Raw genomic sequence first — 57435 nt, 5'->3', positions numbered from 1 at the left:
TCTGGGCGACAGTTATGAAAAACCGTCTTATTGCTTGCTGGCAGCAGCTACCTGGGCAGCAACTTCAGCAGCGAAGTCATCAACCGGCTTCTCGATGCCTTCGCCTACTTTGAAGTAGGTGAACGAAACGATTTCAGCACCGGCTTTCTTCGCCAGGTCGCCAACCTTGATTTCCGGGTTCTTGACGAAAGCCTGCTCAACCAGGCTGGCTTCGGCCAGGAACTTGGAGATACGGCCGCTGACCATTTTTTCTGCGATTTCAGCAGGCTTGCCTTTCAGCTTCTCTTCGTTCAGCTGCAGGAAAACGCCCTTCTCGCGCTCGATCGCTTCAGCCGAAACGTCCGAAGGCAGCAGGAACTCAGGGTTGGTAGCAGCCACGTGCATGGCGATGTCTTTCGCCAGCTCGGTGTCGCCGCCCTTCAGGACAACCGCAACACCGATCTTGTTGCCGTGCAGGTAGGTACCGACCACGTCACCTTCAACGCGAACCAGGCGACGGATGTTGACGTTTTCGCCGGTCTTGCCGACCAGGACCAGGCGCGCTTCTTCCTGGGACTCGATCAGCGGAGCTGCGTCGGTCAGTTTGTCAGCGAAGGCTTTCTCGACGCTGGCAGCGACGAATGCCTTGAAGTCATCCTGCAGAGCCAGGAAGTCGGTCTGGGAGTTGACTTCCAGCAGAACGGCAGCCTTGCCGTCGTCCTTGATGGCGATGGCGCCTTCAGCGGCAACGTTGCCGGCTTTCTTGGCAGCCTTGATGGCGCCCGAAGCACGCATGTCATCAATGGCTTTCTCGATGTCGCCGCCAGCCTTGGTCAAGGCTTTCTTGCAATCCATCATGCCTTCGCCGGTACGCTCGCGCAGTTCTTTGACCAACGCTGCAGTAATCTCTGCCATTTCAAAATCCTCTTGGATAGGTTTTCAACCATTCCACCCGATCGAACGGGCGATCAATTCTTCCTGGAAAACCACTGCTTATAGGCCGCGGCAGGTTACAAACAAGTCACTGCGCTGGCGGCAAATGGTTTTCGAGGTGGCAAAAAGGGGGCCAAGCCCCCTTTTTGCTTACTGAGTCAACGCCAGGGGCGTCAATTACTCAGCGGCTGCTGCCGGAGCTTCTTCAGCGAAGACTTCGGTGCCGCCATTCACGTTGTTGCGACCACGGATCACAGCGTCAGCCATCGAACCCATGTACAGCTGGATGGCGCGGATGGCGTCATCGTTGCCTGGGATGATGTAGTCAACGCCTTCCGGGCTGCTGTTGGTATCGACAACGCCGATGACCGGGATACCCAGCTTGTTGGCTTCGGTGATCGCGATGCGCTCGTGGTCAACGTCGATCACGAACAGTGCGTCAGGCAGACCGCCCATGTCCTTGATACCGCCCAGGGAGCGGTCCAGCTTCTCAAGATCGCGAGTGCGCATCAGCGCTTCTTTCTTGGTCAGCTTGGCGAAAGTACCGTCTTCGGACTGGACTTCAAGGTCACGCAGACGCTTGATGGAAGCGCGAATGGTCTTGAAGTTGGTCAGCATGCCGCCCAACCAGCGGTGATCGACGTACGGCGAACCGCAACGTGCTGCTTCTTCAGCAACGATCTTGCCAGCGGAACGCTTGGTGCCGACGAACAGAATCTTGTTTTTGCCCTGGGCCAGGCGCTCTACGAAGGTCAGTGCTTCGTTGAACATCGGCAGGGTTTTTTCAAGGTTGATGATGTGGATCTTGTTACGCGCGCCGAAAATGTACTTGCCCATTTTCGGGTTCCAGTAACGGGTCTGGTGACCGAAGTGCACACCGGCCTTCAGCATATCGCGCATGTTGACTTGGGACATGATAGTTCCTTGATAAGTCGGGTTTGGCCTCCACGTATCCCAATGACCAACCAGCGGCTATATAAGCCGAGGCACCCAGGTCATCGTGTCGACACGTGTGTGGATTTAAGCTTACGGGGTCATCCCCGGAAAGCGGCGCATTTTATACCACAGCAAGGGCGAAAACGGAACATGGATTCTGAAATCCTCTGTGGCGAGGGGATTGTGGGAGCAAGGCTTGCCCCAATGTCGGTCAGTTAAGCCGCAAACCTGTGGGAGCAAAGCTTGCTCGCGATTGGGGCAGGTCAGTCTACAACTGTGTCGACCGGTCTACCGCTATCGCGAGCAAGCTTTGCTCCCACTCGCCCTCGCCACAGAGTTCCAGGCCGGGAGCGCTTTGCCCCGATGGTCTGTTAGAATCGCCTCTTTCAGGGCTCGGCGTATCATCATCCGCCGCCCATTTCGTTTTGAACAGCGCCGTCGGGCGCAGAGAGAGCCTGTATGACCGTTACCCTCAAGACACCCGAGGACATCGCCAAAATGCGTGTCGCCGGCAAACTCGCCGCCGAAGTGCTGGAGATGATCGCCGACTACGTCAAGCCGGGCGTGACCACCGAAGAGCTGGACCGCATCTGCCACGACTACATCGTCAACGAACAGAAGGCCATCCCGGCGCCGCTCAACTATAAAGGCTTCCCAAAGTCGATCTGTACCTCGATCAACCACGTGGTCTGCCACGGCATCCCCAACGAAAAACCGTTGAAGGATGGCGACACCCTGAACATCGACGTCACCGTCATCAAGGACGGCTACCACGGCGATACCAGCCGCATGTTCCATGTCGGCAACGTGCCGGAGTGGGCCCAGCGCCTGTCCAAGGTCACCCAGGAATGCATGTACATGGCCATCGAACTGGTGAAGCCGGGCTGCCGCCTGGGGGACATCGGCGAAGTGATCCAGAAGCACGCGCAGAAGAACGGCTTCTCGGTGGTGCGCGAGTTCTGCGGCCATGGCATCGGCAAGGTGTTCCACGAAGAACCGCAGATCCTGCACTACGGCCGTGCCGGCACCGGCATGGAATTGCAGGCGGGCATGACTTTCACCATCGAGCCGATGATCAACCAGGGCCGCGCCGACACCAAGGTGCTGGGCGACGGCTGGACCGCCATCACCAAGGACCGCAAGCTGTCGGCCCAGTGGGAACACACCCTGCTGGTCACTGAGACCGGCTATGAAATCTTCACCCTGCGTAGCGATGACACCATCGCGCGCGTTTCCGCCTGATCCGAACCCAGCCTATAGATCCGATAGATATAGATAGAAAGGAAAGCCATTCAATGCCGCAGGTGGATCCCGAACTCTTCGACCGCGGCCAGTTCCAGGCTGAACTGGCCCTGAAGGCAAGCCCCATCTCGGCGTTCAAGAAGGCGATCCGCCAGGCCCACGAAGTGCTCGACCAGCGCTTTCGCAATGGCCGGGACATTCGCCGGCTGATCGAGGACCGCGCCTGGTTTGTCGATAACATCCTGCAAAAGGCCTGGGAGCAGTTCGATTGGAGCGAAGACGCCGACATCGCCCTGGTGGCCGTGGGCGGCTATGGGCGTGGCGAGCTGCACCCCTACTCCGACATCGACCTGCTGATCCTGCTGGACAGCGCCGACCATGAGGTTTTCCGCGATTCCATCGAGCGTTTCCTGACGCTGCTGTGGGACATCGGTCTGGAAGTCGGCCAGAGCGTGCGCTCGGTGCAGGAATGCGCCGAGGAGGCCCGCGCCGACCTGACGGTGATCACCAACCTGATGGAAAGCCGCACCATCGCCGGCCCCGAGCGCCTGCGCCAGCGCATGCTCGATGTCACCAGCACAGAGCACATGTGGCCCAGCAAGGATTTTTTCCTGGCCAAGCACGCCGAGCAGAAGGCCCGTCACCACAAGTACAACGACACCGAATACAACCTGGAACCCAACGTCAAGGGCTCGCCCGGCGGGCTGCGGGACATCCAGACGATCCTGTGGGTCGCCCGTCGCCAGTACGGCACGCTGAACCTGCGCGCCCTGGCCGGCGAAGGTTTCCTGGTGGAAAGCGAAAACGCCTTGCTGGCCTCGTCCCAGGAATTCCTGTGGAAGGTCCGCTACGCCCTGCACATGCTCGCCGGGCGCTCCGAGGACCGCCTGCTGTTCGATCACCAACGCTCCATCGCCGGCCTGTTGGGTTTCGAAGGGCAGGATGCCAAGCAGTCCATCGAAAACTTCATGCAGCAGTACTACCGCGTGGTGATGAGCATCGCCCAGCTCAGCGAGCTGATCATCCAGCACTTCGAGGAAGTCATCCTCGCCCCCGAGGACGAAGAGCCGCCGCAGCCGATCAACTCACGTTTCCAACTGCACGACGGCTACATCGAAGCGCGCAACGCCAATGTGTTCCGCCGCACCCCCTTCGCCATGCTCGAGATCTTCGTGCTCATGGCCCAGCAGCCGGAAATCAAGGGCGTGCGCGCCGACACCATCCGCCTGCTGCGGGAAAACCGTCATCTGATCGATGAAGATTTCCGTCACGACATCCGCAACACCAGCCTGTTCATCGAGTTGTTCAAGTGCAAGATCGGCGTGCACCGCAACCTGCGCCGGATGAACCGCTACGGGATTCTCGGGCGTTATCTGCCGGAGTTCGGTTTCATCGTCGGGCAGATGCAGCACGACCTGTTCCACATCTATACGGTCGATGCCCACACCCTGAACCTGATCAAGCACCTGCGTAAGCTGCAGTACACCCAGGTGTCGGAGAAATTCCCGCTGGCCAGCAAGCTCATGGGCAAGCTGCCCAAGCCCGAGCTGATCTACATGGCCGGGCTATACCACGACATCGGCAAGGGTCGCCAGGGCGACCACTCCGAGATTGGCGCGGTGGATGCCGAGGCGTTCTGCCAGCGCCATCAACTGCCCCTGTGGGACAGCCGGCTGATCGTCTGGCTGGTGCAGAACCATCTGGTGATGTCCACCACCGCCCAGCGCAAGGACTTGTCCGACCCGCAGGTGATCCACGACTTCGCCCAGATCGTCGGCGATGAAACTCGCCTGGATTACCTCTACGTGCTGACCGTGGCCGACATCAACGCCACCAACCCGAGCCTGTGGAACTCCTGGCGCGCCAGCCTGTTGCGCCAGCTCTACACCGAGACCAAGCGAGCCTTGCGCCGCGGCCTGGAAAACCCGGTGGACCGCGAAGAACAGATCCGCCGCACCCAAAGCGCGGCCCTGGACATTCTGGTACGCGGCGGCACCGATCCGGACGATGTCGAGCAGCTCTGGTCGCAGTTGGGCGATGACTATTTCCTGCGCCACACCGCCGGCGACGTGGCCTGGCACAGCGACGCGATCCTGCAGCAACCGGCCGATGGCGGGCCGCTGGTGCTGATCAAGGAAACCACCCAGCGCGAGTTCGAGGGCGGCACGCAGATCTTCATCTATGCCCCGGACCAGCACGACTTCTTCGCCGTGACCGTGGCGGCGATGGACCAGCTCAACCTCAACATCCATGACGCCCGGGTCATCACCTCCAGCAGCCAGTTCACCCTCGACACCTACATCGTGCTCGACACCGACGGCGACTCGATTGGCGACAACCCGGCGCGGGTCAAGCAGATTCGCGACGGCCTCACCGAAGCCCTGCGCAACCCGGCGGACTACCCGACCATCATCCAGCGCCGGGTGCCGCGACAACTCAAGCATTTTGCGTTTGCGCCACAGGTGACGATCCACAACGACGCCCAGCGCCAGGTCACCGTGCTGGAGCTCAGCGCCCCGGACCGCCCGGGCCTGCTGGCGCGGATCGGCCATATTTTCCTGGAGTTCGACCTGTCGCTGCAAAATGCCAAGATCGCCACCCTCGGCGAACGGGTAGAAGACGTGTTTTTCATCACCGACGCTCACAACCAGCCGCTGTCCGATCCGCAACTGTGCAGCCGCCTGCAGGAGGCCATCGTCCGGCACCTGAGCGTCAACCAGGAACCCGATGCTCACCTGACACGCATCAGCATCTGAACGAACAATCCCCCTCTGTGGGAGCGAGCTTGCTCGCGATAGCGGCGGAACATCCAGCATTGATGCTGCTGACACACCGCCATCGCGAGCAAGCTCGCTCCCACAAGGACCGCGCCCACATTGACGAGGCCCCCGATGAACAACGCTTTGAACCAGTTGCAGCCCTATCCGTTCGAAAAGCTCCGCGCCCTGCTTGGCAGCGTCACGCCCAACCCGGACAAACGTCCCATCGCGTTGTCCATCGGCGAACCCAAGCATCGCTCGCCCAGCTTCGTGGCTGAAGCCCTGGCCAGCAATCTGGAAAAAATGGCCGTGTACCCGACCACCCTCGGCATCCCGGAACTGCGTGAAGCCATCACCGGCTGGTGCGAGCGTCGCTTCAACGTGCCGACCGGCTGGCTGGACCCGGCGCGCCATGTGCTGCCAGTCAATGGCACCCGCGAAGCCTTGTTCGCCTTCACCCAGACCGTGGTCAACCGAGGCGACGACGCCCTGGTGGTCAGCCCGAACCCGTTCTACCAGATCTACGAAGGCGCGGCGTTCCTGGCCGGGGCCAAGCCGCACTACCTGCCGTGCCTGGACGCAAACGGCTTCAACCCGGATTTCGACGCCGTCTCGCCGGACATCTGGAAACGCTGCCAGATCCTGTTCCTGTGCTCCCCGGGCAACCCGACCGGCGCGTTGATCCCGGTGGACGTGCTGAAAAAACTCATCGCCTTGGCCGATGAGCATGACTTCGTGATCGCGGCGGACGAGTGCTACAGCGAACTGTACTTCGACGAACAGACCCCGCCGCCAGGGCTGCTCAGCGCCTGCGTCGAACTGGGTCGCAAGGATTTCAAGCGCTGCGTGGTGTTCCACAGCCTGTCCAAACGCTCCAACCTGCCCGGCCTGCGCTCCGGCTTCGTCGCTGGCGACGCAGATATCCTCAAGGGTTTCCTGCTGTACCGCACCTATCACGGCTGCGCGATGCCGGTTCAGACCCAACTGGCGAGCATCGCCGCGTGGAACGACGAAGTGCACGTACGGGCCAACCGCGCGCTGTACCGGGAGAAGTTCGACGCCGTGCTGGAAATCCTCAGCCCGGTGCTGGACGTGCAACGCCCCGACGGCAGCTTCTACCTGTGGCCGAACGTGGCCGGCGATGATGCAGCGTTCTGCCGCGACCTGTTCGAACAGGAACACGTGACCGTGGTGCCGGGCTCCTACTTGTCCCGCGATGTGGATGGCGTCAACCCGGGCGCCGGGCGCGTGCGCATGGCCTTGGTTGCACCATTGGCCGAATGCGTGGAAGCGGCGGAGCGGATCCGCGCGTTTATCCAGCGTCGGGGCTGATGGCTGTACCGGACTGAAGTGGACCGCTGTTGTGGCGAGGGAGCTTGCTCCCGCTGGGCTGCGCAGCGGCCCCCAAAACAGACAACTCGGTGTACCAGAAAGATTGAGTTCAATGCTTTAGGGTTGCTGCGCAGCCCAACGGGGCGGTGCGACGTTTCGCGAAATCCCCTTGCCACAAGTCCAGTGCTTCACAGGTATTTTTGTGTTTGCCTTTCGATTTATCGCGAGCAAGCTTTGCTCCCACAGTGGACTTGTGTGGCTCACACAACCTGTGATCGATACCGGATCCTGTGGGAGCAAAGCTTGCTCGCGATGAGGCCGGCACTTATTGCATCAAGTCCGAAGCTCTATCCGATCCAAAGCCTTGTTCGCCAGCATTGAAGCCGCCCTAGGGCGGCTTTGCTTTTTATGAGGGCAAGGATTGTAAAAACATACCTACCGTTTTGACCCCTACCGCTATTTACCCAACCCCAAATTCGCCTCCGCCAAATCCAACTCCCCCAGCACCTCACGCAGCACATCATCGCCAATCTGGTGATGACGGCTGAGGCGATACAACTCCAGCCGCTGCGCCCGAAAAGCCTTCAAGCGCAGCCGGCGCTCCAGCAGGTCCATCTCGAATGCCAGCGCCTGGGCCTCGACGGAGTCGTTGAACACGTCCAACTGATGACGATACTCGGACATCAGCCGCGCCTTGACCTCGGCCGCCAACGCCGCTTGGGCTGCATCCGGCGTGCTGCCCGCCTCGGTCGGTTCTTCCACTTCCAGCGCGCGGATCGCCGCTTCAGCGGTTTTGCGCCAGGCCTCGCGAACTTCGTTGCGACGTTTGTCGTCGGGGCTTTTCTCGATGCCCCGCAGCAACAACGGCAAGGCGATGCACGCCGCGATCAGCGACAGCAGAATCACCCCGGCGGCAATGAAGATCAGCAGGTCTCGCTCGGGAAACGCCTCTGCGGCGTTCAACAGCAACGGCACCGACAGCACGCCCGCCAGCGTCACCGCCCCTCTCACCCCGCCGAAGGTCAGCAACCAACAGGAGCGCGCTGTCGGCACCAACGTCAACTCGCCCTGGCCACGCCAGCGTCGCAACAGCCCGGACAAGCGCCAGATGCTTTGCACCCAGACAAACCGCAGCACCAGCAACACCAGGAAAATCGCCAGAACATCCAGGCAACGGTAGAACAACGTCGGCCAGAGCGTGGTCTCGAGGCGGGTCACCGCCTTGATGATGTCCGGCAGTTGCAAGCCCAGCAGCAGGAAGATCAAGCCGTTGAAGGCGAACTCCAACAGCGACCAGACACTGCGATTGAGCAGCCGCGTGCCGGTCTGGCGCGGCAGCAGGTCGAGCCAGCTCTGCATCATCCCCGCCGCCACCGCCGAGAGAATGCCCGAGGCGCCCAAGCGCTCAGCCAGCACATAGGCGGCAAACGGCAGCAGCAACATGAACACCACATGGGTGGCCGGGTCGTCCCAACCCCGGGCAATCATCCACGCCCGCAGCCGGCCCAGCAGCCAACTCAGGGCCACGCCGACCAGCAGGCCGCCGACCGCCACCAATACGAACGTCAGGCTCGCACTAGCCAGGGAAAAGACCCCGGTGATGGCCGCCGCCAGGGCGAACTTGAACGTGACCAGGCCCGACGCATCGTTCATCAACGCCTCGCCCTGGAGCATGTGCATCAGGGGGCCGGGCAAGCGGTCGCGGGCAATCGCCGACACCGCCACCGCGTCGGTCGGCGACAGCACCGCTGCCAGGGCAAAGGCCACCGGCAGCGGGATACTCGGCAAGAGCCAATGAATGAAGTAGCCGGCGCCCACCACCGTGAACAACACCAACCCCACCGCCAGCGTCAGGATCGGCCCGCGCAGGCGCCATAACTCGCGCTTGGGCATGCGCCAGCCGTCGGAGAACAGCAGCGGTGGCAGGAACAGAAACAGGAACAACTCAGGATCGAGGGCCACGTGCAGGCCCAGGGACGGCCAGGCCAGCACGGCACCGGCGCCGATCTGTACCAGGGGCAACGGCAGCGGGATCAACCGTCCGATCAGGCGCGACACGCCTACCAGCATCAATAGGATCAGGACGGTATAAGCGCTTTGCATAACGGCTTTCCACTGGCAGCGACACACATCCGGCAACAGCTTGCCGTTGAAGTGCCATATTAACCGCCTAGGATTAACTTGGCCGTTACACCTATGTCGCAGCAGCTCTTTAGTGAGCAAGCTGTGGGAGCAAAGCTTGCTCGCGATGAAAACACCTCGGTCAGGCAGAAGACCGCGTCATCGTTCATCGCGGGCATGCCTCGCTCCCACAACCGTCCGGTCATGGCATAATCCTTCACCTTTTATTTTCAGCACCTGCAAAGGGGGCAGTTCCTTGACCGATTCAAGCAAAACGTTGCACCTTTTCGGCATCAAAGCCTGTGACACGATGAAAAAGGCGCGCACCTGGCTCGATGATCACGCTGTGCACTACGACTTTCACGACTACAAGACCGCCGGCATCGACCGTGAACACCTGACCCAATGGTGCAACGAGCATGGCTGGCAAGTGGTGTTGAACCGTGCCGGTACGACCTTTCGCAAACTCGACGACGAACGCAAAGCCGATCTCGACCAGACGAAAGCCATCGAACTGATGCTCGCTCAACCCTCGATGATCAAGCGCCCGGTGCTCGATCTCGGTGACCGAACCCTGATTGGCTTCAAGCCAGATATTTATGCGGCAGAGATCAAGTAAGCCTGCCCAGTCCATTTTGTAGAGGTAATTTCATGTCCACTACCCTGTTCAGCCTGGCCTTCGGTGTCGGCACTCAAAACCGTCAAGGCGCCTGGCTGGAAGTGTTCTACGCACAGCCGCTGCTCAACCCGTCGGCCGACATCGTCAAAGCCATCGCGCCGATCCTCGGCTACAGCGAAGGCAACCAGGCCATCACCTTCACCACCGCCCAGGCCTCGCAACTGGCTGAAGCCCTCAAGGGCGTCGATGCCGCACAAGCTGCCCTGCTGACCCGCCTGGCTGAAAGCCACAAGCCCCTGGTCGCCACCCTGCTGGCCGAAGATGCCCAACTGAGCTCCACCCCTGAGGCCTACCTCAAGCTGCACCTGCTGTCCCATCGCCTGGTCAAGCCCCACGGCCTGAACCTGGCCGGCATTTTCCCTCTGCTGCCGAACGTGGCCTGGACCAGCCAGGGCGCGATCGACCTGGCCGAACTGGCCGAGCACCAGCTCGAAGCCCGCCTGCGTGGCGAACTGCTGGAAGTGTTCTCGGTGGACAAGTTCCCGAAAATGACCGACTACGTGGTCCCGGCCGGCGTGCGCATCGCCGACGCCGCGCGGATTCGCCTGGGCGCCTATGTGGGCGAAGGCACCACGGTCATGCATGAAGGTTTCGTCAACTTCAACGCCGGCACCGAAGGCCCGGGCATGATCGAAGGCCGCGTGTCCGCGGGCGTATTCGTTGGCAAGGGCTCGGACCTGGGCGGCGGTTGCTCGACCATGGGCACCCTGTCGGGTGGCGGCAATATCGTGATCAAGGTGGGCGAAGGCTGCCTGATCGGCGCCAACGCCGGCATCGGCATCCCGCTGGGCGATCGCAACACCGTGGAGTCGGGCCTATACGTGACCGCCGGCACCAAAGTCGCCTTGCTGGACGAAAACAACCAACTGGTGAAAGTGGTCAAGGCCCGCGACCTGGCCGGCCAGCCCGACCTGTTGTTCCGCCGCAATTCCGAGACCGGCGCGGTGGAATGCAAGACGCATAAGTCAGCCATCGAGCTGAACGAAGCACTGCACGCCCACAACTAAGCTTCACACCACCACCTGTGGGAGCGAGCCTTTGTGGGAGCCGAGCTTGCTCGCGATGAACGATGACGCGGTCTTGCAGTTAAACCGTGTCGCGGCCATCGCGAGCAAGCTCGGCTCCCACACAAAAAAGCCCGCTCCCACAGGGTCCGGCGTCATTCCAGCAGGGCCCGAAAGCATGTTGATCCAATCCCCCTGGCGTGCCGATTTCCCGGCCATCGCCGCCCTGCAACGGCAAGGCCAGACCTACCTGGACAGCGCCGCCACCACGCAAAAACCCCAAGCCCTATTGGATGCCCTGACGCATTACTACGCCAACGGCGCGGCCAACGTGCACCGGGCGCAACATTTGCCGGGCGCCCATGCCACCCAGGCGTTCGAGGACAGCCGCCTCAAGGCCTCGCAATGGCTCAATGCCGGAAACTGCGGGCAGGTGGTCTTCACCCACGGCACCACTTCGGCGCTGAATCTGCTGGCCTACGGGCTGGAACATTTATTCAACCCGGGCGATGAGATCGTCATCAGCGCCCTGGAACACCACGCCAACCTGCTGCCGTGGCAGCAGTTGGCCGAGCGTCGTTCGTTGACCCTGGTGGTGTTGCCACTGGATGCCGACGGGGTGATCGATCCTGGCGCCGCCGCCGAACTGATCGGCCCCCGTACGCGCTTGCTGGCGGTGAGCCAGTTATCCAACGTGCTGGGCGCCTGGCAGCCCGTGCCGGCGCTGCTGGCACTGGCCAAGGCCCACGACGCGCTGACGGTGATCGACGGCGCCCAAGGTGTGGTCCATGGCCGCCACGACGTGGAAGCGCTGGGCTGCGACTTTTACGTGTTTTCCAGCCACAAACTCTATGGCCCCGACGGGCTGGGCGTGCTGTTCGGCCGTACCGAAGCCCTTGGCAAGCTGCGCCACTGGCAGTTCGGCGGCGAAATGGTGCAACAGGCCGACTACCACAGCGCCACCTTCCGTCCGGCACCACTGGGCTTCGAAGCCGGCACGCCGCCGATTGCCGGTGTGATCGGGTTGGGCGCGACCCTGGACTACCTGTCCGCCCTCGATCCGCAAGCGATCATCGACCATGAAACGGCGCTGCACGACTACCTGCGCCATGGCCTGCTGGCCCGCAACGGCATTCGCCTGCTGGGCAACCCGCGCCTGGCCCTGGTCAGCTTCGTGGTCGAAGGCATCCACAACGCCGACCTGGCGCACCTGCTGACCGAGCAAGGCATTGCCGTGCGCGCCGGGCATCACTGCGCGATGCCGCTGTTCAAGCATTTGCAGCTGTCCGGGGCGATTCGGGTGTCGTTGGCGTTGTACAACGATTCCGCCGACATCGAACGGTTCTTCGAAGCCCTCGACCAAGCCTTGGAGATGTTGCGATGAACCTGCCGGCCGATGCCGCCACGGCACTGCAGATCTTCCGGGACGCGTCAGGCTGGGAGCAACGGGCCCGGCTGCTGATGCAATGGGGCGAGCGTCTGCCGCCCCTGAGCGACGCGGACAAGTGCGAGGCCAACCTCGTCCACGGCTGTGAAAGCCAGGTGTGGTTGGTGGGTCGCTTGCACGACGGGCACTGGCAGTTTTGCGCCAGTAGCGATGCGCGGTTGATCCGTGGGTTGGTGGCGTTGCTGCTGGCGCGGGTCAATGGGTTGTCCGCTGACGAGTTGCAACAGGTGGACTTACCGGATTGGTTCAGCCAGCTGGGATTGTCGCGGCAACTGTCGCCGTCGCGTAGCAATGGCTTGAATGCGGTGCTAAAGCGGATGTTTGAACTGGCGCAATGATTGTGGCGAGGGAGCTTGCTCCCGCTCGGTTGCGAAGCAGCCGCCTTGGGTTCAGCATGATTGACGCCGCCAATGGGGGGCCGCTTCGCGGCCCAGCGGGAGCAAGCTCCCTCGCCACAAAAGCGCTCACTGCCCAGGCTTGACCCTGTCAGCCGGTCGCCGCACACCCGCCACGATCTTATCCACAGCCTTGGTCGCCGCGACCATGCCAAACGTCGCCGTGACCATCATCACCGCACCAAACCCACCGGCGCAGTCGAGCTTGACGCCGTCGCCGACAAAACTCTTCTGCAAGCAAATGCTGCCGTCCGGCTTCGGATAGCGCAGTTGCTCGGTGGAGAATACGCAGGGCACGCTGTAGTGGCGGGTCACGGTGCGGGAGAAACCGTAGTCGCGGCGCAAGGTGGAGCGCACCTTGGAGGCCAGTGGATCGTTGAACGTACGGTTGAGGTCGCAAACCTGGATCAGCGTCGGGTCGATCTGCCCGCCCGCGCCGCCGGTGGTGATGATCTGGATCTTGCGGCGCTTGCACCAGGCGATCAGCGCAGCCTTCGCGTTGACGCTGTCGATGCAGTCGATCACGCAGTCGATGTTCGGCGTGATGTACTCGGCCATGGTGTCGCGGGTGACGAAGTCCGCCACCGCGTGCACCGTGCAGTCGGGGTTGATCCCCCGCAGCCGCTCGGCCATCACGTCGACCTTGGGTTTGCCGACGGTGCTGTCCAGGGCATGCAACTGGCGGTTGGCGTTGCTGACACAGACATCGTCCAGGTCGAACAGCGAGATCTCGCCCACGCCGCAACGGGCGATGGCTTCCGCCGCCCAGGAACCGACGCCACCGACGCCGACGATCGCCACATGGGCCGCCCGCAGGCGTTCCAGGCCCTCAATGCCATACAAACGGGCGATACCGGCAAACCGTGGATCTTCTGTACTCATGACCATTACCCCAAAAACCGGCGCGCATTATAGGGCTTTGTCTCGGCAATTTAAGCAAAACCTCTGTGGGAGCGAGCTTGCTCGCGATGGCGTCAGTCCAGTCAGTAAAGTATCGACTGATCCACCGCCATCGCGAGCAAGCTCGCTCCCACAGGTTTTGTGTTCCACCTGTCCCGCACCAGGGGCCCATGGTGGTCGTTTTGCTATAAGATAACCGCCATTTTACGAGCCTTGGCCAAATACAATCCACGGCCGAACTCAGGACCTGTGGGAGCGGGCTTGCTCGCGAAGGCGTCATCACTGACGCTAAAAGCTTCGCGAGCAAGCCCGCTCCTACAGAGATCCGTGTCTCCTTTCCATGTTTCCGGAGTTTTCCATGACGGCCCACGCCGACCTCTCGCCGACCCTGCAACTCGCCTGCGACCTGATCCGCCGTCCGTCCGTGACACCGGTGGATGCCGATTGCCAGAAACTGATGATGCAGCGCCTGGGCAACGCGGGCTTCACGCTCGAGCCGATGCGCATCGAGGATGTGGATAACTTCTGGGCCAGCCATGGCAAGCATGACGGCCCGGTGCTGTGTTTCGCCGGGCACACCGATGTGGTGCCGACCGGTCCGGTAAAGGCCTGGCAGCTCGACCCGTTCGATGCGGTCATCGACGAACAGGGCATGCTCTGCGGCCGTGGCGCGGCGGACATGAAAGGCAGCCTGGCGGCGATGGTCGTGGCGGCCGAACGGTTCGTCGCCGACTACCCGGACCACAAGGGTTCGCTGACCTTCCTGATCACCAGCGATGAAGAAGGCCCGGCCCACCACGGCACCAAAGCCGTGGTCGAACGCCTCAAGGCCCGCCAGGAACGACTGGACTGGTGCATCGTCGGCGAGCCATCGAGCACCACCTTGGTGGGCGATGTGGTCAAGAACGGCCGGCGCGGCTCCCTCGGCGCAAAACTGACCGTGCGCGGCAAGCAAGGCCACGTGGCTTATCCACACCTGGCGAAGAACCCGATCCACTTGGCCGCGCCCGCCTTGGCCGAATTGGCCGCCGAGCATTGGGACCACGGCAACGACTTTTTCCCGCCGACCAGTTTCCAGATCTCCAACCTCAATTCCGGCACCGGCGCGACCAACGTGATCCCCGGTGACCTGGAAGCAGTCTTCAACTTCCGCTTCTCCACCGAGTCCACCGTCGAAGGCCTGCAACAACGCGTCGCCGACATCCTCGACAAGCATCAACTGGACTGGCACATCGACTGGGCCTTGTCCGGCCTGCCGTTCCTCACCGAACCGGGCGCGCTGCTCGATGCGGTGTCGTCGAGCATCCGGGATGTCACCGGACGCGAGACCCAGGCGTCCACCAGCGGCGGCACGTCCGACGGTCGCTTCATCGCCACCATGGGCACGCAAGTCGTGGAGCTCGGGCCGGTCAACGAGACCATCCACCAGGTCAACGAGCGCGTGCTGGCCGCCGATCTCGACGTGCTGACCGAGATCTACTACAAGACGCTGATCAAGTTGCTCGCCTGATGCTCGCCTGCCCGATCTGCAGTGAACCGCTGAACGCGGTGGACAACGGCGTGGTGTGCCCGGCCGGTCACCGCTTCGACCGCGCGCGGCAGGGTTACCTGAACCTGCTGCCGGTGCAGCACAAGAACAGCCGCGACCCCGGTGACAACCAGGCGATGGTCGAAGCCCGCCGCGACTTTCTCAACGCCGGGCACTACGCCCCGGTCGCCCGGCGCCTGGCGGAACTGGCCGCCGAGCGAGCGCCCGGGCGCTGGCTGGACATCGGCTGCGGCGAGGGTTACTACACCGCGCAGATCGCCGAGGCGTTGCCCCATGCCGATGGCTATGCCCTAGACATTTCCCGCGAGGCGGTCAAGCGCGCCTGCAAACGCAACCCGCAACTGACCTGGTTGATCGCCAGCATGGCCCGAGTGCCGTTGGCGGACGGTTGCTGCCAGTTCCTGGCCAGCGTGTTCAGCCCGCTGGACTGGCAAGAGGCCAAGCGCCTGCTCAGCCCCGGCGGCGGCCTGATGAAGGTCGGCCCCACCGCCGGCCACCTGATGGAGTTGCGCGAGCGCCTGTACGACGAAGTGCGCGCCTACACCGACGACAAGCACCTGGCCCTGGTGCCGTCGGGCATGGCGCTGGATCACAGCGAAACCCTCGAATTCAAGCTGACCCTCGACAATGGCCAGGATCGCGCCAACCTGCTGGCCATGACGCCCCACGGTTGGCGCGCCAGCGCCGAACGCCGCACCAGCGTGATCGAGCAGGCCGAGCCATTCGAGGTCACGGTGTCGATGCGCTACGATTATTTCGTTCTTCAATAACCTTTTTGATTCCGGGCCCCGGGCAACCGTTCGGGGCCAGTTAAATCCGCGAATGGATTTTTCAAGACCGCAGCGAGGACATCCATGCGCCAACCCGATATCGAGATTTACCTCAAAGACGCCGACGTCGACCACAAGGCCATCGCCGCCTGGCTCGGCCAGGCCCTGGGCCCGTGCAGTGACTGGGTACAGAAAGGCCAGACCTACAAGTGCAAGGCCGGCAGCATCCCCGTGACCTGGCTGCCCAAGGCCGTGGGCAAATGGAACAGCCTGTACCTGGAAAGCGACCAGACCCCGTGGGAAGACGACATCGCCTGCGCCCGCGCCGCCTTCGCCGCACTGAACGTCGAAGTGCGCTGCGCGCCTGGGTCATGGGTGGAGGAAGAAGGGGAAGAATCGGCGGACCGCTGGATTCGCATCAGCGCCGATGGGGAAGAAGAGATTACCTGGAAGACGGCGTGACACCCGTCTCAGGCCCGGCCTAGACCCAATGCGTGGGAGCACTGTGGGAGCAAAGCTTGCTCGCGATGACTGAGGTACATTCAACATTGATGCAAGCTGACCTGCCACTATCGCGAGCAAGCTTTGCTCCCACAGGGGATCTACTATGGCTTCAAGTGGGTTTACAACCCCACCACATCCTCAGCCTGCAAGCCCTTATGCCCTTCCACGACCGCGTACTCGACCTGCTGGCCTTCGGTCAGGGAACGGTGGCCCTCACCGCGGATGGCGCGGTAATGCACGAACACATCCGCCCCGCCTTCGCGTTGGATGAAGCCGTAACCCTTGGCGTCGTTGAACCACTTCACACTGCCGGTTTCCCGTGCTGCCATGATGCTCACTCCCATTTTTATCTTATAAGTCGACTTTTCGATGGAAAGCCGTACGAACTTTCACCGCCGTCTGGCCGTCCATGGGAGGCCGGGGCGGTAACCTGCCGAGTATATGACACACGGAAAAACTCTCAACTGACTTTACTTCGGCGCTTTTTTGCCGATTTTCGATGAATCCGGCACACTAGCGGGCCCGAGCAGCCGCTCGGTTTTATCCACTCATGCAGAAGCCGTATGACCCGCTCCCCGTTCCGCCGTCTTGTGTTTGGCACCCTGCGCCGACTGTTGTACCTCTGGGTTCGCTCCGAGACCATCAACCAGTCGTCCTTTACCCTCAACCTCGACCGCAGTCGTCCGGTGTTCTACGTCCTGCAAGACCCTTCGCTCACCGACCTGGCGGTGCTCGACACCGAATGCACCAAGGCCGGCCTGCCCCGTCCGGTGCTGCCGGTCTCGGTGGGTAACCTGCTGGAGCCGGCGGCATTTTTCTACCTGACGCCGGCGCCGGACTGGATCGGGCGCCAGGACAAGCGCGGTGCGCCGCCCACCCTGACCCGATTGGTCGACGCCCTGACCCACAATGCCGCCGAAGACGCCCAGATCATTCCGGTCAGCGTGTTCTGGGGCCAGTCGCCCGACAGCGAATCCAGCCCCTGGAAGCTGTTGTTCGCCGACAGCTGGGCCGTCACCGGGCGCTTGCGCCGCCTGTTGAGCATCATGATCCTGGGGCGCAAGACCCGCGTGCAATTCTCCGCGCCGATCCACCTGCGCGAACTGATCGAACACGACAAGGGCCACGAACGCACCGTGCGCATGGCCCAGCGGATCCTGCGGGTGCACTTTCGCAACTTGAAAGCGGCGGTCATCGGCCCCGACATCTCCCACCGACGCAACCTGGTCAAGGGTCTGTTGAACCAGCCGCTGGTCAAGCAGGCGATTGCCGAGGAAGCCGAACGGGAAAAGATCTCCCCGGAAAAAGCCAAGGCCCAGGCCCTGCGCTACGGCAACGAGATCGCCTCGGACTACACCTACACCGCGATCCGTTTCCTGGAAGTAGTGCTGAGCTGGTTCTGGAACAAGATCTACGACGGCATCAAGGTCAACCACATCGAAGGCGTGCAGAACGTTGCCCAGGGCCACGAAGTCATCTATGTGCCGTGCCACCGCAGCCACATCGACTACCTGCTGCTGTCGTACCTGCTGTTTCGCAACGGCCTGACGCCACCGCACATCGCCGCCGGCATCAACCTCAACATGCCGGTGATCGGCGGCCTGCTGCGCCGCGGCGGGGCGTTCTTCATGCGCCGCACCTTCAAGGGCAACCCGCTCTACACCGCGGTGTTCAACGAATACCTGCACACGCTGTTCACCAAAGGCTTTCCGGTGGAGTATTTCGTCGAGGGCGGTCGCTCGCGCACCGGGCGCATGCTGCAACCCAAGACCGGCATGCTCGCCATCACCCTGCGCAGCTTCCTGCGCTCCTCACGCATGCCCATCGTGTTCGTGCCGGTCTACATCGGTTATGAGCGGGTGCTGGAAGGCCGCACCTACCTGGGCGAACTGCGCGGGGCCAGCAAGAAGAAAGAATCGATCTTCGACATCTTCAAGGTCATCGGCGCCCTCAAGCAGCGCTTCGGCCAGGTGGCGGTGAACTTTGGCGAACCGATCAAGCTGGCGGAATTCCTCGACGGCGAACAACCCGGCTGGCGCCAACAGGAACTGGGCCCGCAATTCAAACCGGCCTGGCTCAACGCAACCACTCACCGCCTCGGCGAGCGCGTGGCCCGGCACCTGAACGAAGCCGCGGCCATCAACCCGGTCAACCTTGTTGCCCTGGCGCTGCTGTCCACCAGCCGCCTGGCCCTGGACGACCGCGCCATGGCGCGGGTGCTCGACCTGTACCTGGCGTTGCTGCGCAAAGTCCCGTACTCGCCCCACACCACCCTGCCCAAAGGCGACGGCCAAGCGCTGATCGAGCACGTGAAGGGCATGGACCTGCTGTCGGAACAGAGCGATGCCCTGGGCAAGATTCTGTACCTGGACGAGCAGAACGCGGTGCTGATGACCTACTACCGCAACAACGTGCTGCACATCTTCGCCCTGCCGGCATTGCTGGCGAGCTTCTTCCAGAGCAGCTCGCGCATGAGCCGCGAACAGATCCTGCGCTACACCCATGCGTTGTACCCGTACCTGCAATCGGAGTTGTTCATTCGCTGGTCGCTGGAAGAGCTGGACGGCGTGGTCGACCAATGGCTCGACGCGTTTGTCGAACAGGGCCTGCTGCGTTTCGAAAACGACCTGTACCTGCGTCCGGCGCCGAGTTCACGGCACTTCGTGCTGCTGACCCTGCTGTCCAAAAGCATTGCCCAGACCTTGCAGCGCTTCTACATGACCGTCTCGCTGCTACTCAACAGCGGTCAGAACAGCGTCAGCGCCGAAGAACTGGAAGACCTCTGCACCGTCATGGCCCAGCGCCTGTCGATCCTCCATGGCCTGAACGCACCGGAATTCTTCGACAAGAGCCTGTTCCGCCACTTCATCCAGACGATGCTGGACCTCGATGTGCTGCGCCGCGACGAGGCCGGCAAACTCAGCTACCACGAATTGCTGGGCGAACTGGCCGAAGGCGCGGCCAAGCGGGTGCTGCCAGCGGAGATTCGCCTGTCGATTCGCCAGGTGGCGCTGCATCGCAGTGAAGATGCGGCGGAGATTGCCGTCAGCCCCGACCTTTGACATTTGCCGATCACTCACCCTGAACATGGAACGGTTCTGGTGAGTGTTTCGGTCAATCGACAGGCGTACTCCGACGCTGCGCAGCGGCCAAGGCGACGTCAAACGAAGAAAAGACCTACAGAGAACTTTGGAGCAGGCCTCTAGGATGAGCCCACGTCAATGTCGACGTATTGAAAAGGAATTCAACATGAACATCATCACCCTCACCCTGCAACTGCCCGCAGGCTACGAACTCCCGGAAGCCGGCCGTGCCGAAATCAGTGTTCGAAATGCCGACGGTGTGCAGATCAGCACCAGCGGCGGCCAGGGCTCCAACATGGCGCCAAGGGAGCCGCTCCAGCAGCCTTGGCAATATCGCTTCCAGATCAATTCCGAGAGGGCGTCCGTCGGCGATAAGCTCTCGGTAAAGGTGCAAATGTACCAAGGTGATACCGCTCTTTTCCTTGATACCGAACAGGCCTTCACCTGGGATGGCGGCGATCAACACGTTGACATCCCCCTGAGCCTGGCGCCAGCATCGCTGGCTGAAACTGTTCAAGCGCCCGTGTTCGGTTCCTGAGCCGCGACGTTACGCAGGGATGCTTGGACGCAAATCCGCTAAATGCTCGTTGACGCCCATGTGTGGCTGGCGTCAACGAGCCAGGTGCTTCCCCCATGAAAAGACTCGCTCTGCTCGCATCCATGGCCTTGCTGGCCGCCTGCCAATCGACAACACCACCCGCCGCATCCCTCGACGGCGAAGTCTTCTATCTGCAACGCATCGCCCTGCCGCCCAACGCTACCTTGAGCGTCAGCCTGCAGGACGTTTCCCTGGCCGACGCTCCTGCGGTGGTGCTCGATGAACAGAGCGGCCCGATCAAAGGCCAGGTCCCGCTGCCGTTCCACCTCAGTTATGATCCCGCCCAGGTCAAGCCCGGCCATCGTTATGCCGTGAGCGCCCGCATCGAAGTGGATGGCCAGTTGATGTTCATCACCACCGAACAACACGCCGTGCAACTCGATGGCAAGGATCCGCAGCCGTTGAAGATCCGCGTCAACGCCGCACGCTGATTGCTTTTTCCAACTTTTTTCAAGGATGCCATCATGCTCCGCTCTACCCTCCGTTTCACCGGCCTGTGCGCGGGCCTGTTGATCTGCGCCAATGCCATGGCCCTGTCCCTGGGTGACCTGTCGCAACAAGATGCCACAGGCGGCCTCAAGGACGCCTTGACCCAAGGTGCACAGGTGGCGGTCAAACAACTGGGCACACCCGGCGGCTTCAGCAACAACCCGGATGTGAAAATCGAACTGCCAGGCAAGCTGGGCAAAGTCGCCAGCAAGATGAAGGCCTTCGGCATGGGTGAGCAGGTCGATCAACTGGAAACCAGCATGAACCAGGCTGCCGAGGCCGCCGTGGTCCAGGCCCAGCCGATCCTGGTCAATGCCGTGAAGAACATGAGCGTGAGCGATGCCAAGGGCATCTTGAGCGGCGGCAACGACTCGGCCACGCAATACCTGAACAAGAGCAGCCGCGAGCAGATCCGCGCCAAGTTCCTGCCCATCGTCAAGCAAGCCACCGACAAGGTCGGCCTGGCCCAGAAATACAATGCCTTCGCCGGCCAGGCCGCGACGTTCGGCGTGCTGGACGCCAAGAGCGCCAACATCGAGAACTACGTGACCGAACAGGCGCTGGATGGGTTGTTCGAAATGATCGGCAAACAGGAAGCCACCATTCGCCAGAACCCGGCGGCGGCGGCGACCAGTTTGGCGAAGAAAGTCTTCGGCACCCTCTGAGCCCCACCCCAAAACAACTGTGGGAGCGAGCTTGCTCGCGATAGCGGTATCAGCTTCAACATCTTTGTTGGCTGTTGCACCGCTATCGCGAGCAAGCTCGCTCCCACATTGGATCTGCGCTGGTCGCTGGATCGGTTCAGGTTTTCTTGATTCTGAACCACGCCGCATACAACGCCGGCAGGAACAACAGCGTCAACGCCGTGGCCACGATCAAGCCGCCCATGATCGCCACCGCCATCGGCCCGAAGAACAGGCTGCGTGACAGAGGGATCATCGCCAGCACTGCGGCCAGTGCGGTGAGCACAATCGGGCGGAAGCGGCGCACCGTGGCTTCGATGATCGCCTGCCAGGGCGCCAGGCCAGCCTTGATGTCCTGTTCGATCTGGTCCACCAGGATCACCGAGTTACGCATGATCATCCCCGACAGCGCGATAGTGCCGAGCATGGCGACGAAGCCGAACGGCTGGCGGAATACCAACAGGAACAGCGTGACGCCGATCAACCCCAGGGGAGCGGTTAGAAACACCATGGCCGTGCGGGAAAAACTGCGCAGTTGCAGCATCAGCAACGTCAGCACCACCACGATGAACAACGGCACACCGGCATTCACAGATTTCTGGCCGCGGGCCGAATCCTCTACCGTACCGCCCACCTCCAACAGGTAACCGTCCGGCAGCTCGGCACGAATCGGCTCCAGGGTCGGGAAGATCTGCTGGACCAGGGTCGCCGGTTGCTCCTTGCCGTAGATATCGGCCCGCACGGTCACGCTCGGCAGGCGATTGCGGTGCCAGATCACGCCCTCTTCGAAGCCGTACTCCAGGGTCGCGATCTGCGACAGGGCCACGCTCTGGCCGTTGTCGGTTGGCACCGCCAGGCTCGGCAGCAGCGACAGCTCGGTGCGTTCATGCACCGTACCGCGCAGCAGGATTTCGATCAGTTCGTTGTCTTCCCGGTACTGGCTGACACTGGAGCCGGTGAGGGAGCTGCGCAGGAAACTCGCCAGGTCGGTGGTGCTGACACCCAGGGCCCGGGCGCGGTCCTGGTCGACGTTCAGGTACACCACCTTGCTTGGCTCTTCCCAATCCAGGTGCACATTGACCACGTAGGGGTTTTCGCGAACTTTCGTCGCCACTTTCCGCGCCAGGGCCCGGACTTCTTCGATGTGCTCACCCGTGACGCGGAACTGCACCGGATAGCCGACCGGCGGGCCGTTTTCCAGGCGCGTGACCCGCGAGCGCAGGGTCGGGAATTGTTCGTTCAGGGTGGTGATCAACCAACTGCGCAACGGCTCGCGGTCTTCGATGGTCTTGGCCAGCACCACGAACTGGGCAAAGCTGGAAGCCGGCAGTTGTTGATCCAGCGGTAGATAGAAACGCGGTGAACCGGTACCGACGTAGGCCACGTAGTTGTCGATGCCGGCATGGTCCTTGAGCAGCGCTTCCAGGCGCTTGACCTGCTCGGCGGTATTGCTCAGGGAGGCGCCTTCCTGGAGCTTCAAGTCGACCATCAGCTCCAGCCGCCCCGATGCCGGGAAGAACTGTTGCGGCACGAACCGGAACAACACCACCGAGCCGACGAACAACAGCACGGTCAGCAGGATGACGGTTTTGCGCCGACGCACGCACCATTCCACCATTCGCCGGACACGCTGATAAAACGGCGTGCCGTAAGGGTCGGTCTGGCCGTCAGTCGTGCCATGTTTGGCCGCATGAATTTTCGCCAGGTCTGGCAGGAGCTTTTCCCCCAGGTACGGCACGAACACCACGGCGGCCACCCAGGATGCCAGCAACGCCAGGGTCACGACCTGGAAAATCGAACGGGTGTATTCGCCAGTGCCCGATTGCGCGGTGGCGATCGGCAGGAAGCCCGCCGCCGTGATCAACGTACCGGTGAGCATCGGGAATGCGGTGCTGGTCCAGGCGAAGCTGGCGGCCTTGATCCGGTCGAAGCCCTGCTCCATCTTGATCGCCATCATCTCCACCGCAATGATCGCGTCGTCCACCAGCAGCCCCAGGGCCAATACCAGCGCGCCGAGGGAAATCTTGTGCAGGCCGATCCCCAGGTAGTACATGGCGGCGAACGTCATCGCCAGCACCAGCGGAATCGCCAGGGCCACCACCATCCCGGTGCGCAGCCCCAGGGAGAAGAAGCTCACCAGCAACACAATCGTCAGCGCTTCCACCAGCACTTGGACGAACTCACCGACCCCGGTCTTCACCGCCGCCGGCTGGTCCGAAACCTTGCGCAATTGCATGCCGGCCGGCAGGGTGTTCTGGATACGGGCAAAGTCGGCTTCAAGGGCCTTGCCCAGAATCAGGATATCCCCGCCTTCCTTCATCGCCACGGCCAGGCCGATGGCGTCCTCGCCCATGAAGCGCATGCGTGGCGCTGGCGGGTCGTTGAAACCACGGCGCACATCCGCCAGGTCGCTGATGCGGAACGTACGATCGCCGACCCGGATCGGGAAGTTGCGGATCTCTTCCACCGTCTGGAAATTCCCCGAAACCCGCAGCTGCAAGCGCTCGCTGCCAGTCTCGAAGAAGCCCGCAGTGGAAACCGTGTTCTGCTCTTCAAGGGCCTGCTGGACTGCGGCCAAGGGCAGGCCGAGGGTCGCCAGCTTCACGTTCGACAACTCGATCCAGATCTTCTCGTCCTGCAAGCCGAGCAGCTCGACCTTGCCCACGTCCTTGACCCGCTGCAGCTGGAGCTGGATGCGATCGGCGTAGTCCTTGAGCACGGCGTAGTCGAAGCCGTCGCCGGTCAGTGCGTAGATATTGCCGAAGGTGGTCCCGAACTCGTCGTTGAAGAACGGCCCCTGGATACCCGGCGGCAAGGTGTGGCGGATATCGCCGACCTTCTTGCGCAACTGGTACCACAGCTCGGGGATCTGCGCCGAATGCAGGGAGTCGCGGGCCATGAAGGTCACCTGGGATTCCCCTGGCCGGGAGAACGAGACGATCCTTTCGTAGTCGCCGGTTTCCATCAGCTTCTTTTCGATGCGCTCAGTGACTTGCCGCGAAACTTCCTCGGCCGTGGCGCCTGGCCAGTTGGTGCGGATGACCATGGCCTTGAAGGTGAACGGCGGGTCTTCGCTCTGACCGAGCTTGGTGTAGGAAAGCGCGCCAACGATGGCCAGCAACAGCATCAGGAACAGTACGATCTGGCGGTTACGCAGCGCCCATTCGGAAAGATTGAAACCCATTGCGGATTACTCCTTGGCCGTCAGGTTGACCACGCGGTTGGAGCGATCCACCGGCCGCACCTGCTGGCCGTCGAGGAGCACATGCACGCCGGCAGCCACCACCCAGTCATCGGGGCTGAGGCCTTCCAGCACCGGCACCGTCTTTTCGCCGAAGGCGCCGACCCGCACCGGGACTTTCTTCAAGGTGTTGTTGGCGTTGACCACCCAGACATACGTCGCGCCGTTCTCAGCCGTCAGAGCCGACAAGGGCACCGACAGCGGCACCTTGTCGGCGGTCTGGATAAACACCCGCGCGCTCTGGCCCAACTCGGCCGGAACGCTGCCGGCGGTGAAGGCCACGCGGGCGGCGAAGGTACGGGACTTGGGGTCGGCGGCGGGTGACAGTTCGCGAATACGCCCGCTGAAACGCTGATCGGGCTGGCTCCACAGTTCGACCGAGACCGGCTGGCCGATCTTGAACCGACCAAACCCCTGTTCCGGCAGACTGATCAGCACCTCACGCTCACCGTCGGTGGCCAGGGTGAAGACGGTTTGCCCGGCCGAGACCACCTGCCCGACTTCCACCGAACGCCGGGCCACCACGCCATCCTGGGGCGCACGCAACACCGAATAACTGGCCTGGTTGTTGGCGACATCGAACTCGGCCTTGATCTGCTTGAGCCGTGCGGTGCCGGACCGATAAAGGTTTTCGGCGTTGTCGTATTGGGAGCGGCTGACCATCTGCCGCTCCATCAAGGTTTTATAGCGGTCACGCTCGGCGCGGACCAGGTTCAGGTTGGCCTCGGCGGCGGCGACCTGGGCACGGGTCGCTTCCAGTTGCAGGCGCACATCTTCGGGATCGAGCTCGGCCAACGGTTGATTGGCCTTGACCCGCTGCCCCTCTTCCACCAGTCGCCGGCTCACTTTGCCGCCAATGCGAAAGGCCAGGTCGGGCTCGAAACGGGCCCGCACTTCGCCAGGGTAACTGTCCATCGCCTGGGCCGACGGCTCGGGCTTGACCACCATGGCGGGGCGCACGGCGACGGGCACCGGTTCGTCATGACCACACGCAGACAATAAAAAAACCAGGGCGACTGGCACGGCGAGGGGCAGGGCATAGCGGAACATGACGAGTGACCTTTCGCTAATGGTGCTTGGAATAATTATACTGGTGAGTATGTTATTAATAGCAAACTCACCAGTCCAGTATTAAAGCGAAGAAATGTCGAACAATCCTTCACCCCCCAGCGGCCCTGGTCGCCCCAAGGACCTGGCCAAGCGCCAGGCAATTCTCGACGCGGCGAAACGCCTGTTCCTGAGCATGGGTTATGCCAATACCAGCATGGACGCCGTCGCCACCGAGGCCGGGGTTTCTAAACTGACGGTCTATAGCCATTTCAACGACAAGGAGACGCTGTTTTCCGCTGCCGTGATAGCCAAATGCGAAGAGCAGGTGCCGCCGCTGTTTTATGAATGGCCCGACGGCGTTCCGATCGAACAGGTGTTGTTGAACATCGCCCGCGGGTTCAACCAACTGATCAACAGCGCCGAATCCCTGAACCTGCATCGGCTGATCATGGCCCTGGGCAGCCAGGACCCGAAGCTGTCGACGATTTTCTACGAAGCAGGCCCACAGCGGATGCTCTCAGGCATGGAGCGCCTGCTGACCAAGGTCAACCAGAGCGGTGCCCTGAGCATCGATAAACCGCGTAATGCCGCCGAGCATTTCTTCTGCCTGATCAAGGGCGCGGCGAATTTCCGGTTGTTGTCTGGCTGCGGTGAACCCCAGGAACCGGAAGCGGCCGAGGCTCATGTGCAGGAAGTGGTGGGGTTGTTCATGCGGGCTTATCGGCCTTAGGCCTGCCACCGTTCTTTCTGACTGGGGTGGGCCTGTGGGAGCAAAGCTTGCTCGCGATGGCGGCGGCGTGATTTCCCAAAGGACCGCGTCATCGTTCATCGCGAGCAAGCTTTGCTCCCACAGATCAAGGCTTGAGCGCTTTCTTCGGGTAGATGTCGTAGCGACTGGATTTGCCATCGAGACCATGGCTCGGCTTCGGCCCTTCGATGCACGGGGCTTTGCGCGGGCGCTTGACCACCACCCGGTGCGTCGCCAGGGCCAGGGCCGCGGCGAGCAGCGCCGGGGCGTCCGGGTCATCGCCCACCAGGGGGCGGAACAGGCGCATTTCCTTCTTCACCAGGGCGGTTTTCTCACGATGAGGGAACATCGGATCGAGGTAGATCACCTGGGGCGGTTCGCCTTCCCAGTTGCGCATCACCTCGATGGAATTGCCCTTGAGCAAACGCATGCGCGCCACGATCGGCGCCACCTCGAAGTCCTCCGCCCCACGGGCCAGGCCATCCTCCAGCAAGGCGCCAATCAGCGGTTGGCGCTCGATCAGGCTCATGTCGCAGCCCAGGCTGGCCAGCACAAACGCATCCTTGCCCAACCCGGCCGTGGCATCCAGCACCCGCGGACGCACACCCTGGGCGATGCCGACCGCCTTGGCGATCATCTGGCCGCTGCCGCCGCCGTACAAGCGCCGATGGGCCGCACCGCCTTCGACGAAGTCCACGCGCACCGGCCCGGGTGCATCCGGGCCCAACTGCTGCAATTGCAAACCCTGCTCACCGACCTGCAAGGCAAACTCGCCATCGTCCACTTGCAAAGGCAGGCCAAGCCGCTCGGCCCAGTGTTCGGCCTGCGGTTGGAAGGCCGGGGCCAGGGCCTCGACATGGATGCGGCAGGCCGCGGGTTGCTCACTCATGGAAACATGCTCAAAAAATTAAGGATCGGCAAAAACGGCCGATAACAACGGTGAACGGCATTTTGCCAGAGCTGAGCGTCGACCGAGAAAAATGTCAGACATTCAATCCACATCGATAGGCGTTATCTCCCCTTACGGCGATTACAGCCTGCGTAACACCCAAGCGCTGAGCGGCGTCAGTCACCTGTGGCAGGATTTTTTTGCCCGGGCCCTGGCCGATCAACTGGGTGATAACGCACCGGCGCCTGGCAGCTACCAGCCTGCCCCCCTCGATGAGACTGTTGAACCGACCCTCGGCGCCGAGCTGCTGGCGCACATCGTCAGCCAGCGCACCTGTGAAGTGACCGAAACGCCGGTCAAGCCGCCTGAACCGCTGTTCCTGCCCATCGCCGAATTCGAACTCGACCTGCTGGACAAGCCCTTCCCGCCCTTCCCGCCGGAAGAAATCGCCGCCCAGCAAAAACAGCAGACCTTCGAAAGCAACTGGGTTCGCCCACTCGTCCTCGCCGCCGGCCAACCGCTGCCAGAACCAGGCCCGGCGCCACAACCGCGCCCATTGCATCTGCCGATCGCCGAGTTCGAACTCGACCTGCTGGACAAACCGTTCCCACCTTTCCCGGAAGAAGAACGGGTGGCGCAACAGAAACAACTGGACTTCGACACCCGCTGGGCGCGTCCGATCGTGCTGCAGAACCTGCGCATCGCCGCCTGATCAGCGACAGATCCACCATGGCCCCACGTCCAGATGAAAATGGTTGCGGTGCGCCGCGTTGTAATCCGGGCTCAAGACCACACTGAACATATCGCAGGCACCGTCCCGTGCCTGACGCAGAAAGCGCGCATCGGCATTGTCCTTGGGCCAGTCCCTGAGCACGCTGATCGTGCGCCCATCGGCCAGGCGAAACCCGGCGATGTCCAACGCACTGGCGGTAGCGTGCTGGCTACGCGCACCGCTCTCACGACCGTACATGTTGCGGCAGGCGAAACTGCCGAGGTGATCGACTCGCGTCACTCTCTGTCCGTAGGCCGCCACCGCCGCCGGCTGCAACCCATGGCGCTCGAACAGCGCGAACGCCACCGCCAGTGGGCAACTGGCGAGGAAACTGCTGCTCAGCGCCACCTCACCGCCCTGCACCCTCAACACGTTGGTCAACGGGCATGTCGTATTGGCGCCGCTGTCGGCCTGGCGCGCGGTACGCAGCCCCGAGGTGGCGAGGGCCTGGTCACACAGCTGCGGGTCGTTGCGCAGGGCCATGAGTTTGAAGCGGGTCAGCAGGTTGGGCGCGAGATTGACGTCCAAGGGCGCCCAGGGATTCCATTGGGGCGGCAGCGCCACCCAGCCACGCCATACCGCCAGCACGGCAACGCCAACGAGCAGTGCCACGATCGCAAGAGCTTTCAAAAACCGCACGACAATGCCTCGGGCATCAACCCTTGAATAATTGGTTGGCCTGCTTGAACGGCATCGAGCGGCGCGTGAAGGTGAACGTGCCCTGCTCCTGGATTTCCTCGGCGGCGCGGAAGAACTCGCCATACGCGGCCAGGGCCAGCGCCGACCCGACGCTGATGCGCTTGACGCCCAACTCGCTCAACTGCGCGACGGTCAGGTCCAGCGCCCCGGACATCAGTACATTCACCGGTTTCGGCGCCACGGCCTGCACCACCGCGAGCACTTGCCCGGCGCTGCTCAGCCCTGGGGCGTACAGCACGTCGGCCCCCGCGTCCGCGAAAGCCTTCAAGCGGCGAATGGTGTCGTCCAGATCCAGATTGCCGTGCAGGAAGTTTTCCGCCCGGGCCGTCAGCAGGAAGGGATACGGCAAGCTGCGCACGGCCTCGGCGGCCGCCTTGACCCGCGCCACAGCGTGGTCGAAGCAATAGATCGGACTGTCTTCACGCCCCGTGGCATCCTCGATCGAACCACCCACCGCACCGGCCTGCGCCGCACGGAGCAGGTTACGCGCGCAGTCCTCGGGGGCATCGGCAAAACCGTTCTCCAGGTCGACGGCCACCGGCAGGTCAGTGGCCGCCACAATCGCCCGCACGTTAGCCAACGTGTCCTCCAGGCCCAGCGCGCCATCGGGTCGGCCCAAGGAAAAGGCGTGACCGGCACTGGTGGTCGCCAAGGCTTCAAAGCCGAGGCTGGCCAGCATCTTGGCCGAACCGGCATCCCACGGGTTGGGAATGACAAAGGCCCCTTCGCGTTCGTGCAAGGCCTTGAACGCCTGGGCTCGACGAGTTTGCGCATCCATGTAGTTCGCTCCTGAACAAAGAGGGAGTGGGCCTCAGAGCAAACCCAGTTGCTCGGCGGCGGGCTCTCTATATAGCGCAGGCAGGGCCGGCAAGCCAGGCAATCGACTCATCAAACGCTCGTGAAAGCGTTGCGCGAGCCGGGCCGCCAGCCGGTTGTCGGCAGTGTGCAGGAAGATGTAAGGCGTGCGGCCCTCTTCGATCCAACCGGCGATTTTCTCCACCCAGGGCGTCAGGAACGGCTCGTTGGCTTCCAGCACCGGATGGCCGATGAAGCGCACTTGCGGACATTGCGTGAACGCCGCCGGCCGGGGCGGCACGCGGGGCTTTTTCGATTGCGCGTGAAGCACGGCGGGATCAAGGGAGGTGCAACTGAACAAGGCCCGGGGATCAAGGCAGATGCGTTCGACGCCGCGATCGAGCAACAGCCGATTGAGGCGCCGCTCGGCGTCGCCCTTGGCAAAGAACTCATCGTGACGGACTTCCACGGCCAAGGGGCGCTGCAAGGCGTCGATGAACCCTGCCAGTTCCGCTAACCGATTCGGGGTGAAGGCCTTGGACAGTTGCAGCCAGTACGGCGCGACGCGCTCGCCCAGGGGGCTGAGCAATTGCAGGAAGGTTTCAGTGGCCGTCAGGCGCTCGCGCAAATCGCCATTGTGGCTGATGTCACCGGGAAACTTGGCGGTGAAACGAAAGTGCTCGGGCATGATGTCGGCCCAGCGCTGGACCGTGGCCGCAGACGGGCTGGCATAGAAGGTCGTATTGCCTTCCACGGCATTGAACACTTGGGAATAGAGATCGAGGAAGTCGGTGCTTTTGGCGTCCTGGGGATAAAGGTAATCGCGCCAGGCGTTTTCGCTCCAGGACGGACAGCCCAGGTAGTAAGGCAAGACCATCAGATGTAGAGATCGAGTCCCAGCACTTCCATATCCCAATCGACGAAACCGGCGGTACTCAGGTAGCTCGCCAGGGCCGTGGCGACACTGCGGCTCATCGCACGGTGATAAATCATGTCTTGCTGACGGGCGGGAAGATTGCTCAGGCGTTGCGCGGAAGCTTTGGCGGCGCGGGCGGCCAGTTGCTCCTCGGACGGAAACTCCAGGTCGCCTTCGATGTCATCGAAGTTTTCCGGCTCAGTGGCTTTACCCGCACGAGGCCGACGCTTGATGGGGTAGGACTGGGATGAAAAGCCGTCTATACGCATAACAGAATGCTCGGTATCAATGATGGCAATTTAGCGGCACTTTCGCAGCCGCGCAAATGCGCAAGTGATAACTAGAACACATAAAGTCAAAAAGGTTTAAAAACGGGCCGAAAAAGTGACGACTGGCAATATTGAGTGTGACTTCTGGAGGCGCAAATGACTTTGTGGCGAGGGAGCTTGCTCCCGCTGGGCTGCAAAGCAGCCCCAATACCCGGACCAGAACGGTGCGAATGAGACTTTAGGGCCGCTTCGCGCCCCAGCGGGAGCAAGCTCCCTCGCCACAACGGTGTTCGCTTGAATACCCGTCGCTGTCGAGTTACCGCTCGGACTTGGGCGTTGCCACCTTGTCCCTCAGGTACACCGGCTGCGCATCATCGGCTGGAATGGCTTCGCCGCGTGCCCAGGCAAAGCGGGCCAGGGCCAGCAAGTCTTCGGCGTGAGGCAGCAGGGTAGCGTCCTGGCCGGTCAGGCTGACGGCGATGCGCTCGCCGTAGCCCCAACCGGTGCCGGCGCCAAACCAGTCACCGTCGACCCCGCTTGGCAACGCCGCGGCCTCGGGTGGCAATACCGCCTCAGAACCCACCAGGCGCATCTCGCCGTCGGTTTCGCGGTAGCAGCCCCAGTACACCTCGTCCATGCGCGCATCGATGGCCGCTGCGACCTGGCGGGCCCCCTGTTCGCGCAAGGCACGCTGGGCCAGCACCGCCAGGTTCGACACCGGCAACACCGGCCGCTCCAGGGCAAAGGCCAGCCCCTGCACCACACCGATGGCGATGCGCACGCCAGTAAAAGCCCCTGGCCCGCGACCGAAGGCAATCGCGTCCACCGCCTGCAAGCTCGTCCCGGCGTCGCTCAACAGTCGCTGGATCATCGGCAACAGTTTCTGCGCATGCAGGCGCGGGATCACCTCGTAATGGCTCGTGACCTTGCCGTCGTGCAGCAAGGCAACGGAGCAAGCTTCGGTCGCGGTGTCCAGGGCCAGCAAGGTGCTCATCGATGTGTCCGTAAATCAGGTGGGAAAAAAGTGCGCCAGTATAAACAACTACGGCCCGCAAGCGGGCCGTAGTTGATGCAGCTGATCAGACTTTTCAGCTCAAGGCTGCAAGCACCTTGGCCGTGATCGCTTCAACCGAACCGACGCCTTCGATGTGGCTGTACTTCGGCTTGCCATTGGCAGCCGACAGTTTCTGGTAGAAATCCACCAGCGGCTTGGTCTGGGAATGGTAGACCGACAGGCGATGACGCACGGTTTCTTCGGTGTCGTCCTTGCGTTGCACCAGGTCTTCACCTGTCACGTCGTCCTTGCCTTCGGTTTTCGGCGGATTGTAGACGGTGTGGTAAACGCGACCGGAAGGCTCATGAACGCGTCGACCGGCAATGCGCTGGACGATTTCCTCGTCTTCGACGGCAATTTCAACCACCGCATCCAGCTCGACACCAGCAGTCACCAGGGCTTCAGCCTGGGGAATGGTGCGCGGGAAGCCATCGAACAGGAAGCCATTGGCGCAGTCGGGTTGAGCGATGCGATCCTTGACCAGGGCGATGATCAGGTCATCCGACACCAGGCCGCCGGCATCCATGATGCTCTTGGCTTGAACGCCCAGTGGAGTGCCCGCCTTGACCGCGGCACGCAGCATGTCGCCAGTGGAGATTTGCGGGATACCGAATTTTTCGGTGATGAACTTTGCCTGAGTACCTTTACCGGCCCCGGGAGCTCCCAGCAGAATGACGCGCATCGATGTGCTCCTCAATTTTTTTATGTAAAACGCTCGGATTCGCCTCGTGGGGCCAATCTTCGAAAAACAGGATCGTGACCGCCCAAACGGCCAAAGGCTGATCAAGATACACAGCAGGCCCGACCCACACAAGCCGCCGAAAGTCGGAGGAACCCGCGCCCGATACGACCTTCGGAGGGGGTGGCGAGCGTCGCAACCGAACAACAAACTGTCGCCTGCTCGACCTGCCCCCTCCCCCAGCGGGCAACGCCCGGGAACGCCGGACGAGCCGTTTCGGTGCGCTGCATGATGTTAGCCGGTATTGCGCAAACCGGCGGCAATTCCCGCCACAGACACCAGCAACGCCTGTTCCACGGGGCTGCCCTGGGCCACATCCTGCTGCCGCGAGCGCGCCAGCAGTTCGGCCTGCAACAGGTGCAACGGGTCGAGGTAGGTGTTGCGCAGGCGAATGAATTCCAGCGTGGCTGGGCTATGTGCCAGTAGCTGCGACTGACCGGTCAAGCCAAGGACCACCGAGCAGGCCTGCGACAATAGGTCGCGTAAATGCGCACCCAAAGGCAGCAGCTCAGGTTCCACCAAACGCTCGTCGTAAGAGCGTGCGATATCGGCGTCGGCCTTGGCCAGCACCATCTCCAGCATATCGATGCGGGTCCGGAAGAACGGCCATTGCTCGCGCATCTGCCCCAGCAACTCACCTTCGCCGCGTTCCAGGGCCTTGCTCAGCGCGGTTTCCCAGCCGAGCCAGGCCGGCAGCATCAGGCGGGTCTGGGTCCAGCCGAAGATCCACGGGATCGCCCGCAGGCTTTCGATGCCGCCGGCCCGACGCTTGGCCGGACGGCTGCCCAGGGGCAGGCGCCCGAGTTCCTGCTCGGGGGTGGACTGGCGGAAGTACTCGACGAATTGTGGGTTCTCCCGCACCACGGCGCGGTAGGCACTCACGCCGTCGGCCGCCAGTTCGTCCATCAAGTTCCGCCACTGCGGCGTGGGTGGCGGCGGTGGCAGCAACGTCGCTTCAAGCACCGCGGCGAGGTAAAGATTGAGGTTCTGTTCGGCGATGTCCGGTAGGCCGAATTTGAAACGAATCATTTCGCCTTGTTCGGTGGTGCGGAAACGCCCGGCCACCGAACCGGGTGGCTGGGACAGGATCGCCGCGTGCGCCGGACCGCCACCACGGCCCACGGTGCCGCCACGCCCGTGGAACAACAGCAGTTCGACTTGCTGCTCGCGGCAGATGTCCACCAGCCGCTCCTGGGCCCGATACTGTGCCCAGGCCGCCGCCGTGGTTCCGGCATCCTTGGCCGAGTCGGAATAGCCGATCATCACTTCCTGGGGGCCTTGCAGTCGTGAGCGATAGCCGGGCAGCAACAACAACCGCTCGATCACCGGCCCGGCGTTGTCCAGGTCGGCCAGGGTTTCGAACAGCGGCACCACCCGCATCGGCCGCAACACGCCGGCGTCCTTCAACAACAATTGCACGGCGAGGACATCGGAAGCCGCGCCAGCCATGGAGATCACATAGGAACCCAGGGACGCCGCCGGCGCCGCCGCCACTTCCCGGCACGTCGCCAACACTTCCGCGGTGTCGGCCGAGGGTTTGAAATGGGCCGGCAGCAGCGGGCGCCGGTTGTTCAGCTCCTCGAGCAGGAAGCTGATGCGCTGCTCCTCGTTCCAATCCTCATAGCGGCCCAGGCCCAGGTAGTCGGTTATTTCCGTCATGGCAGCGCTATGACGCGTCGAGTCCTGGCGCACATCGAGGCGCACCAGGAACAAGCCGAAGGTCACCGCCCGGCGCAGGCAATCGAGCAACGGCCCGTCGGCAATCACGCCCATGCCGCACTCGTGCAGGGAGTGGTAGCACAGCTCCAAGGGGTCCAACAGTTCGCGGTTGTGCTGCAACACCTCGGCGCTGGGTGGCGTGGCGGCACTCAAGGAGGCGTGGGCCCAGTTGCGGGTGGCGCGCAGGCGTTCACGCAATTGCTTGAGCACGGCGCGATACGGTTCGGCGCTGTCGCCGGCCTGGGCACGCAAGGCCTCACTGGCGTTTTGCATGGACAGCTCGGCCGCCAGTTGGTCGACGTCACGCAGGTACAGGTCCGCCGCCATCCACCGCGCCAGCAACAGCACCTCGCGGGTCACGGCGGCAGTGACATTCGGGTTGCCGTCACGGTCGCCGCCCATCCACGAGGCAAAGCGGATCGGCGCGGCCTCCAGCGGCAGACGCAAGCCGGTGGCGGCATGCAGGGCCTGATCGGCCTTGCGCAGGTAATTGGGGATGGCCTGCCACAGCGAATGCTCGATCACCGCGAACCCCCACTTGGCTTCGTCCACCGGGGTCGGCCGGGTGCGGCGGATCTCTTCGGTGTGCCAGGCTTCGGCGATCAAGCGTTGCAACCGTTCGTGAATCTGCGCGCGCTCGGCGCTGGTCAGGTCGCGGTGATCCTGGCCGGCCAATTGCGCGGCGATGGCGTCGTATTTCTGGATCAGCGTACGGCGAGCCACTTCCGTGGGGTGGGCCGTGAGGACCAGTTCGATCTCCAGGCGCCCCAACTGCCGGGCCAGGGCCTCGGCACCATGGCCCTCGGCCCGCAACCGGGCGAGCAGCTCGGGCAGGACCCGCGCCTCGAAGGGCGCCGGTTGCGACTCGTCGCGACGGTGGATCAGTTGGTACTGTTCGGCAATGTTGGCGAGGTTGAGAAACTGGTTGAACGCACGCGCCACCGGCAGCAATTCGTCCTCGCTCAGTTGGTTGAGGCTGGCGCTGAGTTCGGCGTCCACGGAGCCGCGTCGGTCAGCCTTGGCCCCCTTGCGGATCTGCTCGATCTTGTCGAGAAACGTGTCCCCGTACTGTTCGCGGATGGTATTGCCCAGCAGTTCGCCGAGCAGGTGGACATCCTCGCGCAAGCGGGCATCGATATCGGTCATCAGCATTTCTCCAGCAAAAAAGTCCGGACAGCTCTTGGCTTAGAAGAGTGCCGATGCCCGTCGCTTATGACAAGCGACGAAGGGACTTTAAACCTTGTCCAACAAAGCTAGTCTCATGAGTAAGCCACACAACGGCTTGTCACTCACCGCGCCTGCCACGAGCAGGCTGATTGAGGTCATCATGAAAATTCGTGAGCTTGCCCAGCATTGGGAAGAAAACGCCAAGGGTCGCCTGACCCAGACCGGCTACACGATCCATCTGGACGTGGAAGCCGCCGCGCGCCTGGCAGCGATCTGCGACATGTACCCCAAACGCCAGCCCGAGGAACTGCTGGGTGAACTGATCGGGGCGGCGCTGGAAGAGCTGGAAGCGAGCTTCCCCTATATCAAGGGTTCGCAAGTCGTGGCCACCGATGAAGAAGGTGACCCGCTGTACGAAGATGTGGGCCCGACCCCGCGATTCCTCGCGTTGTCCCGTCGGCATCTGCACGAACTTTCCTCGCAGAACGACAAATCCAAACACTGATTTCCCTACGGCGAAACCTTTGTAGGCGTTGCCGAAGGCTGCGATCTTTTGATCTTTCGCTTGAGACTCAAGCGGCAGGGGAAAGATCGCAGCCTCGCTTCGCTCGGCAGCTCCTACACACGCGCCCTGCAAAAAAACGCACGTTCCCTACGCCGGGAATACCGCTGCGCGCCCTGAAAGTTCAGCTTTTCTGTCACTGACCGATCAGTCAGTAATTCTTTTGGCGAATGGCCATCTTCGCTGAACTTTTGAAAAACGCCTCGGGTCACACCGAGTAACCATACTGGAACGGTTGTTTAAATAAACGCGCCTTGGCGCCAACGCCAAACCAGACGTCACGGTTTCGGTCCCAGCATGGATTTGTCGTTTTCTCAGGAGTTTTCCAATGGAGTTGAAGCCTATGAATACCTGCACTGCCAAACCCTCATCCACTGGCCTGCGCGGTTTGAAGTTGGCTGCCCTGGCGATCGGTAGCAGCTTCATTCTCGCCGGTTGCGCCGGTAATCCACCGTCCGAGCAGTACGCGGTGACCCAATCGGCGGTCAACAGCGCGGTCAGCGCCGGCGGCACCGAATTCGCCGCTGTGGAAATGAAATCGGCCCAGGACAAACTGAAGCAAGCCGAAATCGCCATGCATGACAAGAAGTACGACGAAGCCAAGCGACTGGCCGAACAGGCCGAGTGGGATGCCCGCGTCGCCGAGCGCAAGGCCCAGGCCGCCAAGGCCGAACAAGCACTCAAGGATTCTCAGAAAGGGGTTCAGGAACTGCGTCAGGAAGGCATGAACAAGGTTCAGTAGACCGTTCACGCCACGACGTACTTCTCATTGATAAAAGGACGACAGACTATGATGCACAAACACTTGATGATGCCCGCCCTGCTCGCTGCCTGCGTAGCCCTGGCCGCTTGCTCCCATGACCCGAACGCGAACCTGGAACAGGCGCGGACCAACTACAACGGTCTGCAGGCCGACCCGGCGGCGACTAAAGTGGCGGCCCTGGAGACCAAAGACGCGGCGGACTTCCTGGCCAAGGCCGACAAGGCCTACCTGGACAAGGAAGACGAAGCCAAGGTCGACCAGTTGGCCTACCTGACCAACCAGCGCGTCGAAGTGGCCAAGCAGACCATCGCCCTGCGCAACGCCGAAGCCGGGCTGAAAAACGCTGGCGACGAACGTGCCCGTGCGCTGCTCGACGCTCGCAACGCGCAGATCAAGCAACTGCAGGACAGCCTGAACGCCAAGCAGACCGAACGCGGCACCCTGGTGACCTTCGGCGATGTGCTGTTCGCGACCAACAAGTCCGACCTGCGCTCCAGCGGCCTGGTCAATGTGAACAAACTGGCGCAGTTCCTCCAGGAAAACCCGGACCGTAAGGTGATCATCGAAGGTTACACCGACAGCACCGGTTCGGACTCCTACAACCAGTCGCTGTCGGAACGCCGTGCGGGCTCCGTGCGCACCGAGCTGGTGAAAATGGGCGTCGACCCAGCCCGTATCGTGACCCAGGGCTACGGCAAGGAATTCCCGGTGGCTGACAATACCAGCGTCTCGGGCCGCGCCATGAACCGTCGTGTGGAAGTGACCATCTCCAACGACAACCAGCCAGTGGCCCCGCGCTCGACCATGAGCGCCAACTGATCGGCTGAGTGCAACAAAAAAGCCCCGCCTGACTTCAATCAGGCGGGGCTTTTTAATGGCTGCACACATTTTGTTGAGCCGGCCGTATCCCCCTGTGGGAGCGAGCTTGCTCGCGATGGCGGCAGGCCAGTCGACATAGGTGTAGACTGATCCACCGCTATCGCGAGCAAGCTCGCTCCCACAGGAAATTGTTACGGCTGAAGCTTCTGCGGCGTCTCCTGGCCCATGCAGCGCACCGCGCGCTTCTTCTCGTTGATCAGCACACCGGTCAGGCCTTTCTGCTCGGTGTCGAACAGCACCAGCACACCATCTATGCACTGGGCGACTTGGGGGGCCGGTTCCAGGGAGACTTTGTAGTCCTCTCCCGGCACGGTCTTGAGCATGGTGAATTGGTTGAGCAGCAACGCGTCCTCGGGCTTGGCGAAGTGCAGGTAGCCGTAGTACCACAGCACAGCAACGGTGCCGAGGATGCTGCAGATACCGGTGATGATCAGGGGGATGGCGTTACGTTCTTCGCTCATTGCGGGTTCTCTGGTGATTCAACGGGTGATTTCGGATAGTTCGGAACTTCGCCCAGGCGGCGCAGGCCGTCAAAGTGCTGGGGGTCGTCGAGGTAGCGCAGCATCACGGTGCGCCAGGTCGGGTCGGCGAATGTCTGCACATGGCCGCCACGGGTCAATTGCAGAACCCGGGGTGGCGGCGCAGCTTGATACAGACGGATACCGTTGGAAAGAGGCACGATGGGATCGTCCAGGCTGTGGTAGATCAATTTCGGCACGCCATTCAATTGCGCCACGGAACTGATCGCGCTGTCACCGTCCGGCACCAGCCACGACAACGGCACCTGGAGCGGCCAGGTCAGCCACGATGTGCTCAGGGCAAACCGCCCGACGTCGCGGTAACTGGCGGGCACGCCATCGAGCACCAGGGCCTTGAGCTGCCGTTGCCGCTGGGGATGTTCCACCAGGTAATGCACCGCCAGCGCGCCGCCCAGGCTCTGGCCGAGCAGCACCAGCGGCTTGCCCTGGACCTCGGGCGACTGGTCGAGCCATTGGAACGCGGCGTCGATGTCCTGGTAAATCGCCGGCAGGCTCGGCTCGCCTTCGGACACACCGTACCCCCGGTAATCGACCATCAGCACCTGGTAACCCTGCTCCGGCAACCACCAGCTCCCGCCCAGGTGCCAGGCCAGGTTGCCGCCGTTGCCGTGCAAATGCAGCACCGTGCCCTTGACCTCCACGCCTGGTTTGACGGGCAGCCACCAGCCTCGGAGCTTGAGGCCGTCAGCGGTGGTCAGGGTGACGTCGCGGTACTCGAGCTTGGCCCGCTCGGGGGTAAACGGCAGGCCGTGCTCGGGGTAGAACAGCAGTGAACTGCAACCGCTCAGGGCCAGCAACAGGCACATGATGCCGAGGGTTCGCATCCGGTGAAACCTCGCAAGATCAAGGTTGAAACATAACCCCATTGTGGGAGCGAGCTTGCTCGCGATAGCGGTATGTCAGTCACGGCTGTGTTGACTGTCCTGATGCTATCGCGAGCAAGCTCGCTCCCACAGGGGGGTGGGTATTGTGTTCAAAGGATATTGGAATAATCCGCTTCGATCCGGTCCAGGCTCAGGTGGTTCAGGAAGTTGGAGAAACACATCCAGGCCGACAGGGCGTTCATGTCGCGGAACTGCTCGGGCAGGTATTTGGGCGGCACCACCAGGCCTTCGTCCACCAACTGGCGCAACGTGCGCATGTCCTCAAGAGTGGTCTTGCCGCAGAACAGCAGCGGCACCTGCTCCAGCTTGCCTTTGCGCACGGCCAGCTGAATGTAGTTGTAAACCATGATGAAGCCCTTGAGGTAGGACAAGTCTTTGGTGAATGGCAGCCCGGTCGGCACCGAGCCACGGAACACCCGGCTGGCGTTGCCGTAGCTTTCGGCCATTTCAAAACCCTGCTCGCGGAAGAACTCGAAGACCTGCAGGAAATCGGCGCCTTCCTCCACCATGTGAATGGCCCGGGTGCGGTTGGTCAGCTTGCGCAGGCGACTGGGGTAGGAGGCGAAAGTGATGATTTCCATCAGGATCGCCAGGCCTTCCTGGGTCACCGTGGACGAGGGCGGGCCCTTGGACAGGAAGGTGCAGATCGGCTGGTTCAGGCCGTTGAGGGTGGTGCCGACGTGCACCAGCCCTTCATGGACCTCCAGCGCCCGCACATCGCGTTCGTTGAACATCGCATCGGTGCGGATCTTGATGTAGTCCGCGCCCGCCGCCGCGTCGGCCACGATGCCATCGGACTCGAACACCCGGATGGTTTCCTCGGCTTCGCCGAACACCCGGTTGAGACGGTGTTGCAACAGGTTGACGGCTTCCTTGGCGCTGAGGACTTTCGGCTCGTCCTTGAGGTCGCCACGGCCATCGATGTTATTCAGGTAATCGGAGAGCATCAGGCCCAGGTCGGCCAAGGTCGGGTCGCCGGCGTGGAAGGCATCGGAGGCGGCGCCATAGAGTTCCTGGGAGATCAGCCCGAAATCCTCGGTGCCACGGGCTTCGAGCATGCGCACCACCATGCGGTATTCCTTGCACATGCGGCGCATGATCTGGCCAACCGGGTTGAACTGCCCCAGTTGTCGGGTGATGTCGCGCTCGATGTTCTGGAACTCCAGTTTCACCTTGCTGGAATCGAAGGACAGTGGCCGGTTGAGGTAATAGTCGCGATCCACCGCAGGCATTTCCTTGCCCTTGGCCTTGAGAAACCCCTTGCGGATGCTCTCGTCCCACTTCACCGCATCGAGGATGCGAATCGGCGTTTGCGCCAGCACAATGCGATCGGACAAGGTGCGTATCGTCTGCTGGTAATCGTCCACCCGGAACTCCTGTGAAAAAACGTCCGCTTGTAGCAATTATTGGGATTTGGCCAGTCGCTGGTAACGCACGGCTTCCGAGAACACATCGGAATTGGCCGGGTCGTCGAGGTAGCTGAAAACCTTGTTCATGTCGCTGTCCACCAACACGCCTTCGCCCTCCTCGCTCTGGTTCGGCTGGCCGCTGAGGAGCTTCTGGCCGATGGCCTGGTTGATCTGCTCCAGGTCCAGGTTGTAGACCACCAGTTCCTGTTTATCGGTCAATTCGAAACCGGCGATCAGGAAATGGCCACCATAGCGGGCCGGCACCTTGGCCGACAGGTACCAGCGGCTGCCGTGACGGGAGACGGTCAGGGGAATGGCTTCGCGCTCATGGGGCCTGGCCCTGAAGTAGCTGACGGCCTGGTAGCGGTGCTTGCCGACCTGCGTCAGTTCCAGGTTCAGCGGTTCACCCCAGGCATTGGTGCTGGTCCAGTGGCCGAGCAGGCCCGCGGGCGCGGCCTCGCTGTCAGGCAACGGCGCCTTGAACGACACCAGGCAGCCACTGAGCAGCAGCAACGACACGGCCAGTACAACGGCACGCCAGGCTTTCATTTGAACTCCCTATGGCAGGTGGCGCCTTGCCTTTGTGGCGAGGGAGCTTGCTCCCTCGCCACAAGAGCTGTGGTGAACCCGTCGGGATTACACCGACGCCAGTACCAGGTGCATGTAGCGGGTCAGGATGCCGAGCATATCTTCATCGGCTACCGGCTCGGCGCCATTGAGCAAGCCCTGATATTCCATCCGTCCGATAATCGCCGTCAACACTTTGGCATCCTGTTGCGGCTCGCGGGAGCCTAATACCTGGAAAAACTGACACGTGCCGTGCAGCAAAATCTGCTGGTGGGAACGCACCAACTCCGCCAGCCGCGGGTTGAGCAGGGCTTCCTGGCGAAAGGCCTGCTCGGCCATCAGGTATTCACGACGGCTGTCCAACTGATGCCGCACGTAGTCGGCGGTCATCCGGGCAATGTCGTCCGCCAGCTGCGAGCGCGATTGGGTGCTGCCGTCACCATAGGCGACCATTTCCCGCAGCAGGCCTTCGTTGTTGGACCACAGCTTGCCCATGAACGCCGCGCTACGTTCCACGTACTGGGCGAAGGTGTCGGTGAGCAGGTCATCGATGTCCTTGAAATAATACGTGGTGGCCGACAGCGGCACGCCCGCTTCAGCGGCCACCGCGCGGTGACGCACCGCACGCACGCCATCGCGCACGACAATGCGCATGGCCGCATCGAGAATCTCCTGGCGACGCTGCTCACTGCCCTGTCGGCTGGCCTTGCGGCCCTGGTACTGAACACTTTCAGCGACAGCCGTGGCGACGCCCGCTGCACCTTCTGAAGCCATTGCACGATTCACGACAGGTCTTCCTCGCTCTTTGAAAAACTAACCAATTGATACGTTTGTACCAGACAGGCAATAAAAAGCCGCCCTTCCAGGCGGCTTTTTAGTTGAAGCACTTACGCTTGAGGCCGCATGTGCGGGAAGAGAATCACATCCCGGATCGACGGTGAGTTGGTCAACAACATCACCAGGCGATCGATGCCGATGCCTTCGCCGGCGGTCGGCGGCATGCCGTACTCCAGGGCACGCACGAAGTCGGCATCGTAGTGCATGGCTTCGTCGTCGCCGGCGTCCTTGTCGGCCACCTGGGCCATGAAACGCTCGGCCTGGTCTTCGGCATCGTTGAGCTCGGAATAGGCGTTGGCGATTTCACGCCCACCGATGAACAGCTCGAAACGGTCGGTCACGCTTGGGTTCTCGTCGTTGCGACGGGCCAGCGGCGACACTTCGAACGGGTACTGGGTGATGAAGTGCGGCTGTTCCAGCTTGTGCTCGACCAGTTCTTCGAAAATCATCACTTGCAGCTTGCCCAGGCCTTCGAAGCCGAGCACCTTGGCGCCGGCCTTCTTGGCGATGGCACGGGCCTTGTCGATGTCCTGCAGGTCGGCGGCGGAGATCTCAGGGTTGTACTTGAGGATCGAGTCGAACACCGACAGGCGCACGAACGGCTCGCCGAAGTGGAACACCTTGTCGCCGTACGGCACGTCGGTAGTCCCGAGAACGAGCTGCGCCAGCTCGCGGAACAGTTCCTCGGTCAGGTCCATGTTGTCTTCGTAGTCGGCGTAGGCCTGGTAGAACTCCAGCATGGTGAACTCGGGGTTGTGCCGGGTCGAAACGCCTTCGTTACGGAAGTTGCGGTTGATCTCGAAGACTTTCTCGAAGCCACCGACCACCAGCCGCTTGAGGTACAGCTCCGGCGCGATGCGCAGGAACATTTCCATGTCCAGGGCATTGTGGTGGGTTTCGAACGGCTTGGCCGCCGCACCGCCAGGGATGGTCTGCAGCATCGGCGTCTCGACTTCCAGGAAGTCACGCTTCATCAGGAAGCTGCGGATGTGGGCGATGACTTGCGAACGCACGCGGAACGTCTGGCGCACGTCTTCGTTGACGATCAGGTCGACGTAGCGCTGGCGATAGCGCTGCTCGGTGTCGGTCAGGCCGTGGTGCTTGTCCGGGAGCGGGCGCAGGGACTTGGTCAGCAGGCGCACGCTGGTCATCTCGACGTACAGGTCGCCCTTGCCGGAACGGGCCAGGGTGCCCTCGGCGGCAATGATGTCGCCCAGGTCCCAGGTCTTGACGGCCGCCAGGGTTTCTTCCGACAGGGTCTTGCGGTTGACGTAGACCTGGATGCGCCCGGTCATGTCCTGGATCACCATGAACGAACCACGATTGAGCATGATACGACCGGCCACCTTGACTGGAATCGCCGCCTCGGCCAGCTCTTCCTTGGTCTTGTCCGCATACTGCTTCTGCAAGACGTCGCAGTAGGCGTCGCGGCGGAAGTCGTTGGGGAAGGCCTGGCCCTTGGCGCGCTCGGCAGCAAGCTTTTCCTTGCGCAGGGCGATCAGGGAGTTTTCTTCCTGTTGCAGGGCTTGCGGGTCGAGTTCTAGGTCGCTCATGTCTTTAAGGATTCCATCACAGGTTCGTTGCCCCCGGCCCGGGCCGGAGTTTGCGGGCGAGCCGCGCTTCTTGATGGAAGCGTGCCCGCCCGCCGCATGGGTGTCGCGTTACAGCCCTTGTTTGAGGCTGGCGATCAGGTATTCATCGATATCGCCGTCGAGCACCTTGTCGCAATCGCTGCGTTCGATGCTGGTACGCAGGTCCTTGATCCGCGAGGCGTCGAGCACGTACGAACGGATCTGGTGACCCCAGCCGATGTCCGACTTGGTGTCTTCCAGCGCCTGGGACGCCGCGTTGCGTTTCTGCACTTCCTGCTCGTACAGGCGGGCCCGCAGCATCTTCATCGCGGTGTCTTTGTTGGCGTGCTGGGAGCGCTCGTTCTGGCAACTGACCACGGTGTTGGTCGGTACGTGGGTAATCCGTACCGCCGAGTCGGTGGTGTTGACGTGCTGGCCACCGGCCCCGGAGGAACGGTAGGTGTCGATGCGCAGGTCCGCCGGGTTGATCTCGATTTCGATGTTGTCGTCGATTTCCGGCGAAACGAACACGGCCGAGAACGAGGTGTGACGACGGTTGCCGGAGTCGAACGGGCTCTTGCGCACCAGGCGGTGCACGCCGATCTCGGTCCGCAGCCAGCCGAAGGCGTATTCGCCCTTGATGTGCACGGTGGCGCCCTTGATCCCGGCGACTTCACCGGCCGACAGTTCCATGATGGTGGCGTCGAAACCGCGCTTGTCAGCCCAGCGCAGGTACATGCGCAGCAGGATGTTGGCCCAGTCCTGGGCCTCGGTGCCGCCGGAACCGGCCTGGATGTCCAGGTAGGCGTTGTTCATGTCCATCTCGCCGCTGAACATGCGACGGAATTCCAGCTTGGCGAGGTTCTCGTCGAGGCGTGTCAGCTCGGCGACGACATCGCCGACCGCGCCTTCATCGTTCTCTTCGACAGCCATGTCCAGCAGGTCGCGGCAATCGGCCAGGCCGCTGGACAACTCGTCCAGGGTCTCGACGATCTGCGCCAGCGCAGAACGCTCGCGGCCCAGTTCCTGGGCGTACGAAGGGTTGTTCCAGACATTCGGATCTTCAAGCTCGCGATTGACTTCGGTCAGGCGCTCATGCTTTTGATCGTAGTCAAAGATACCCCCGAATAGTTTCGGAGCGCTCGGACAGGTCCTTGATGGTGTTAAGGATCGGGTTGATTTCCATGGCGGGCAGCACTCGTTGGCGAACTTTTGAAAGCCGGCGAGTATAACGTAATCAAGCGCCAGCGGCAGCCCGCCTGGCGGCTTTAGAGGATTGAGGCTTGCTCAGCGCAGATCGCTCGTGACAAGTGAGCTGTGGGAGCAAGGCTTGCCCGCGATGAAGTCGGTGCGGTTTCAAGTGGAAACAAGGTGCCTTCATCGCGGGCAAGCCTTGCTCCCACAAGCTTATCCCTCACCACAAAAGCCAACTCGCCCAGCTGTATTATTCGACCCCCACCCGATTACGCCCATTGTGCTTGGCCAGGTACAGCCCTTTGTCCGCCGCCGAGATCAGTTGCCGGCAATCGCCACCTTGCTGCGGCGTGACGGTCGACACACCAATGCTGATGGTCAGGTTCTCGCCGCCGTCAGGCGTGGTGTGGGGGATTTTCAGGGCGACGACGCTCTGGCGCAGTTTCTCGGCCATCAACCGGGCGCCGCCCGGCGAGGTGCCGGGCAGCACCAGGGCAAACTCCTCGCCGCCGTAGCGGGCCGGCAAGTCGGACGGACGGCTGCACGCCTCGCGGATCGCCGTGGCGACCTTGCGCAGGGCTTCGTCGCCCTCCAGGTGACCGAAGTTGTCGTTGTAGGCCTTGAAGTAGTCCACGTCGATCATCAGCAGCGACAGTTGGCTCTGGTCGCGCATCGCCCGGCGCCATTCCAGCTCCAGGTACTCATCGAAATGCCGGCGATTGGACAGCCCGGTCAGGCCGTCGGAGTTCATCAACCGTTGCAGCACCAGGTTGGTGTCGAGCAGCTGCTGCTGGCTGACCCGCAGTGCGCGATAGGCCGCGTCGCGCTGCAACAACATCATGTAGGAACGCGAGTGGTAGCGGATGCGCGCCACCAGTTCGATGTTGTCCGGCAACTTGACCAGGTAGTCGTTGGCCCCGGCGGCGAACGCCGCGCTCTTGACCAGCGGGTCCTCCTTGGTGGACAGGACAATGATCGGGATATCGCGGGTGGCGGGATGGTTACGGTACTCGCGCACCAGGCTCAGGCCGTCGAGGCCGGGCATCACCAGGTCCTGGAGAATCACCGTCGGCTTGATGCGAATTGCCTGGGCGATGGCCTGGTGGGGGTCGGAGCAGAAATGGAAGTCGATGTTCTTTTCATTCGACAGCCCGCGCCGCACCGCTTCGCCGATCATCGCCTGATCGTCGACGAGCAAGACCATGGCGGCGTTCTCATCGCGCTTGAAATCGTCGAGCTGCAGGTCATTCATGATGGCTTACCTGGGGACGGCCTGGGAAGGCTCGCGGGGTTCTTCATGGGGTCACAATCTCCAACAGCCGTGGCGCGATGGCGTCCAGGGCAAGAATATGGACGGCGGCATCGATGGCGGCCGCGGCTTTGGGCATGCCATACACCGCGCTGCTGCGCTGGTCCTGAGCGATGGTCACATAGCCCTGCTGGCGCATGAGTTTAAGCCCTTGCGCACCGTCGCGGCCCATGCCCGTGAGCAATACGCCCACCGCGTCACCGCTCCAGTAATGGGCGACACTTTCAAAAAACACGTCGATGGAGGGCCGGTAGATCTCGTTCACCGGCTCGGCGGTGTAGGCCAGTGTGCCGTCCTTCAACAAACGCAGATGATGGTTGGTCCCGGCCAGCAACACCGTGCCACTTTGCGGCGTCTCGCCGTGCCGGGCCAGGCGCACCGTGTGGCCCGACACGCTGCCCAGCCACTCGGCCATGCCCGCGGCGAACACCTCGTCCACATGCTGGACCAGCACGATCGCTGGGGCAAAGTCCCGCGGCAACGCCTTGAGCAGCACTTCCAGCGCCGCCGGCCCGCCCGCCGATGACCCGATGGCCACCAGGCTCTTGCGCGACACCGCCGTACGCTGCGCCGCTGGCGCGGGGCGCTCATGCCTGTTGCGCTCACCGATCAGCCAGCCGATGTTGGCGATCTTGCGCAGCAGCGGCGCAGCCGCGTCCGCCGGATTACCGACACCCAGGGCCGGGGTATCGACCACATCCAACGCGCCATGGCCCATGGCCTCGAACACCCGGTGGACGTTCTGCTGGCTGTCCCCGGTGACAATCACGATAGCGCAGGGGCTGTCGGCCATGATCCGCCGGGTGGCCTCCACACCATCCATGATCGGCATGAGCAGGTCCATCAGGATCAGGTCAGGGGTGTATTCGGCGCAACGCTGCACCGCCTCGGCCCCGTTGGCGGCCACCCAGACCAGTTGATGCGCCGGTTCGAACGCTAGGGCGCGACGCAGGGCCTCGACCGCCAGGGGCATGTCATTGACGATGGCGATCTTCAAGCGCGCGCCCCTCCGATCAGTTCAACCACGGCGTCGAGCAAGGCGTCGTCGTGGAAACTCGCCTTGGCCAAATAATAGTCGGCGCCGGCGTCGAGGCCACGGCGACGATCTTCTTCGCGATCCTTGTAGGACACCACCATCACCGGAAGCGACTGCAAGCGGTTGTCGCGCCGCAGCAGCGACACCAGTTCGATACCGTCCATGCGCGGCATGTCGATATCGGTGATCAACAAGTCGAAATCCTCTGAGCGCAATGCATTCCAGCCATCCATGCCATCCACCGCCACCGCCACGTCATAGCCGCGATTGAGCAGCAACTTGCGTTGCAGCTCGCGCACGGTCAGGGAATCGTCCACCACCAGGATCCGCTTGCGCGGGGCCTGGGCCTGGTGCTGCCGGGCGATGCGCTCCAGGCGCCCGGTATCGAGCAACTTTTCCACCGAGCGCAGCAGGTCTTCGACATCGATAATCAACACCACCGAGCCATCGTCGAGCAGGGCCCCGGCGGAAATGTCCTGGACCTTGCCCAGGCGTTCGTCCAGGGGCAGGACCACCAGGGTTCGCTCGCCGATGAACCGTTCCACCGCCACCCCGTAGATCGTCTCGCGCTCGCGGATCACCACGACCTTGAGTGTCTGGCCGCCGTTCTGCGTCGACGGGCGATCGAGCAACTGGCTGGCGGCGACCAAGCCGATATGCCGGCCTTCGTGCCAGAAATGCTGACGCCCTTCGACCTGGACGATGTCTTCCGGCGCCAGGTCGCACATGCGTTCGATGTGGGCCAGGGGAAAGGCGTACGCCTCACTGCCGACTTCCACCACCAGGCTGCGCACCACCGACAGCGTCAGCGGCACCTCGAGATGGAAACGACTGCCCTCCCCCGCCGTCTGCTCCAGCACCACCGCCCCGCGCAACTGCCGGACCATGTGCTGGACGGCGTCCAGGCCGACGCCGCGCCCGGACACTTCGGTGACTTTGTCGCGCAGGCTGAAACCGGGCAGGAACAGGAAGGTCAGCAGTTCCTCTTCGCTCAGGCTGGCGGCGGTTTGCTCAGGGGAAAGACCGCGCTCGACGATGCTGCGGCGCACCCGCTCCAGGTCCACCCCGGCGCCGTCGTCCACCAACTCCAAGACCAGCAGGCCAGCCTGATGAGAGGCGCGCAGGCGGATCAGGCCTTCGGCAGGCTTGCCGGCCAGTACTCGTTGCTCCGGGGCTTCGATGCCGTGGTCCACGGCGTTGCGCAGCAGGTGGGTCAGTGGCGCTTCGAGCTTTTCCAGCACATCGCGGTCGACCTGGGTTTTCTCGCCTTCGATCTCCAGGCGCACCTGTTTGCCCAGGCTGCGGCCCAGGTCACGGACCATACGCACCTGGCCCGAAAGCACATCGGCGAACGGCCGCATGCGACAGGCCAGCGCCGTGTCGTACAGCACCTGCGCCCGTTGACTGGCCTGCCAGGCGAACTCATCCAGCTCGGCGGCTTTCTGCGCCAGCAACTGCTGGGTCTCGGCGAGCAAGCGGCGCGCATCGCCAAGGGCTTCCTGGGCCTGCAGGCTCAGGGCATGGTCCTTGAGGTGCACGTTCAGCTCTTCAAGGGCGCGCAAGCCAGTGCCTTGCTGGCGCTTGAGCCGTTGCAGCGTCGCCAGCCAGGGCTTGAGGCGCTGGGTCTCGACCAAGGACTTGCTCGACAGGTCGAGCAAGCTGTTGAGGCGTTCGGCCGTGACCCGCAAGACCCGCTCGCCGCCTTCGGTGACCCGTTTATTCTTCGGAGCCGGCTCCGGTGTCGCGAACGGTTCCGGCACGAGCAACTCGACACTGATGGGGTCGACAGGCACCTCGAGGCTTGTCGGTACCGGCGCTGGCAGTTGTGCAGCGTTGGGGTCGAGCAATCGCCCCATCAACGCCACATAGGCGTCGATATCCGGGGCGCCAACGTTGTTGCCCGGCGTGGCGATGCGCGTCAGCAGGTCGGTGCCTTGCAACAAGGCGTCGATGTGCTCGGCCCCCAGCAGCAGGCGCCGCTCCTGGGCACCGACCAGGCAATCCTCCATGACGTGGGCCACGCTGACGCCAGCGTTCACCCCGACAATCCGTGCCGCGCCCTTGAGGGAATGCGCCGCGCGCATGCATGACTCGAGGTATTCGGCCTGGGTCGGATCGCGCTCCAGCGCCAGCAAGCCGGTGCTCAGCACCTGGACCTGGGCTTCGGCTTCCAGGCTGAACAGTTCCAGCAATGAGGCGTCGCGCATCTGGTCAGGGGTCATGACAGGCTCCGGGCCATGGCGGACAGCAGCTGTTCTTCATCCAGCCAGCGCAGGCTGCGGCCTTTGTAGGGCAACACGCCACGGGTGTATTTGCCCGCCGATGGCGAAGCGCTCGCCAGGATGCGTTCATCGATAGCGTGGATGCCGTCCACCTCATCCACCGGCACCACCACCGGCCCACCCTTGGCCGCGACAATCAACATGCGCGGCATGACCCGTGTACCGGTAACCACCGCGCCGGGCTCCAGGTCCAACAGCTCCACCAGCGACAGGCAGGCCACCAGTGCCCCGCGCACATTCGCCACGCCCAGCAAGGCCCGTGAGCGTTGGTGGGGCAACGAGTGGATCGGCTGCAACGGTGCCACTTCCACCAGGCTGCGCGTCGTCAGGCCCAGCCATTCCTCGCCGAGGCGGAACATCAGCAGCGAGCGCGTGACCACATCGTTGTCCACCGGGGCCAGGGACAAGTCCCGTTGATCCTGCGGCAAGGTGTAACGGTCGAGCAGCCGGGTGGCGGCCGCCGAATACACCGAGCAATTGCGGCAGTGGATATGCTCGACCAACAGTGGACAGGATTTATCGCCATGCACCCCGATGCGGTTCCAGCAATCATCGATTGCCTGGGCATCGTCATGAGTGACGTTGTAAGAAGCCGAACCGCTCATCGTTTGTGCTCACTGTCTACCGTGCGCCCGCTACGGGCGGCGCGTTCCTGCAATCGACGGGCTCCGGCCGCGTCTCCCTGGGAAGCCAGCAGCGCCGCCAGATGCACCAGGGCCTCGGCGTGTTGCGGTTCAAGATAAAGCGCCTTGCGATAAAAACCCTGGGCTTCAAGTGCACTGCCGGCCATGTCGCTGAGCAGGCCCAGCCAATAGAACACCTGGGCGTTCGGCGCATGGCTGCGCAAATACTCTTCGCACGCCGCACGGGCCTCGGCGCTTTTGCCACCGTTGGCCAGGGCGGCGATATTGGCCAGCAAGGTCGCGGCGTCGCTGCTCTTGGGTGGGGCAATCGGCGTGACGTTCGCGGCAAACGGCCGCGGCCGAATCACCGGCGCAACGACCCGGGGCGGCGGCTGACGAACCGGCAACGGCGGCGGCATCAACGCCGGCAACGGTTGAGGCTCCACAGCCCCGTGGCGACTGAAGGCGAACGATTGGGCTATCCCGATCGAGCGCATGCCCAGGCGTCCCAGCAAGCTGCCCTCGGCGGGGCCGATAAACAGCACGCCGTCCTGATGAGTCAGGCGCTTGAGCACCTCGAACACCTGCTGCTGGGTCGGCTGGTCGAAATAGATCAGCAAGTTGCGACAGAACACAAAATCGTAAGGTGCCTCGTTCACCAGCAAGGCCGGATCCAGCAGGTTGCCCACCTGCAAGCGCACCTGTTCACGCACCCGTTCGCTGAGGCGGTAACCCTCGTCCGCGACGTCGAAATGCCGTTCGCGAAAACCCAGGTCGGCGCCACGGAAGGAATTTTTGCCGTAGTGCGCGTCCTTGGCCCTTGCCACCGACAGCGGGCTGACGTCCAGGCCGTCGACCTTGAACTGATGTGGCCCCAGGCCCGCGTCGAGCAAGGCCATGGCGATGGAGTAAGGCTCTTCGCCCGTGGAGCACGGCAAGCTGAGGATGCGCAGCGCACGCAGGTGCTTGATCTCGGCCAGGCGCTTGACGGCCAGCCTGGCGAGGGTCGCGAAGGATTCCGGATAGCGGAAGAACCAGGTCTCCGGGACGATCACTGCTTCGATCAGCGCCTGCTGCTCCGGGGCCGAATGCTGCAGGGCCTGCCAATACTCATCGGCGGTTCGCCCGGGCACGGCACTGATCCGTTGGCGCACGGCCCGCTCGATGATCGCGGTGCCGACGGAGGTCACATCGAGGCCGATGCGCTCCTTGAGAAAATCGAAAAAACGCTGATCGTCGTTCATGGCGTTGCCCCGAGGTCGTCGAGGTCCAGCGGCGGCGCAGGAAACAGCAGCGCCCGAACGGATTCGTCGAGCAGGTCATTGACCCGCACCCATTGCAGCAACCCGTGGGCATCCTCGCGTACGGGGCCGAGGTACGGCGCCTGCCGATTGTCCAGGCCATAGGGTTTGAAATCGGCCGGATCACAACGCACGGTGTCGGTCGCCTGTTCCAGGATCAATCCCAGCACTTGCCCGGCTTGTTGCCCATCGCCTCGATAACGCACCAGCACCAGCCGGGTACTGGTCCGGGCCTCGGCATTCTGGCCGAACGTCAGGGCGCACAGGTCGATCACCGGCACCATCGTGCCGCGCCAGGCAAACACCCCCGCCACCCAGGACGGCGCCCGGGCAATCGGTTTGAGGGGCAAGCGCGGCAGCACCTCCACCACATCGATGGCCTGCAGGGCGTACCGTTCGTTGCCGATGCTGAACACCAGGAACAACGACTGGCGGGCCGTCGGTGCGGCGCCACGCCGGGTATCGATTTCGCCCATCAGACTTTGAAACGCGAGACGCCGCTGCGCAGCCCCACGGCGACCTGGCTCAGCTCGTCGATGGCGGAACTGGCCTGGCGCAGGGAATCCACAGTCTGGCTGCTGGCATCGCCCAGTTGCACCAAGGCGTGGTTGATCTGCTCCGCGCCGGTGGCCTGGGCCTGCATGCCTTCGTTGACCATCAACACCCGCGGGGCCAGGGCCTGGACCTGATGGATGATCTGCGACAGTTGCTCGCCGATCTGCTGCACTTCGGCCATGCCCCGGCGCACTTCTTCGGAGAACTTGTCCATGCCCATCACCCCGGCCGACACCGCGGACTGGATCTCACGCACCATCTGCTCGATGTCATAGGTCGCCACGGCGGTCTGGTCGGCCAGGCGCCGCACCTCCGTGGCCACCACGGCGAAACCGCGCCCGTACTCACCGGCCTTCTCGGCCTCGATGGCCGCGTTGAGGGATAGCAGGTTGGTCTGGTCGGCCACTTTGACGATGGTCACCACCACCTGGTTGATGTTGCCGGCCTTCTCGTTGAGGATCGCCAGCTTGGCGTTCACCAGGTCGGCGGCGCCCATCACCGAATGCATGGTTTCCTCCATGCGCGCCAGGCCCTGCTGGCCGGAGCCGGCGGCCACCGAGGCCTGGTCGGCGGCGGTGGAGACTTCGGTCATGGTGCGCACCAGGTCCCGGGAGGTGGCGGCGATTTCCCGGGACGTCGCGCCGATCTCGGTGGTGGTGGCGGCGGTTTCGGTGGCCGTGGCCTGTTGCTGGCGCGAGGTGGCGGCGATCTCGGTGACCGAGGTGGTGACCTGCACGGAAGAGCGCTGGGCCTGGGACACCAGCGAGGTCAGTTCAGCCATCATGTCGTTGAAGCCGGTTTCCACGGCGCCGAATTCGTCTTTGCGCGCCAGGTTCAGACGCCCGCTCAGGTCGCCACTGCGCATGATCGCGAGGATCTCGACGATGCGGTTCATCGGCGCCATGATCGCCCGCATCAACAACAACCCGCACAGTACGGCGACGATCAGCGCTACCAGGAACGACAGGCCCATGGCGACCTTGGCCGCCGTCACCGCGTCGCCAATGGTCTGGGTGGCGCTTTCCGCCAGCTCGCGATTACGCTCGATGATTTGATTCAAATGCCCGCGGCCGTCGAGCCACGCCGTCGTCAGCTCTGTGTTCAGCGCCAGTCGCGCCCCTTCGTAATCCTTGCGCTGATACAGGTCCAGGACCTTCGCCAGGGCCTTGTTGAAGTCCTGGTGATTGACTTCGAACTCGTCAAAAGAGACTTGGTCGGCCGGGTTCTGGATCAACTTCTGGTAGTTCTGTATCTCTTCGCGCAGGTGCTGCTCGAAACCCTGGTAGCGGGCCTTGTCCTCGGCGGTGATTTCCCGGTTCCCCGAGAGGCCGACGATCTGTTGGGTCAGGACATAGCTGTCGACCCAGCCACCGCGGATCATCGAACTGAAATACACCCCCGGCACCGCGTCGGTCCGGACCTTTTCTCCACTGTCCTGGATCTTCAACAACCGTGAATACGAGACAACCACCATCAGCAGCATAATGGCGATGATCACCGCAAAACTCGCCAGGATGCGTTGGCGCAATGTCCAATTCTTCACAGTAAAACCTCGGGCACTTGAAATGCTGGGGAGTATAGCCGAGGGCGGCGTGGCGTCTGTATGGCGGCGTGGGAGGATTTTTGACCAGGCCGAGGTTCGCGATGAAATCCATCCCTGTGGGAGCGAGCTTGCTCGCGATAGCGGTGTACCAGTCAAAAATGCTGCGACTGACCGGGCTCCATCGCGAGCAAGCTCGCTCCCACAGGGAATAGCGTTGGGACACAGGGCTGCCAAACACCCCAAAACCACTGTGGGAGCGAGCTTGCTCGCGATAACGGTGTATCAGTCAAAAATGCTGCGACTGACCGGGCGCCATCGCGAGCAAGCTCGCTCCCACAGGGAATAGCGTTGGGGCTGTTTAGGCGGTCGCCTGGCGCACCTGTTTTTCCAGCTCCACCTTCAACCCCGGCTCCAGCTTGAGTTGGCGCGCCAGTTCGTCGAGGTAGGACTTCTCCATGAAGTTTTCCTCGTCCACCAGCATCACACTGGCGATATACATTTCCGCGGCTATTTCCGGGGTGCTGGCGGCGCGGGCGACGTCGGTGGGGTCCAGGGGTTTGTTGAGTTCAGCGTGCAGCCAGTGTTGCAGCTCCTGGTCGTTGTCGAGCTTGGTGAATTCACCTTCGATCAACTGCCGCTCCCGCTCGTCCACATGACCGTCGGCCTTGGCCGCCGCCACCAGCGCCTTGAGGATCGCCTGGCTATGCTGTTCAACCTGTGCCGGGGGCACGCGGTCGAGGGTCTGCGGTTCGGTTTTCGGCGCGGTGCCCTGTTGGGCCTGCCAGTTGCCATAGGCTTTGTAGGCGATCACGCCCAAGGCAGCCAAGCCACCGTAGGCCAGGGCCTTGCCACCGAAGCTGCGGGCTTTCTTGTTGCCCAGCAACAGGCCCATGGCCCCGGCGGCCAGGGCCCCGCCGCCCGCACCGGAAAGCATCCCGCCCAGGTTGCCGGAGCCGCCGAGCAACCCGCCCAGGCCACCGGACGATTTGCCTTGTGAGCCGCCAGCCTTGTTCTGCAACATTTCCTGGCCGGACTTGAGAAGCTGATCGAGCAATCCACGGGTGTTCATTTGTTGCCTCCACATTGTCGGGTCAACGTAAGGCCCCCAGCCTAGATCGAAAGTGCCCTGACGCCGCAGGCGAGATTGCTTCCAGATGTTGCCTGGCTCATTCGAAGAGACACTCACCTACCCTTCTAAAAAAACGATATACACTCCAGCACATCGATAAAATCGCCCACCGGGTATACACCCATGATGACCCTGCGTCAGATCCGCCACTTCATCGCCGTGGCCGAAACCGGCTCCATCTCCGCCGCTGCGCAAACGGCGTTCATTTCCCAGTCCACCCTGACCCTGGCGATCCAGCAACTGGAGCAGGACATCGGTGTCAGCCTGTTCAGCCGCCACGCCAAGGGCATGACCCTGACCCACCAGGGCCATCAATTCCTACGCCAGGCCCATGTGATCCTGGCCACCGTCGACAACGCCAAACGCAGCCTGCAACAAAGCACCGATCAGGTGGCCGGCCAAGTCACCATTGGCGTCACCAGCCTGGTCGCCGGCTATTACCTGGCGGACCTGCTCACCCGTTTCCAGCGTGCCTACCCCAACGTGGAGATCCGCGTGATGGAGGACGAACGGCCGTACATCGAGCATTTGCTGGTCAGCGGCGAAATCGATGTCGGGGTACTGATCCTGTCCAATCTGGAAGACCGTCACGCGTTGCAGACCGAAGTCCTGACCCATTCGCCACACCGCTTGTGGTTGCCGGCACAGCACCCACTGCTGGAGCACGACAGCATCAACCTGGCTGACGTGGCCCGCGAACCGCTGATCCAGCTGAATGTCGATGAAATGGACCGCAACGCCCAACGCCTGTGGCGCGGCGCCGGCCTGCAACCGAGGGTCACCCTGCGCACCGCCTCGACCGAAGCGGTGCGCAGCCTGGTGGCGGCGGGATTGGGTGTGTCGATCCAACCGGACATGACCTACCGCCCTTGGTCGCTGGAAGGCGACATCATCGAAGCCCGACCGATCGCCGACCTCAACCAGACCCTCGACGTAGGCCTGGCCTGGCGCCGGGGCACGGCGCGACCGGCGTCGGTCGACCCGTTCCTGGCCGTCGCCCGGGAACAACCTCATGGCGGGCGCAAGCCATCTATTTAATCGAATGCAGCCTTGAGTATTTCGAATTTGTCGGCCTCGGGGCTGAGCACTAGTCTGATTACGCCCCCCTTCCTGTGGGAGCCGAGCTTGCTCGCGATAGCGGTCTGTCAGTTGAATCAATGTTGCCTGACCCACCGCTATCGCGAGCAAGCTCGGCTCCCACAGGGACTATTTTTAACTGGCAGTCGTCATCACCCTTAAATGAGAAATCGGACATGGCTGGCACGCAAACCCCGTTGTGCACCGCGTTGCTGATCGACGGAGAGCTCGTTGCCGGTGAAGGCCTTGTCGAGCCGATCCTCAACCCGGCCACCGGTGAGGTGATGGCTCACATCGCCGAGGCCAGCACCGAACAGGTAGAAGCCGCGATCCTCGCCGCCCATCGCGCTTTCGACGGCTGGTCGCGCACCACGCCGCAACAACGCTCGAACCTGTTGCTGGACATCGCCAGCGCCATCGAAAAGAACGCCGATGAGCTGGCCCGCCTCGAATCCCTGAACTGCGGCAAGCCGCTGCACCTGGCGCGCCAGGATGACCTGAGCGCCACGGTGGATGTCTTTCGTTTCTTCGCCGGCGCCGTGCGCTGCCAGACCGGCCAGCTCAGTGGCGAATACCTGCCCGGCTACACCAGCATGGTGCGCCGCGACCCGATCGGCGTGGTGGCGTCCATTGCGCCGTGGAATTACCCGATCATGATGGCCGCCTGGAAAATCGCCCCAGCCCTGGCCGCCGGCAATACGCTGGTGTTCAAGCCCTCGGAACACACGCCGCTGTCGATCCTGGCCCTGGCGCCGGCACTGGCCAGGATCCTGCCGCGAGGCGTCATCAATATTATTTGCGGGGGCGGCGAAGGTGTGGGCAGCCATCTGGTCAGCCATCCGAAAGTGCGCATGGTCTCGCTGACCGGCGACATCGTCACCGGGCAGAAGATCCTCCAGGCGGCGGCGAAAACCCTCAAGCGCACGCACCTGGAACTGGGCGGCAAGGCGCCGGTGATCGTGTGCAACGACGCCGACATCCAGGCCGTGGTCGAAGGCGTGCGCACCTACGGCTATTACAACGCCGGGCAGGATTGCACCGCAGCCTGCCGGATCTACGCCCAGGACGGGATTCACGACCGCCTGGTGGCCGAGCTCGGCGCGGCGGTCAGTAGCCTGCGCTTTGCCGGCAAGCGCGACGCCGACAATGAGATCGGCCCGCTGATCAGCACCCGCCAGCGCGATCGCGTGGCCAGTTTTGTCGAGCGCGCCCTCGGCCAGCCGCACATCGAACGCATCACCGGCGCGGCGGTGCATTCCGGCGCCGGTTTCTATTACCAACCCACGCTGCTGGCCGGCTGCAAGCAAAGCGATGAAATCGTCCAGCGCGAGGTGTTCGGCCCGGTCGTCACCGTGACCCGTTTCGACGAACTCAGCCAGGCGGTGGACTGGGCCAACGATTCCGAATACGGCCTGGCCTCCTCGGTGTGGACGCAGAACCTGGACAAGGCCATGCAGGTGGCGGCGCGGCTTCAATACGGCTGCACCTGGATCAACAGCCATTTCATGCTGGTCAGCGAAATGCCCCACGGCGGCCTGAAACGTTCGGGTTATGGGAAAGACCTGTCCAGCGATTCGCTCCAGGACTACAGCGTGGTGCGCCACATCATGGCCCGCCACGGCCAGCATCTGTAGCTAACAGAACTACTCTAATAACAGGCCAGCCATGGCGCTTCACCCGGTTCGAACACTGCCCCGACCATAATTAAAGCAAGAGGGATTTCCATGTACGCGCACAAGACCGTATTGCTCAGTGCACTCACCACGGCGCTGCTGACCAGCGTCAGCCTCCAGGCCGCCGAACCGCTCAAGGCCGTCGGTGCCGGCGAAGGTCAACTGGATATCGTTGCCTGGCCGGGTTACATCGAACGCGGCGAAAGCGACAAGGCCTACGACTGGGTCAGCGGTTTCGAGA

At 62.6% G+C, this 57435-nt stretch carries 52 protein-coding genes (1 of these 52 cut by a window edge); 22 read left to right on the top strand and 30 right to left on the bottom strand.

Features of this window, described 5'->3' with window-relative positions; all coding sequences use genetic code 11:
* Positions 1-27: 27 nt before the first annotated feature.
* Both tsf and rpsB read right to left on the bottom strand, forming a co-directional pair.
* Complete coding sequence (gene tsf, locus IB266_RS14315) at positions 28-894, bottom strand: translation elongation factor Ts (RefSeq protein WP_060739002.1); 867 nt, start codon at positions 892-894, stop codon at positions 28-30.
* A gap of 195 nt (positions 895-1089) precedes the next feature.
* Positions 1090-1827, bottom strand: coding sequence for a 30S ribosomal protein S2 (rpsB, locus tag IB266_RS14310; protein ID WP_003198231.1), 738 nt, complete (start codon positions 1825-1827; stop codon positions 1090-1092).
* A 480-nt stretch (positions 1828-2307) separates the two neighbouring features.
* On the opposite strand from rpsB, the gene map reads away from it, so the two are divergent.
* The 3 genes from map (at position 2308) to dapC (ending at position 7181) form a co-directional block, all read left to right on the top strand.
* The gene (gene map, locus IB266_RS14305; RefSeq protein ID WP_053118843.1) at positions 2308-3090 is read left to right on the top strand and encodes a type I methionyl aminopeptidase; all 783 of its coding nucleotides are present in this window, start codon (positions 2308-2310) and stop codon (positions 3088-3090) included.
* Positions 3091-3143: 53 nt separating this feature from the next.
* On the top strand, positions 3144-5846 hold the full coding sequence (locus IB266_RS14300) for a [protein-PII] uridylyltransferase (RefSeq protein ID WP_060739003.1): 2703 nt from the start codon (positions 3144-3146) through the stop codon (positions 5844-5846).
* A gap of 135 nt (positions 5847-5981) precedes the next feature.
* The gene (gene dapC / locus IB266_RS14295; RefSeq protein WP_060739004.1) at positions 5982-7181 is read left to right on the top strand and encodes a succinyldiaminopimelate transaminase; all 1200 of its coding nucleotides are present in this window, start codon (positions 5982-5984) and stop codon (positions 7179-7181) included.
* Positions 7182-7637: 456 nt separating this feature from the next.
* Here dapC and IB266_RS14290 read toward each other — a convergent pair whose 3' ends face one another.
* On the bottom strand, positions 7638-9284 hold the full coding sequence (locus IB266_RS14290) for a Na+/H+ antiporter (RefSeq protein ID WP_192261571.1): 1647 nt from the start codon (positions 9282-9284) through the stop codon (positions 7638-7640).
* A 274-nt stretch (positions 9285-9558) separates the two neighbouring features.
* Between IB266_RS14290 and IB266_RS14285 the strand changes: the two genes are divergently transcribed.
* The 4 genes from IB266_RS14285 to IB266_RS14270 all read left to right on the top strand — a co-directional run bounded on the left by IB266_RS14285 (position 9559) and on the right by IB266_RS14270 (position 12770).
* A complete protein-coding gene (locus IB266_RS14285; protein WP_053119206.1) occupies positions 9559-9921 on the top strand; it encodes an ArsC family reductase in 363 nt (120 codons plus the stop codon).
* Between the two features lie 32 nt (positions 9922-9953).
* Positions 9954-10988 (top strand): 2,3,4,5-tetrahydropyridine-2,6-dicarboxylate N-succinyltransferase, encoded by a 1035-nt coding sequence (gene dapD / locus IB266_RS14280; protein ID WP_192261570.1) that lies wholly within the window; start codon positions 9954-9956, stop codon positions 10986-10988.
* Positions 10989-11163: 175 nt separating this feature from the next.
* A complete protein-coding gene (locus IB266_RS14275; protein ID WP_192261569.1) occupies positions 11164-12369 on the top strand; it encodes an aminotransferase class V-fold PLP-dependent enzyme in 1206 nt (401 codons plus the stop codon).
* Complete coding sequence (locus tag IB266_RS14270; RefSeq protein ID WP_192261568.1) at positions 12366-12770, top strand: SufE family protein; 405 nt, start codon at positions 12366-12368, stop codon at positions 12768-12770. Before IB266_RS14275 ends, IB266_RS14270 begins: the two co-directional genes overlap by 4 nt.
* Before the next feature lie 126 nt (positions 12771-12896).
* Here IB266_RS14270 and tcdA read toward each other — a convergent pair whose 3' ends face one another.
* Entirely contained in the window at positions 12897-13715 is an 819-nt protein-coding gene (gene tcdA / locus IB266_RS14265) for a tRNA cyclic N6-threonylcarbamoyladenosine(37) synthase TcdA (protein ID WP_192261567.1), read from the bottom strand.
* A 370-nt stretch (positions 13716-14085) separates the two neighbouring features.
* On the opposite strand from tcdA, the gene dapE reads away from it, so the two are divergent.
* From dapE to IB266_RS14250, 3 genes are all read left to right on the top strand, one after another.
* Complete coding sequence (gene dapE, locus IB266_RS14260) at positions 14086-15237, top strand: succinyl-diaminopimelate desuccinylase (RefSeq protein ID WP_192261566.1); 1152 nt, start codon at positions 14086-14088, stop codon at positions 15235-15237.
* Positions 15237-16046, top strand: coding sequence for a putative RNA methyltransferase (locus IB266_RS14255; RefSeq protein WP_192261565.1), 810 nt, complete (start codon positions 15237-15239; stop codon positions 16044-16046). Before dapE ends, IB266_RS14255 begins: the two co-directional genes overlap by 1 nt.
* A gap of 84 nt (positions 16047-16130) precedes the next feature.
* Positions 16131-16508, top strand: a complete 378-nt coding sequence (locus IB266_RS14250; protein WP_053182357.1) for a hypothetical protein — start codon at positions 16131-16133, stop codon at positions 16506-16508.
* A gap of 161 nt (positions 16509-16669) precedes the next feature.
* On the opposite strand, the gene IB266_RS14245 is transcribed toward IB266_RS14250, so the two are convergent.
* A complete protein-coding gene (locus tag IB266_RS14245; RefSeq protein ID WP_072408254.1) occupies positions 16670-16879 on the bottom strand; it encodes a cold-shock protein in 210 nt (69 codons plus the stop codon).
* A 234-nt stretch (positions 16880-17113) separates the two neighbouring features.
* On the opposite strand from IB266_RS14245, the gene plsB reads away from it, so the two are divergent.
* The 4 genes from plsB to IB266_RS14225 all read left to right on the top strand — a co-directional run bounded on the left by plsB (position 17114) and on the right by IB266_RS14225 (position 21385).
* Positions 17114-19612, top strand: a complete 2499-nt coding sequence (plsB, locus tag IB266_RS14240; RefSeq protein WP_192261564.1) for a glycerol-3-phosphate 1-O-acyltransferase PlsB — start codon at positions 17114-17116, stop codon at positions 19610-19612.
* A gap of 187 nt (positions 19613-19799) precedes the next feature.
* The gene (locus IB266_RS14235) at positions 19800-20171 is read left to right on the top strand and encodes a hypothetical protein (protein ID WP_103307888.1); all 372 of its coding nucleotides are present in this window, start codon (positions 19800-19802) and stop codon (positions 20169-20171) included.
* A gap of 95 nt (positions 20172-20266) precedes the next feature.
* The gene (locus IB266_RS14230; RefSeq protein ID WP_103307889.1) at positions 20267-20662 is read left to right on the top strand and encodes a YbaY family lipoprotein; all 396 of its coding nucleotides are present in this window, start codon (positions 20267-20269) and stop codon (positions 20660-20662) included.
* Between the two features lie 33 nt (positions 20663-20695).
* Positions 20696-21385 (top strand): DUF4197 domain-containing protein, encoded by a 690-nt coding sequence (locus IB266_RS14225; RefSeq protein WP_053118806.1) that lies wholly within the window; start codon positions 20696-20698, stop codon positions 21383-21385.
* Between the two features lie 136 nt (positions 21386-21521).
* Here IB266_RS14225 and IB266_RS14220 read toward each other — a convergent pair whose 3' ends face one another.
* A complete protein-coding gene (locus IB266_RS14220; RefSeq protein ID WP_192261563.1) occupies positions 21522-24587 on the bottom strand; it encodes an efflux RND transporter permease subunit in 3066 nt (1021 codons plus the stop codon).
* Positions 24588-24593: 6 nt separating this feature from the next.
* The gene (locus IB266_RS14215) at positions 24594-25694 is read right to left on the bottom strand and encodes an efflux RND transporter periplasmic adaptor subunit (RefSeq protein WP_103307891.1); all 1101 of its coding nucleotides are present in this window, start codon (positions 25692-25694) and stop codon (positions 24594-24596) included.
* 94 nt (positions 25695-25788) lie between these two features.
* Between IB266_RS14215 and IB266_RS14210 the strand changes: the two genes are divergently transcribed.
* A complete protein-coding gene (locus IB266_RS14210) occupies positions 25789-26424 on the top strand; it encodes a TetR/AcrR family transcriptional regulator (protein ID WP_192261562.1) in 636 nt (211 codons plus the stop codon).
* A 124-nt stretch (positions 26425-26548) separates the two neighbouring features.
* On the opposite strand, the gene IB266_RS14205 is transcribed toward IB266_RS14210, so the two are convergent.
* Positions 26549-27331: a class I SAM-dependent methyltransferase gene (locus tag IB266_RS14205; protein WP_092253813.1), complete on the bottom strand. Its 783-nt coding sequence runs from the start codon at positions 27329-27331 to the stop codon at positions 26549-26551.
* Positions 27332-27422: 91 nt separating this feature from the next.
* Between IB266_RS14205 and IB266_RS14200 the strand changes: the two genes are divergently transcribed.
* Positions 27423-28043, top strand: a complete 621-nt coding sequence (locus tag IB266_RS14200; protein WP_192261561.1) for an energy transducer TonB — start codon at positions 27423-27425, stop codon at positions 28041-28043.
* Here the strand turns inward: IB266_RS14200 and IB266_RS14195 are convergent, their stop codons facing one another.
* The 7 genes from IB266_RS14195 to ppc all read right to left on the bottom strand — a co-directional run bounded on the left by IB266_RS14195 (position 28044) and on the right by ppc (position 35440).
* Complete coding sequence (locus tag IB266_RS14195) at positions 28044-28742, bottom strand: extensin family protein (RefSeq protein ID WP_103307893.1); 699 nt, start codon at positions 28740-28742, stop codon at positions 28044-28046.
* Positions 28743-28758: 16 nt separating this feature from the next.
* The gene (locus tag IB266_RS14190) at positions 28759-29580 is read right to left on the bottom strand and encodes an isocitrate lyase/PEP mutase family protein (RefSeq protein WP_192261560.1); all 822 of its coding nucleotides are present in this window, start codon (positions 29578-29580) and stop codon (positions 28759-28761) included.
* 33 nt (positions 29581-29613) lie between these two features.
* Positions 29614-30474, bottom strand: coding sequence for a DUF72 domain-containing protein (locus IB266_RS14185; protein ID WP_092442256.1), 861 nt, complete (start codon positions 30472-30474; stop codon positions 29614-29616).
* Positions 30474-30782, bottom strand: a complete 309-nt coding sequence (locus IB266_RS14180; RefSeq protein WP_192261559.1) for a hypothetical protein — start codon at positions 30780-30782, stop codon at positions 30474-30476. Before IB266_RS14180 ends, IB266_RS14185 begins: the two co-directional genes overlap by 1 nt.
* 316 nt (positions 30783-31098) lie before the next feature.
* Complete coding sequence (gene tsaB, locus IB266_RS14175; RefSeq protein WP_192261558.1) at positions 31099-31776, bottom strand: tRNA (adenosine(37)-N6)-threonylcarbamoyltransferase complex dimerization subunit type 1 TsaB; 678 nt, start codon at positions 31774-31776, stop codon at positions 31099-31101.
* A gap of 94 nt (positions 31777-31870) precedes the next feature.
* Positions 31871-32518, bottom strand: a complete 648-nt coding sequence (adk, locus tag IB266_RS14170; protein WP_192261557.1) for an adenylate kinase — start codon at positions 32516-32518, stop codon at positions 31871-31873.
* A 291-nt stretch (positions 32519-32809) separates the two neighbouring features.
* Positions 32810-35440 (bottom strand): phosphoenolpyruvate carboxylase, encoded by a 2631-nt coding sequence (gene ppc, locus IB266_RS14165; RefSeq protein WP_192261556.1) that lies wholly within the window; start codon positions 35438-35440, stop codon positions 32810-32812.
* 181 nt (positions 35441-35621) lie between these two features.
* Here ppc and IB266_RS14160 point away from each other — a divergent pair, with 181 nt between their 5' ends.
* The 3 genes from IB266_RS14160 to IB266_RS14150 all read left to right on the top strand — a co-directional run bounded on the left by IB266_RS14160 (position 35622) and on the right by IB266_RS14150 (position 37605).
* Positions 35622-35966, top strand: a complete 345-nt coding sequence (locus tag IB266_RS14160) for a hypothetical protein (protein WP_003198166.1) — start codon at positions 35622-35624, stop codon at positions 35964-35966.
* A gap of 385 nt (positions 35967-36351) precedes the next feature.
* Positions 36352-36765, top strand: coding sequence for a DUF4398 domain-containing protein (locus tag IB266_RS14155; RefSeq protein WP_003198164.1), 414 nt, complete (start codon positions 36352-36354; stop codon positions 36763-36765).
* 51 nt (positions 36766-36816) lie between these two features.
* On the top strand, positions 36817-37605 hold the full coding sequence (locus IB266_RS14150) for an OmpA family protein (RefSeq protein WP_192261580.1): 789 nt from the start codon (positions 36817-36819) through the stop codon (positions 37603-37605).
* A 191-nt stretch (positions 37606-37796) separates the two neighbouring features.
* Here IB266_RS14150 and IB266_RS14145 read toward each other — a convergent pair whose 3' ends face one another.
* The 15 genes from IB266_RS14145 to IB266_RS14075 form a co-directional block, all read right to left on the bottom strand.
* Positions 37797-38126: a hypothetical protein gene (locus IB266_RS14145; protein ID WP_030139524.1), complete on the bottom strand. Its 330-nt coding sequence runs from the start codon at positions 38124-38126 to the stop codon at positions 37797-37799.
* Entirely contained in the window at positions 38123-39028 is a 906-nt protein-coding gene (locus tag IB266_RS14140; protein ID WP_060739028.1) for an alpha/beta hydrolase, read from the bottom strand. The genes IB266_RS14145 and IB266_RS14140 overlap by 4 nt, the downstream gene beginning before the upstream one ends.
* Before the next feature lie 149 nt (positions 39029-39177).
* Positions 39178-40455, bottom strand: a complete 1278-nt coding sequence (locus tag IB266_RS14135; protein WP_192261555.1) for a flavohemoglobin expression-modulating QEGLA motif protein — start codon at positions 40453-40455, stop codon at positions 39178-39180.
* Between the two features lie 36 nt (positions 40456-40491).
* Complete coding sequence (locus IB266_RS14130) at positions 40492-41046, bottom strand: hypothetical protein (RefSeq protein WP_192261554.1); 555 nt, start codon at positions 41044-41046, stop codon at positions 40492-40494.
* 87 nt (positions 41047-41133) lie between these two features.
* The gene (locus IB266_RS14125) at positions 41134-41850 is read right to left on the bottom strand and encodes a TetR/AcrR family transcriptional regulator (RefSeq protein ID WP_192261553.1); all 717 of its coding nucleotides are present in this window, start codon (positions 41848-41850) and stop codon (positions 41134-41136) included.
* Positions 41851-41951: 101 nt separating this feature from the next.
* Positions 41952-43454, bottom strand: a complete 1503-nt coding sequence (gene lysS, locus IB266_RS14120; RefSeq protein WP_192261552.1) for a lysine--tRNA ligase — start codon at positions 43452-43454, stop codon at positions 41952-41954.
* 108 nt (positions 43455-43562) lie between these two features.
* Positions 43563-44658, bottom strand: a protein-coding gene (gene prfB, locus IB266_RS14115; RefSeq protein ID WP_095963568.1) for a peptide chain release factor 2 whose coding sequence is annotated in 2 segments (ribosomal slippage) — positions 43563-44585 and positions 44587-44658 — 1095 coding nt in all. Because the reading frame shifts where the segments join, the coding sequence is not laid out codon by codon here.
* Positions 44659-44916: 258 nt separating this feature from the next.
* Entirely contained in the window at positions 44917-45918 is a 1002-nt protein-coding gene (locus tag IB266_RS14110) for a response regulator (RefSeq protein ID WP_060743078.1), read from the bottom strand.
* Positions 45919-45961: 43 nt separating this feature from the next.
* The gene (locus IB266_RS14105; protein WP_192261551.1) at positions 45962-46972 is read right to left on the bottom strand and encodes a chemotaxis response regulator protein-glutamate methylesterase; all 1011 of its coding nucleotides are present in this window, start codon (positions 46970-46972) and stop codon (positions 45962-45964) included.
* Positions 46969-49233: a hybrid sensor histidine kinase/response regulator gene (locus tag IB266_RS14100; RefSeq protein WP_192261550.1), complete on the bottom strand. Its 2265-nt coding sequence runs from the start codon at positions 49231-49233 to the stop codon at positions 46969-46971. The genes IB266_RS14105 and IB266_RS14100 overlap by 4 nt, the downstream gene beginning before the upstream one ends.
* Entirely contained in the window at positions 49230-49898 is a 669-nt protein-coding gene (locus IB266_RS14095; RefSeq protein WP_192261549.1) for a chemotaxis protein CheW, read from the bottom strand. The genes IB266_RS14100 and IB266_RS14095 overlap by 4 nt, the downstream gene beginning before the upstream one ends.
* Positions 49895-51160 carry a CheR family methyltransferase gene (locus IB266_RS14090; RefSeq protein WP_192261548.1) on the bottom strand — a complete coding sequence of 422 codons (1266 nt, stop codon included), beginning with the start codon at positions 51158-51160 and terminating at the stop codon, positions 49895-49897. The genes IB266_RS14095 and IB266_RS14090 overlap by 4 nt, the downstream gene beginning before the upstream one ends.
* Positions 51157-51693 carry a chemotaxis protein CheW gene (locus IB266_RS14085; protein ID WP_192261547.1) on the bottom strand — a complete coding sequence of 179 codons (537 nt, stop codon included), beginning with the start codon at positions 51691-51693 and terminating at the stop codon, positions 51157-51159. Before IB266_RS14085 ends, IB266_RS14090 begins: the two co-directional genes overlap by 4 nt.
* Entirely contained in the window at positions 51693-53315 is a 1623-nt protein-coding gene (locus IB266_RS14080) for a methyl-accepting chemotaxis protein (protein ID WP_103307903.1), read from the bottom strand. Before IB266_RS14080 ends, IB266_RS14085 begins: the two co-directional genes overlap by 1 nt.
* A 358-nt stretch (positions 53316-53673) precedes the next feature.
* Positions 53674-54384 (bottom strand): tellurite resistance TerB family protein, encoded by a 711-nt coding sequence (locus IB266_RS14075; RefSeq protein ID WP_060739037.1) that lies wholly within the window; start codon positions 54382-54384, stop codon positions 53674-53676.
* A gap of 183 nt (positions 54385-54567) precedes the next feature.
* On the opposite strand from IB266_RS14075, the gene IB266_RS14070 reads away from it, so the two are divergent.
* From IB266_RS14070 to ydcS, 3 genes are all read left to right on the top strand, one after another.
* Positions 54568-55482 carry a LysR family transcriptional regulator gene (locus IB266_RS14070; RefSeq protein ID WP_060739038.1) on the top strand — a complete coding sequence of 305 codons (915 nt, stop codon included), beginning with the start codon at positions 54568-54570 and terminating at the stop codon, positions 55480-55482.
* Between the two features lie 215 nt (positions 55483-55697).
* A complete protein-coding gene (locus IB266_RS14065; protein ID WP_192261546.1) occupies positions 55698-57155 on the top strand; it encodes a gamma-aminobutyraldehyde dehydrogenase in 1458 nt (485 codons plus the stop codon).
* Positions 57156-57245: 90 nt separating this feature from the next.
* Positions 57246-57435, top strand: the beginning of a protein-coding gene (gene ydcS, locus IB266_RS14060) for a putative ABC transporter substrate-binding protein YdcS (protein ID WP_060739040.1). The gene runs 962 nt beyond the window's last position; only the first 190 of its 1152 coding nucleotides appear in the window; its start codon is at positions 57246-57248; the stop codon falls past the right edge of the window.

This window comes from Pseudomonas sp. Pdm06, from assembly GCF_014851795.1.
Classification (GTDB): domain Bacteria; phylum Pseudomonadota; class Gammaproteobacteria; order Pseudomonadales; family Pseudomonadaceae; genus Aquipseudomonas; species Aquipseudomonas fluorescens_AA.
Note: the sequence above shows the minus strand (reverse complement) of the source record. Positions and strands in the feature narration are given on the sequence as shown.

Coding starts and splice junctions, on each gene's coding strand:
- map (WP_053118843.1), top strand. CDS start 2,308: ATGACCGTTACCCTCAAGACACCCGAGGACATCGCCAAAATGCGTGTC.
- IB266_RS14075 (WP_060739037.1), bottom strand. CDS start 54,384: ATGAACACCCGTGGATTGCTCGATCAGCTTCTCAAGTCCGGCCAGGAA.
- IB266_RS14210 (WP_192261562.1), top strand. CDS start 25,789: ATGTCGAACAATCCTTCACCCCCCAGCGGCCCTGGTCGCCCCAAGGAC.
- IB266_RS14100 (WP_192261550.1), bottom strand. CDS start 49,233: ATGACCCCTGACCAGATGCGCGACGCCTCATTGCTGGAACTGTTCAGC.
- dapC (WP_060739004.1), top strand. CDS start 5,982: ATGAACAACGCTTTGAACCAGTTGCAGCCCTATCCGTTCGAAAAGCTC.
- IB266_RS14250 (WP_053182357.1), top strand. CDS start 16,131: ATGCGCCAACCCGATATCGAGATTTACCTCAAAGACGCCGACGTCGAC.
- IB266_RS14300 (WP_060739003.1), top strand. CDS start 3,144: ATGCCGCAGGTGGATCCCGAACTCTTCGACCGCGGCCAGTTCCAGGCT.
- IB266_RS14230 (WP_103307889.1), top strand. CDS start 20,267: ATGAAAAGACTCGCTCTGCTCGCATCCATGGCCTTGCTGGCCGCCTGC.
- ppc (WP_192261556.1), bottom strand. CDS start 35,440: ATGACCGATATCGATGCCCGCTTGCGCGAGGATGTCCACCTGCTCGGC.
- lysS (WP_192261552.1), bottom strand. CDS start 43,454: ATGAGCGACCTAGAACTCGACCCGCAAGCCCTGCAACAGGAAGAAAAC.
- IB266_RS14235 (WP_103307888.1), top strand. CDS start 19,800: ATGAACATCATCACCCTCACCCTGCAACTGCCCGCAGGCTACGAACTC.
- adk (WP_192261557.1), bottom strand. CDS start 32,518: ATGCGCGTCATTCTGCTGGGAGCTCCCGGGGCCGGTAAAGGTACTCAG.
- tsaB (WP_192261558.1), bottom strand. CDS start 31,776: ATGAGCACCTTGCTGGCCCTGGACACCGCGACCGAAGCTTGCTCCGTT.
- IB266_RS14225 (WP_053118806.1), top strand. CDS start 20,696: ATGCTCCGCTCTACCCTCCGTTTCACCGGCCTGTGCGCGGGCCTGTTG.
- tcdA (WP_192261567.1), bottom strand. CDS start 13,715: ATGGTCATGAGTACAGAAGATCCACGGTTTGCCGGTATCGCCCGTTTG.
- IB266_RS14180 (WP_192261559.1), bottom strand. CDS start 30,782: ATGCGTATAGACGGCTTTTCATCCCAGTCCTACCCCATCAAGCGTCGG.
- IB266_RS14150 (WP_192261580.1), top strand. CDS start 36,817: ATGCACAAACACTTGATGATGCCCGCCCTGCTCGCTGCCTGCGTAGCC.
- rpsB (WP_003198231.1), bottom strand. CDS start 1,827: ATGTCCCAAGTCAACATGCGCGATATGCTGAAGGCCGGTGTGCACTTC.
- IB266_RS14160 (WP_003198166.1), top strand. CDS start 35,622: ATGAAAATTCGTGAGCTTGCCCAGCATTGGGAAGAAAACGCCAAGGGT.
- IB266_RS14290 (WP_192261571.1), bottom strand. CDS start 9,284: ATGCAAAGCGCTTATACCGTCCTGATCCTATTGATGCTGGTAGGCGTG.
- IB266_RS14205 (WP_092253813.1), bottom strand. CDS start 27,331: ATGAGTGAGCAACCCGCGGCCTGCCGCATCCATGTCGAGGCCCTGGCC.
- IB266_RS14190 (WP_192261560.1), bottom strand. CDS start 29,580: ATGGATGCGCAAACTCGTCGAGCCCAGGCGTTCAAGGCCTTGCACGAA.
- dapE (WP_192261566.1), top strand. CDS start 14,086: ATGACGGCCCACGCCGACCTCTCGCCGACCCTGCAACTCGCCTGCGAC.
- IB266_RS14065 (WP_192261546.1), top strand. CDS start 55,698: ATGGCTGGCACGCAAACCCCGTTGTGCACCGCGTTGCTGATCGACGGA.
- IB266_RS14145 (WP_030139524.1), bottom strand. CDS start 38,126: ATGAGCGAAGAACGTAACGCCATCCCCCTGATCATCACCGGTATCTGC.
- IB266_RS14185 (WP_092442256.1), bottom strand. CDS start 30,474: ATGGTCTTGCCTTACTACCTGGGCTGTCCGTCCTGGAGCGAAAACGCC.
- IB266_RS14130 (WP_192261554.1), bottom strand. CDS start 41,046: ATGAAAGCCTGGCGTGCCGTTGTACTGGCCGTGTCGTTGCTGCTGCTC.
- IB266_RS14245 (WP_072408254.1), bottom strand. CDS start 16,879: ATGGCAGCACGGGAAACCGGCAGTGTGAAGTGGTTCAACGACGCCAAG.
- IB266_RS14095 (WP_192261549.1), bottom strand. CDS start 49,898: ATGAGCGGTTCGGCTTCTTACAACGTCACTCATGACGATGCCCAGGCA.
- IB266_RS14090 (WP_192261548.1), bottom strand. CDS start 51,160: ATGAACGACGATCAGCGTTTTTTCGATTTTCTCAAGGAGCGCATCGGC.
- IB266_RS14140 (WP_060739028.1), bottom strand. CDS start 39,028: ATGCGAACCCTCGGCATCATGTGCCTGTTGCTGGCCCTGAGCGGTTGC.
- IB266_RS14070 (WP_060739038.1), top strand. CDS start 54,568: ATGATGACCCTGCGTCAGATCCGCCACTTCATCGCCGTGGCCGAAACC.
- IB266_RS14270 (WP_192261568.1), top strand. CDS start 12,366: ATGAACCTGCCGGCCGATGCCGCCACGGCACTGCAGATCTTCCGGGAC.
- IB266_RS14085 (WP_192261547.1), bottom strand. CDS start 51,693: ATGGGCGAAATCGATACCCGGCGTGGCGCCGCACCGACGGCCCGCCAG.
- IB266_RS14200 (WP_192261561.1), top strand. CDS start 27,423: ATGTCAGACATTCAATCCACATCGATAGGCGTTATCTCCCCTTACGGC.
- dapD (WP_192261570.1), top strand. CDS start 9,954: ATGTCCACTACCCTGTTCAGCCTGGCCTTCGGTGTCGGCACTCAAAAC.
- IB266_RS14275 (WP_192261569.1), top strand. CDS start 11,164: ATGTTGATCCAATCCCCCTGGCGTGCCGATTTCCCGGCCATCGCCGCC.
- IB266_RS14155 (WP_003198164.1), top strand. CDS start 36,352: ATGGAGTTGAAGCCTATGAATACCTGCACTGCCAAACCCTCATCCACT.
- tsf (WP_060739002.1), bottom strand. CDS start 894: ATGGCAGAGATTACTGCAGCGTTGGTCAAAGAACTGCGCGAGCGTACC.
- IB266_RS14255 (WP_192261565.1), top strand. CDS start 15,237: ATGCTCGCCTGCCCGATCTGCAGTGAACCGCTGAACGCGGTGGACAAC.
- IB266_RS14215 (WP_103307891.1), bottom strand. CDS start 25,694: ATGTTCCGCTATGCCCTGCCCCTCGCCGTGCCAGTCGCCCTGGTTTTT.
- IB266_RS14110 (WP_060743078.1), bottom strand. CDS start 45,918: ATGAATGACCTGCAGCTCGACGATTTCAAGCGCGATGAGAACGCCGCC.
- plsB (WP_192261564.1), top strand. CDS start 17,114: ATGACCCGCTCCCCGTTCCGCCGTCTTGTGTTTGGCACCCTGCGCCGA.
- IB266_RS14220 (WP_192261563.1), bottom strand. CDS start 24,587: ATGGGTTTCAATCTTTCCGAATGGGCGCTGCGTAACCGCCAGATCGTA.